The sequence below is a fragment of the Pseudomonas sp. K2I15 genome (assembly GCF_002204795.1).
GTDB lineage: Bacteria > Pseudomonadota > Gammaproteobacteria > Pseudomonadales > Pseudomonadaceae > Aquipseudomonas.
Genome location: NZ_NIXO01000002.1, coordinates 169,794 through 224,520 on the forward strand (window position 1 = coordinate 169,794; position 54,727 = coordinate 224,520).

The window sequence follows — 54,727 nt, forward strand, 5'->3', positions numbered from 1 at the left end:
AATCCGCCCGTTGGCGCTGATGCGCTGGAAGCTTTCCTGCTTCTGCGCGCCTTCTCGGATGTTCACGGGAATCAGGCGATACTCTGCCTCCAGCTCTTCCAGCAGGATGCCGACTTTCAAGCCGTTGCCCGTAGGCCAGTAATACAGATCGATCATGCGTAGGCCTTGATCGACGGGGCCATCTGCGAGGCGTTGTAGTTGAGGATCCGCCCGTCTGCTTCAACGCCATAACGGCCATTGAGGGACTCCAGCGGCAAGCCGTACAGGTGGAAGTGCAAGGTCGCCTGCTCACCTTCAACGCGAATCCCGTGCAGGTCTTCACCGAGGAATGAGATGGAGGTGCCCGGCTGCACGATGACTTCTTTCTCCAGGGTCAGGGTGGTGAAGCCTTCCTCACGCCCTTCATCGTTGCGGCCATACACGTAGTTGATCTCCTGGCCTTCCACGGCACTGATGATCGCCCAGGTTTCATGGTTGTGGGGGATGGTGCTTTTGCCCGGCAGCAGCGAATTCAGGTACAGGGTCGGGGTGTCGCCATCATCGTTCAGGCGATAACGGAAGGCAGTGCTGCCCTGCCCCGGCACCGGCGCGGGGAATTCGGTGAAGTTGAACAAGTCCCGGCGCTCGGCCAGGGTTTCCAGCAGCCCGACGATTTCCACCAGGGCCGCGCGGTCTACGCCACGCTGGTTGATGACGCGGATCTGCTGCAGAAAGTCTTCGATAACGGCGGCACGGTTTACGGTACTCATGACGAGGGTCCTCTTGTTAGACAGACAGGCTGTAACGGCTCAAATTGGTCAACAGGTACGGATCGTGGGCAATCGGCGGCCGGCGGCCGGGATCGCCCAATGCATGGCGCAAAAACTCCTGGGTACGTTCACTGGTGGGACGCTGGAAGATCTGCTCGGCGCTGCCGTGCTCGACGATCACGCCGTTCTCGGTGAAATAGACGATGTCGCTGATCTCTTCGGCGAAGCGCATTTCATGGGTCACCAGCACGCAGGTCATGCCCTCTTCGGTCAGCTCGCGAATTACCGTCAGCACTTCGCCGACGGTTTCCGGGTCCAGCGCCGAGGTCACTTCATCGAACAGAATCAGTTCCGGGCGCATGGCCAATGCCCGGGCAATCGCCACCCGCTGCTGCTGGCCGCCGGAGAGTTGGCCGGGATAAGCATCGGCCTTGTGCTCCATGCGCACCTTGGCCAACAGCGCCCGCGCGTCTTTCTCGGCGTCGGCACGGTTGCGGCCGAGTACCTTGCGCGGGGCAATCACCAGGTTTTCCAGCACGGATAAATGCGGGAACAGGTTGTATTGCTGGAACACAAACCCGACGCGCTTGCGCAGCTCGATGCGCTGGGCTTCCTGGGTCAGGGTATCGACCCGGGTTTCGCCGACGCGGATGGTGCCGCGCTGGGGCTGCAACAGGCCGGTGATGCAGCGCAGGATGGTCGACTTGCCCGAGCCCGACGGGCCGATGATCGACACCGCCTGGCCGCGATGCACGTCGAGGTCGATGCCCTTGAGCACCCGGTTATCACCGAACGACAGCTGCAAGTCCCGCAGGCTGACCAGGGGTTCAATAGAAGGCATAACGGCGCTCCAGGCGTTGGGTCAAACGGGAAATCGGGTAGCAATAGGCGAAGAACAGCACCAGCAGGCTCAGGTAGATCACCACGGTAAAACCGGTCATGTTCACGGTGTTGCTGGCGATCTGCGCGGTATCGATCACGTCGTGCACGCCCACCAGCGAGGCCAGGGCGGTGCCCATGGTGACCACCGCGTAGAGGTTCATCCACGGCGGCAACATGCGCTTGAAACACTGGGGCAAGATGATCGAGCGGAAGATCTGGCCACGGGTGAACGCCAGTGAACGCGCAGCTTCCCACTGGGTGCTGGGGATCGAGCCGATGGCGCCGCGAAAGATCTCCGCCACGTTGGCACTGGCCGGCAATGCCAGGCCGATGGTCACCTTGACCCAGTCCGGGAACGACACATAAGAGCTGCCGATATGGATCTCGAACGGGAACACATAGGTGGTGAAATAGATCAGCACCAGCCACGGCGCATTGCGAAAGATCTGCACCCAGATCCGCGCCGGCAACCGCAGCAGGCGCAAGGGCGACATGGCCAACGCGCCTACCATCAGGCCCAACACGGAGCCGAGGGCAATCGCCACCAGGCTGATCATGATGTTCTGGCCGAAACCGCTGACCAGCGCCGGCGACCATTGCAGCAACGCCGACAGCACCGGGAATGAATCAATGGCCATAGCCGGGCATCCTCAGGCGCGCTTCCAGCCAGCGCCCCACACAATTGACGGTAAAACTCAGCAAGCCGAAAAAGCTCAGGATCAAAATCATCAGCTCCAACACGTTATCGCTCTGGGTCCAGATCATGATCGAGGCGTAGGTGATATCGCCCACCGCAATGGCCGAGGCCACGGCGGTCATTTTCACCAGGTCGATCAGGTTGTTGATCAGCGACGGCAGCGCAAAGCGCAGCGCCAATGGCAACTGCACATTCCACAGCAATTGCCGGCTGCTGAAGGCCAGGGAGCTCGCGGCTTCCAGGGTCACGGCGGGCACCGCTTCGATGCCGGCGCGCAGGGCTTCAGCGTGGAATGCGCCCTTGTGCAGCGAGATCACGATCACCACCCAGGCAAACGGCGTCAGCGGGTTGGCTGCGCCCACGGCCTGGGTCAGCAGCATGTTCAGTACCAGGAACGCGCAGTACAGCTGCACCAGGGTCGGGGTGTTGCGGGTGACTTCGATAAACACCCGCGCAGGCCGGGCCAGCCACGGGTTGCCCGAGGTCAGCAGCGCCGCCAGGCTGATCCCCGCCAGCAAACTGCCGACGATGGTGAACAGGCACAACAGCACGGTGGTCAGCGCGCCCTGCTCCAGGGTGCCGCGCTGATACGCATCCAGAAGGAAGCTGTAGTTCAGGCCGATACCGGCGGCCCAGTGCACAAAAATCTCCAGCCAATGACTCATTCGGCGCCCCGCAGTTTGCCGCAGGCGACGGCGATACGGCGCCCGGCCTCGGCCACACTGTCGGTCGCCGTGGCGATGGACAGGCGAAACCACGGCGACAGGCCGTAGGCACTGCCGGCTACACCGGCTACGCCCTCCTCCAACAAATAAGCCACCACATCACCATCATCCTTCAGGCGTTGACCATCCGGACGATAACGGCCGAGCAAACCGGCGCAGCGCACAAATACGAAGAAGCCGCCCTGGGGTTCGAGCACTTCCAGCCCGTCGACGGTACCCAGCGCCATCATCAGCAGGTCCCGGCGCAGTTGATAGGCCGCCACCTGTTCGGCCAAAAAGCCCAGCCCGCCGGTGAATGCGGCCAATGCGGCGGCCTGCCCGACGGAAGACGCACCGGAGGTGGATTGCGATTGCACCACCGCCATTGCGTTGGTCAGGGTTTGCGGCCCGGCACCGAAACCGATGCGCCAGCCGGTCATGGCGTAGGTCTTGGACACGCCGCCCACCAGCAGGCAACGGTCCTGCAAATCCGGCGTGACGTTCAGCAGGTTCTGGGCCGGGCGACCGTCGAAGCGAATGTGTTCGTAGAGTTCATCCAGCAGCACAAGTACCTGCGGGTGGCGACGCAGCACCTCGGCCAGCGCCTGTAATTCAGCCTCGCTATAGACGGCGCCGCTCGGGTTACCCGGACCGTTAAGGATCAGCCAGCGGGTGCGTTCATTGATGTGTTGCTCCAGTTGGGCCGGCAGCAGCTTGCAGCCCTGCGCCAACCCGCACTCGATAAACACCGGTTCGCCACCGTTGAAACGTACGCTGTCGGGAAATGACGGCCAGTACGGCGTCGGCACCAGCACTTGATCGCCGTCGTCGAGGGTGGCGGCGAAGGCGTTGAAGATGATCTGTTTCGCACCGTTGGCAATCACGATGTTGGGCAGCGAATAGTCCAGGTGGTTTTCTTCGGCCAGCTTGCGCTGCACCGCCACGCGCAAGGCTTTTACCCCGGGTGTCGGCGTGTATTTGGTGGCGCCCGCGGCGATGGCTGCGTAGGCGGCTTGCTTGATGTGGTCCGGGGTGTCGAAGTCCGGCTCGCCGGTGGTCAGGTCAAGAATGTCGCGGCCAGCGTCACGCAGCTCCGTGGCGCGGGATTTGGCGGCGGCGTTGGCCGACAGCGACACGCGCTGCACGCGCTTGGACAGGCGAACGGTCATGGCTGCACCTCCAGGACTTTGCCCGGGTTGAGCAGGTTTTTAGGGTCGAGGGCACGCTTGATGCGGCGCATCAGGTCCAGCTCCACCGGGCTTTTGTAGCGGCCCAGCAGGCCAACCTTGCGCTGGCCAATCCCGTGTTCGGCGCTGATGGAGCCGCCGTGGACGTGGGCGCTGTCGTGCACCAGCAAACTCAGTTCGGCGTAGTTACGCATGTGCTCATCCACCGAGGAGCCCAGCGGATGAGCGACGTTGTAATGCAGGTTGCCGTCCCCCAAGTGCCCGAACGTGAAGTTGCGCACCCCGGGAAAATTCACCTGCAACAGCGCATCGGTATGGGCCACGAAGGCGACGACCTGCGAGATCGGCACCGAGATATCGTGCTTCATATTGCGCCCGGCGCGCTTCTGCGCCTCGCTCATGTTTTCGCGCAGCAGCCACAGGGCTTCGCTTTGCGCCAGGCTTTCGGCGATCAGGGCGTCGGCCAGCAATGACTGTTCGAAGGCTTCACCGAGGACGGTTTCGAAGGCTTCGCGGGCGTGGGTTTCGCCGTGGTTATCCGACAGCTCCAGCAAGGCAAACCAGGGCTGGCTGGCCTTCAGGAACGGTTGCGGGCCTTCGGGAAATTGCTCGCGCAATAACGCCAGGCAATCGGCGCTGAGCAATTCGAATGCGGTGAGGTTGGCGCCAAAACCGGCGCGGGCGTGGGACAGGAACGCCACCGCCTGGGCCAGCTCATCAAACGCCAGCAACGCGGTGGCCTGGGCCTTGGGCAGCGGGAACAGCTTCAGGGTCGCGGCGGTGATAATGCCGAGGGTGCCTTCACTGCCGACGTACAAATCCCGCAGGTCGTAGCCGGTGTTGTCCTTGCGCAAACCGCGCAGGCCGTTCCAGATTTCGCCTTCGGCGGTGACCACTTCCAGGCCCAGGGTCAGCTCGCGGGTATTGCCATAACGCAGTACGGCAGTACCGCCGGCATTGGTGCCGAGGTTACCGCCAATGGTGCAACTGCCTTCGGCGCCGAGGCTCAGCGGAAACAGGCGACCGGCTTCGCGGGCCACGTCCTGGATGTTTTGCAGGATGCAGCCGGCTTCGACGGTCAGGGTGTCGTTGTCGGTATCGATCACGCGTACCCGGTTCATTCGGTCGAGCAACAGCAATACCGCACGGCCACTGGCATCCGGCGTCGCACCTGCCATCAAGCCGGTGTTGCCGCCCTGGACGACAATGGGTGCCTCGAGGGCCACACACGCACGCACCACGGCGGCGACTTCTTCGGTAGTGGCCGGGTGCACCACGGCGATCACCTGGCCGGTGTAGCGGCCTTGTTTGTCGGTGAGGTACTGGGCCGCCTCGTCACTGCGCTGCACATGGGCGGCGCCGAGCAGTTGTTGCAGGGTGGCGAATAGCGGTTCACTCATGGCTGTACTGCTCGTGCAGATCACGCAGGGCTTGGGACGGCGGCATGCCGGTGCGTTCGCCCAAGGCGATCAACCAGCCGCTGCGATGCCAGTCGCGCACGATGGCGTCGAGTTTGGCCTGGGTGTCGTGCTCGCCCTTGCGGACCCAGATCACGGATTTGGACGGGATCAAATCCCCCGGCAACGGGATCTCGTAACCGGACCATTCGGCATCGTCCAGCAGCGCGTGCATGGTCGGGCTGACGTGCACTGCCGCCACGCAGCCATTGCCGCGCAACGACAGCAAAGATTCGGATTGGCTGCGGAACGCCTTGATCTGCGCGCCGTAGGTTTCCTGCAGCGGCTTGATGAAGTTGCTGCCCTGGGACACGTACACCGGCTTGTCTTTAAGGTCGGCCCACTGGGTGATGCCGGCGCCCTTACGGATCAGCGCCGCGCCGCCGACTTCTTCATAGGGCGTGGGTACATAGTCGAGAATCTCGGCGCGCTCGTCGGTGTACTGCATATTGGCGATCAGCACGTCGACCTTGCCCTGTTGCAGGAACTGCACGCGGTTCGGCGCCAGTACCGAGACGGTCTTGGTCTCCACACCCAGCGCCTGGCCGAGGCCCTTGGCCAGTTCGACGTTATAGCCCAGGTGTTCGCCGGTCTTGGGGTCGAGGGTGCCAAACGGCGGGCCGCTGAGAATCACGCCGACGCTGATGGCGTGGCGTTGCTGGATCTTGTCGAGGGTAGCGTCGGCGTGGGCCAGGCTTGCGCACAAGGCCAGGCCGAGAACGCTCAGGGTGTTCAATCTCATGCTCAGGCGCCCTTGAACTGTTTCTGCAATTCCACCAGCGCCGGGGAAGCCGGGGTGATGTGGTTGCGGGTCTGGGCTTCGATCAGCCAGCCGCTGCGGTGCAGCTCCTTGACGATCGGGTCGAGTTTGGCCTGGGTGTCACCCTCGCCGCGACGGGTCCAGATCACCGACGGTGCCGGGTTCAGTTCGGGGCTGATGGTGCGGTAGTCTTTCCATTCAGCGCTGTCGTTGATCAGCGGGTTGACCAGGGTTGAGTCATGCACGGCGGCGACGCAGTTGTTGCCGCGCAGGGCCAGCAGGGATTCGGAGGAGCTTTTGAACGCTTTGATCTGCGCGCCCAGTTCGGTCAGCGGCTTCACGTAGCTGCTGCCTTGGGAGGTGCACACCGGCTGGTCCTTGAGGTCTGCCCAACGGGTGATCTTGCTGTCCTTGAGTACCGCTGCGGTGCCGCCGACCCTGTAGAACGGTGTTGGCACGAAGCCGAGGATCTCGCCGCGCTCGACGGTCCATTCCATATTGGCGATCAGCAGGTCGACCTTGCCCTGTTGCAGGAACTGCACGCGGTTGGCCGGCAGTACCGGCACCAATTGCACTTCGGCACCCAACTGACGGCCCAGCTCGTTGGCCAGGTCGACGTTCAAGCCCTTGGGCTTCTGGGTGGTGGGGTCGATGCCGCCAAACGGCCCGCCGGAGAGCAGCACGCCGACCACCAGCACATGGCGCTGCTGGATCTTGTCCAGGGTCGCATCGGCCTGAGCCACCGCGCTGCCGCCCAGGGCGATCAACGCGCCCAGGACCACAGGCAACCTTCGTTTTACCGCCGCGCGCACAAAACCCATGGAACTCCCCCTCATTAGTGATCGGCGTACCCCGACCTGATGTGGGGGCATGCTAGGGAGAGTGCCGGGCTAACGGAAATTCAAATATCTCATATCGTTATAACTTCCCGTATATGGACGACCTCGTTTTTGGCCATATACTCGCAATCATTAGCTCCCGCAAAAATCCGGCGCGACAACACATAAATATATGTAATGTTTATCTTCGCACCCTTGATATAAAAATTGCCCTGGAATGGCCATGTCGACCCTCGATCTTGAACTGCTCCGCACCTTTATCGCCGTGGTCGACCACCACAGCTTCGCCGAAGCCGGCACCCACCTGGCCCGCACACAATCCTCTGTCACCCAGCATATGCAGCGCCTGGAGCAACAAGTGGGCGTCAGCCTGTTTGAAAAACGCGGCCGGCAAAAACAGCTGACGGAGCCGGGCTTGCAGCTGTTGCGGCATGCGCGGCAGATGCTGTCACTGAATGACGATGCGCTTAACTCCCTGCGCGAAAGCAGCCTCAGCGGCGTGCTGCGCATCGGCTCGCCCCACGACATCGCCGACACCATCCTGCCGCCGATCCTCAGCCACATCGCCCGCTCGGCGCCGCGCCTACGCCTGGAAATCGACGTGGGCCGCAGCCCGTTCCTGATGGATGATTTGCACCGAGGCAAGGTCGACATGGTGATTTCCACCCGCGCAGACGCCAACCTTGAAGGCTTTGCGTTGCGCACCTCGCCGGTGTGGTGGATTTGTTCGGCGCAATACATTCACTCGCCGAGCGAGCCGCTGCCATTGATTCTGGTGGATGAGCCGAGCATCTATCGGCGTTATGCGCTGGAGGCGCTGGAACGCGCGAACATCCCATGGAGGCAGGCGTATCTGGCGTCGAACCTGATCGGGATCAAGGCGGCAACCCGCGCAGGGCTGGGCGTGACCCCACGGAGCATGGAAATGCTCGGGCCGGACATGCGGGTATTGGGGGAGAACGATGGGCTGCCGAGGATGCCGGAGGTGACGTATTACCTGTGGATCCGCCCGAACACGGCGAACCCGATTGCGCGCAAGGCTTATGATTTGATCAGGGCCAGCCAGGGGCTGGCACTGGGGTAACGGTTATTGCTGGGTCAATTGGGTCCACAGCGCCGGGGCACCGGCAGATTTTGCGATCGCCTCAAGGCGCTCCGCATGTTCGATCATGTCCTGCTCGCTGGCACGAATGATCGCCGTCGGCTGCCGATCCGCTGGCAGGCGGCGGATTTCCGAAGGACGATTGCCCGAGCCTTCTGCCGAACCGTTGCCGTCCGAGGCGTTGCCGGCCAGGGAGAGGCTGGTCTGGCCGCCGGTCATGGTCAGGTAAACGTCGGCGAGAATCTCGGAGTCGAGCAAGGCGCCGTGGAGTTCACGGCCGGAGTTGTCGACGCCATAGCGTTTGCACAAGGCATCGAGGCTGTTGCGCTGGCCCGGGTGACGCTCACGGGCCATCATCAAGGTATCGAGGATCGAGCAGTGCCGGGTGATGTCAGCCCGGTCAGTTGCGCCCATCAGTGCGAATTCGTTGTTGATGAAGCCAACGTCGAACGCCGCGTTATGGATGATCAGTTGTGCGCCGTTGATGAACTCGAAGAACTCATCGGCCACTTCGGCAAAACGCGGCTTGCCCACCAGGAATTCGTTGGTGATGCCGTGGACGCCGATGGCGCCTTCGTCACTTTCCCGATCCGGTTGCAGGTAGACGTGGAAGTGCCGGCCGGTGAGGCGGCGCCCCATCAGTTCGACACAGCCGATTTCAATGATCCGGTGGCCGTCGGTCACCGGCATGCCGGTGGTTTCGGTATCGAGTACAACAGATCGGATGGCCATCAGGGTTCAGCTCTCAACGGTTTGGTACATTTCAAGGGGCGGGATCTTAACACGTCAACCGGCATCAGCTCTGCTTGTAGCCGCGCACTTCATCCACACCGCGGTTGGCCAGTTGGTCGGCCCGCTCGTTGCCGTGATGGCCGATATGCCCGCGCACCCATTTCCAGGTGATGTTGTGGCGGTTGCATTGCTCATCGAGCAACTGCCACAGGTCGGCGTTTTTCACCGGCTCCTTGGCGGCGGTTTTCCAGCCGCGCTTCTTCCAATTGACCATCCACTCGTTGATGCCCTTCATCACGTATTGGGAGTCGGTTACCAGCAACACGTCGCAACGACGCTTGAGCTCTTCAAGGCCACGGATCGCGCCCATCAGCTCCATGCGGTTGTTGGTGGTGTTGGCTTCGCCGCCCCACAGCTCCTTCTCCACGCCCTTGCACACCAGCAAAGCGCCCCATCCGCCGGGGCCCGGGTTGCCCTTGCAGGCGCCATCGGTGAAGAGTTCTACGCTATCGGTCATTTCACTATCCATTAAAGCGGGATCCATCAAAGCGGGTTGCCGATAATCGACCGACAAAGGCCCGAGGTCGAGAGGCTCGACCTGAAATCAAAAAGGTATTTTTTACTGTTCGCTCTGCTTGCGATTGACCTTGGCCATCGGCATCGGCACCAGCTTGCCCATCGGCTCGCGGCGTACCTGACGCACCGGGCGCAGGCCAACGACGATCTTGCGCGCCACCAACAAGTAGAAACCACCGCCAGACAATTGCCAGGCACCGGCCCTGCGTTCCCAGCCGGCCAGGCGGCCCTGCCACTTGGCGGACGCAAGCGGCGGACGATAGCACCCGAAGCGGCGTTTCTCCAGCGCAAAGCCCAGCAGGTTCAACCAGTCGCCCACGCGCGACGGCGAGATACAGCGCGCCTGGCGCAGCGCGTCATGGGCGAACACATGGCGCAAACCCCAACTGCTCCAGGGGTTGATGCCGATGATCAGCAAATGGCCACCTGGGCGCACACTGCTCGCGGCTTCGCGCAGCAACCCATGGGGCGACAGGCAGAAATCCAGGCCATGCTGCAACACCACCACGTCGGCGGCATGCTCGCTCAACGGCCAGGCCTGCTCCTCGCAAACAATCTCCACCCCCGGCAACGGCGCCCCCAGGCGCACATTGCGTTGCACCTGAGGTGCCGACGGCGGGGTTTGTGCCGACGGGCCGTAATGCACCAGGTAACCACCAAAGAACCGGCCCAGCTCGTCTTCGAGCATGCGCCGTTCTTCATCCAGCAAAAATTGCCCGATAGGCCCGGACAGCCATTCACGGGCGGCACTGATCAGTGCCAGCCACTCGGGATCGGCCTGGGCGAACGCTTTATCAGTCATTGCATTCTCCAACTCGCCAAGAAGTTCTAAGATGCACCAATGTGTTCAGCTTGGCGAATCAAAGAATGATACAGATCAGTGCCCTGCCCGCCTTCACCGATAACTACATCTGGTTGTTACAGGATCAGCCGAACAAGCGCTGCGCAGTGGTCGATCCCGGCGATGCCGCGCCCGTGCTGGCCTGGCTCCAGCAGCACCCCGACTGGAGCCTCAGCGACATCCTGGTGACTCACCATCACCATGATCATGTCGGCGGCGTCGAGCAACTTAAAAGTGTTTCAGGCGCCAGGGTCTACGGCCCGGCGAATGAAAAGATCCCGGCGCGCGATGTTGCCCTCCAGGATAACGACCGCATCAATGTGCTGGGCTGGGACTTCGAGGTGTTTGCCGTACCCGGTCACACCCTCGGCCATATCGCCTTTTATCACCAGGGCGTGCTGTTTTGTGGCGACACCCTGTTCGCCGCCGGTTGTGGCCGGCTGTTCGAAGGCACTCCACAACAAATGCACACCTCGCTGGAACGCCTGGCGGCACTGCCGGCGAACACGCTGGTGTACTGCACCCATGAATACACACAAAGCAACCTGAAATTCGCCCAGGCCGTGGAACCGCATAACGCGGATATCGCCGAACGGGTAGAGAACGTGCGGCAACTGCGGGCCAACGGCGAGATTACGTTGCCTTCGACCCTGGCCCTGGAAAAACTCACAAATCCTTTTCTGCGGACCTCTGAAACATCCGTTAAAGAAAAAGCGGACGAACGGAATGGTCGGGATAACAGGGCCGGGAGCGAGGTATTTGCTAGCTTGAGGTCGTGGAAAGATACGTTCTAAGCGCGCGAAATTTAGTACGTAATTTCTGAATGGTTGACCGCAACCAAAGCGCTTTCTAGAATCGCCCGACATTTTTGCCCGGAACTTACTTCCAGCCAATGTCGTCATCTATTCGTAAAACCAACCATTCAGACGCATTGACCCGCCTGGCTCAAGCCGTGGCGGTGGCTGTGTCCGCTACTCTGGCGGGCTGCCAATCGACTAATTTTGCCGCACAATCCACCGTGCAACCCAAACCAAACCTTACCGCCAAGATCAAGCAAAAACCCATTTGGCTATCAGAGAAGCCGAGCCCGGAAGTGCCCCAGGATGTCTGGGAACGCATGCGCCGGGGCTTTCAATTGCAGGACGGGCTGGGCGTCAACCCGCGCATTGAACAGCAACGATTGTGGTTTGCCAGTAACCCCTCCTTCCTCGAGAACGCCGGCGAACGCGGCAGCCTCTACATTCATTACATCGTCGAACGCCTTGAAGAACGCAACATGCCCCTGGAGCTGGCGCTGCTGCCAGTGATTGAAAGTGCCTACAACCCAATGGCCTATTCGCGCAGCGACGCGGTCGGCCTCTGGCAGTTCGTTCCCGCCACCGGGCGCTACTTCAACCTGCGCCAGACCCGCGCCTACGACGGCCGCCGCGACATCACCGCCTCCACCACCGCCGCCCTGGACTATCTGACACGTCTGCATGACATGTTCAACGGCGACTGGCTGCTGGCCCTGGCGGCTTACAACGCAGGTGAAGGCACGGTCAGCCGGGCCATCGAGCGTAACGAGAAGCTCGGCTTGCCGACGGACTACTGGAACCTGCCACTGCCCCAGGAAACCAAAGACTACGTGCCCAAGTTCCTGGCGCTGTCCCAGGTGGTGCTGGCCCCCGAGGCGTACGGCGTCAACCTGAACCCGATTGCCAACACGCCGTACTTTGAAGTGGTAGAAATCAAAACGAGCATGGACCTGTCACGGGTCGCCGCGCTGGCCGAGATCGACGAAGACGAACTGTTCCAGCTCAACCCGGCCTTGAAGCAGCGCACCACCCTGGACGGCCCGCAGCATTTGCTGGTGCCCACCTCCAAGGCGCAGTTGCTGGCCAGCAGCCTTTCGGCAATGAAGCCGGAAGAATTGCTAAGCATGCGCCCGAAAAAGCCGGTGTTCGACGACGTTGAGCACAAGACCATTGCCGGTCGCACACGCAACTACAAGGTCCGCAGCGGCGACAACCTGACGCTGATTGCCAAGGCCAACAAGGTCGACGTGCATGATTTGCAGCGCTGGAACAAGCTCAATGGCCAGGCGCTGAAGGTTGGCCAGACCCTGGTGATGCAGGACACCCGCAAGCTGGTGGCCAAGGCTGACAGCAAGAAGCCGGTGCAATACAAGGTCAAGAAAGGCGACTCGCTGTACATCGTCGCCAAGCGCTTCAACGTTGAGATGCAACATCTCAAGCGCTGGAACCCGCGCACGGGCCAGGCGCTGAAGCCTGGCCAGATGCTGGTGGTTTCAGGCCCGAGATAACACCGCAAACCCTGTAGGAGCGAGCGTGCTCGCGAAAAACGCAAGCACGCCGCGTTAATTCAGAATGCCAGCGTTATCGTTGGCGTCCTTCGCGAGCAAGCTCGCTCCTACAGGTATCCCACCCCACTTCAACAGCCTTTTTCCAATCGGAACAAGCTGTTACTGTACCGATCATAAAGCCCAAGCCGCCTGGATCGGATCTCTGACTTGAAGCGTCCCCTCCTTCTACTAATAAGTCTGGCCTTGAGCTTTTCCGCGAACGCGACCATTACCGAGAGCCACGGTTATGCGCAGTTCGGCACGCTCAAGTACCCGGCCAAATTCACCCACTTCGACTGGGTAAACCCCGCAGCGCCCAAGGGCGGCACCTTGCGGGTCATGGCGTTTGGCACGTTCGACACCCTCAACCCCTATACCTTCAAGGGTTCCAGCCCGGTTTCCACCGCCAACTTCCTGCAATACGGGGTCAACGAGCTCAATGAGCCGCTGATGGTCGGCACCGGCCAGTACGCGCCTTCCGGCGACGAACCAACCTCCAGCTACGGCCTGATTGCCCAATCGGTGGAATACAGCGAGGACCGCAGTTGGGTGGTATTCAACCTTCGCCCTGAAGCACGCTTCCACGATGGCAAGCCGATTACCGCCTACGACGTGGCGTTTTCCTATCGTACTCTGCTGACCGAAGGCCATCCGCAATACCGCACCAACCTGCAGGAAGTGGCCCGGGTCGACATTCTTAACCGGCATCGCATTCGTTTTGTGTTCAAGCGCGCCGGTAATCCGCTGCTGATCCTGCGCCTGGGCGAGCTGCCAGTATTGCCCCAGCATTACTGGAAAAACCGTGATTTCAAGGCCACCACCTTCGAGCCGCCGCTGGGCAGCGGGCCTTACCGCATCACCAAGGTCAGCCCGGGGCGGCAACTGGTGTTCGAGCGGGTCAAGGATTACTGGGGCAAGGACCTGGCGGTCAACCGTGGTTTCTATAACTACGACAAAGTCGAGGTGGAGTTCTACCGCGACAGCGACGTGGCCTTCGAAGCGTTCAAGGCCGGCGAATTCGATATCTATATCGAGCACCAGGCGAAGAACTGGGCCAACGGCTACAACTTCCCGGCGGTCAACCGTGGCGATGTGATCAAGGCGCAGATCGCCCACCAGATCCCGACCCAAAGCCAGGGCCTATTCATGAACAGCCGGCGCCCGGCCTTCAGCCAGGCAAAGGTCCGCGAGGCCTTGGGCTTGATGTTCGATTTCGAGTGGACCAACCGCACCCTGTTCAGCGGAGCCTATAAGCGCACCCTCAGTTACTACCCCAACAGCGAATTTTCCGCCACCGGCGTGCCGACCGGCCATGAATGGCTGATGCTGTCACCGTATCGCGATCAACTGCCGGCCAACCTGTTGACCCAGCCTTTCAGCCTGCCCCAGACCGACGGTCGCGGCATCCCCCGGGAAACCCTGCGCCGCGCCCTCGCCTTGCTGGCCGAAGCCGGCTGGAAGCTGTCCGGGCAACGCCTGCTCAACAGTGACGGGCAGCCGCTGCGCCTGGAGATTCTGCTGGTGAATCCGAACCTGGAGCGCATCCTGCAGCCTTATGTCGAGAATCTGACAAGCATTGGCGTCGACGCCCGCTTGCGCACGGTAGACCGCGCACAGTACAAACAACGCCTCGATCAATTCGACTTCGACATGATTCTGATGACCCTCAACCAGACCCTCAGCCCCGGCCTTGAGCAGTGGCAGTACTTTCACTCCAGCCAGGCGGGGATCAAGGGCAGCAAAAACTACGCAGGCATCGCCAACCCGGTGGTCGACCATCTGCTGGAACAGCTGCTGGCGGCGCAAACCCGTGAAGAACAATTGGCCGCCGGCCGGGCGCTCGACCGCGTGCTGCTGTGGCAGCACTACAGTATTCCCAACTGGTACCTCAACTATCATCGCCTGGCGTACCGCAACCGGTTCGCCTTCGTCACCACGCCGCCCTACAGCCTGGGCCTGAGCGCATGGTGGCTGAAAGCTTCGGAGAAAGCCCAATGATACCTTTGCGTACTGCATTCCTTGGCGGCCTGCTGTTTTGCGCTGCGGCCAGTGCGGCCCCGCAACACGCCCTGACCCTCTACAACGAACCACCCAAGTACCCCGCCGATTTCAAACATGTCGACTACGTAAACCCGCAGGCGCCCAAGGGTGGCACCTTCCGCGAGTCCAGCATGGGCGGCTTCGACAGCCTCAACCCGTTCATCAGCAAGGGCGTGCCGGCAGACAATATCGGCCTGATCTACGACACCCTCGCCCAGCAAAGCCTGGACGAACCCATCACCGAATACGGCCTGGTGGCCGGCAAGATCGAAAAGGCCCCGGACAATAGTTGGGTGCGCTTCTACATTCGCCCCGAAGCACGCTTCCACGACGGCCACCCGATCCGCGCCGAAGACGTGGTGTTCAGCTTCCAGACGCTGATGAAAGACGGTTCGCCGATCTACAAAACCTACTACGCCGACGTCGATGAAGTGGTCGCCGAAGACCCGCTGCGCGTGCTGTTCAAGTTCAAGCGCACCAACAACCGCGAGTTGCCGCTGATCCTCGGACAACTGACGGTATTGCCCAAGCATTACTGGGAGACCCGCGACTTCTCCAAGGGCAACCTGGAGATTCCATTGGGCAGCGGCCCGTACAAGGTGGCCGAGGTCAAGGCCGGACGGTCGATCCGCTACGAGCGGGTCAAGGACTACTGGGCCAAGGACCTGCCGATCAACAAGGGCTTTTACAACTTCGATTACCGCGTCACCGATTACTACCGCGACAACACGGTAGCGCTTGAAGCGCTCAAGGCCGGGCAGTTCGATTACTGGCTGGAAATCAGCGCGAAAAACTGGGCCAACGCCTACAACACCCCCGCCGTTGCCCAGGGCCGCCTGATCAAGGAAGAAATCCCCAACGGTAATCCCACCGGGATGCAGGGCTTCGTGTTCAACATCCGCAAGCCGATGTTCCAGGACGTACGCGTGCGCAAGGCCATCAGCCTGCTGCTGGACTTCGAATGGAGCAACAAGCAACTGTTCAATGGCGCCTACACCCGCAGCCGCAGCTATTTCGAAAACTCCGAGATGGCCGCCACCGGCCTGCCCGGGCCGGCCGAGCTGGCGATTCTGGAACCGCTGCGGGACAAGATCCCGCCCCAGGTGTTTACCGAAGCCTTCGAGCCAGCCAAGACCGACGCCAGCGGCATGATCCGCACCCAGCAGCGCGAGGCCTACCAGTTACTGCAAGAGGCCGGCTGGAAAATCGTCGACGACAAGATGGTCGACACCACCGGCAAACCGGTAACCATCGAGTTTCTGCTGGCCCAGACCGAGTTCGAACGTATCCTGTTGCCGTTCAAGCGCAACCTGGCGGACTTGGGGATAGACCTGGTGATTCGCCGGGTCGACGTCTCGCAGTACATCAACCGCATTCGCTCGCGGGATTTCGACATGGTGGTGGGCAGCTTCCCGCAGTCCTCTTCACCCGGTAATGAACAGCGCGAGTTCTGGAAGTCGTCCAGTGCCGACAAGCCCGGCAGCCGCAACTACATCGGCCTGAAAGACCCGGCCATCGACCAACTGGTGGAAGAACTCATCGACTCCGACTCGCGCAAGAGCCTGGTGGCCCACGCCAAGGCCCTGGACCGCGTGCTGCAGTTCGGCTACTACGTGATCCCGAACTGGCACATCAAGACCTTCCGCGTGGCGTATTGGGACCACCTCGGCCATCCGAACGTCTCACCGCGCTATGACGTCGGCACCGCCACCTGGTGGAGCAAACCCGACGCCAAGCCTGCGGTAACCCTGGACACCAACCAAAGCGCCGATCCGGCGAGCGGGGGCGACTGAGATGCTGGCCTATATTTTTCGCCGACTGCTGCTGATCATCCCGACCCTGTTCGGCATTTTGCTGATCAACTTTGTGATCATCCAGGCCGCGCCCGGTGGCCCGGTGGAGCAAATGATCGCCAAGCTAGAAGGCTTTGAAGGCGCCACCAGCCGCATCGCCGGTGGCGGCGCCGAAGTCTCGGTGGCCGGCTCCAGCTACCGCGGCGCCCAAGGCCTGGACCCGGCGCTGGTGAAGGAAATCGAGAAGATGTACGGCTTCGACAAGTCAGCACCGGAACGCTTGTGGATCATGGTCAAGAACTACGCCAGGCTGGACTTTGGCGACAGCTTCTTCCGCGATGCCAAGGTCATCGACCTGATCAAGGAGAAGATGCCGGTGTCCATTTCCCTGGGGTTATGGAGCACGCTGATCATGTACCTGGTGTCGATCCCACTGGGGATCGCCAAAGCCACACGACACGGTAGCCATTTTGACGTGTGGACCAGTTCGGCCATCATCGTCGGCTATGCGATCCCGGCGTTCCTGTTTGCGATCCTGCTGATCGTGGTGTTCGCCGGTGGCAGTTACTTCGACTGGTTTCCGTTACGCGGGCTCACGTCCAACAACTTCGACGAGTTGAGCTGGGGCGGCAAGATCCTCGATTACTTCTGGCACCTTGCCCTGCCCGTCACCGCCCTGGTGATCGGCAACTTCGCGACCATGACGCTGCTCACCAAAAACAGCTTCCTCGACGAGATCAACAAGCAATACGTGGTCACCGCCAAAGCGAAGGGCCTGACCAACCACCGCGTGCTCTACGGCCATGTGTTTCGCAACGCAATGCTGCTGGTGATTGCCGGCTTCCCGTCGGCCTTTATCGGCATCTTCTTTACCGGATCGTTGCTGGTGGAAGTGATCTTCTCCCTCGACGGCCTGGGCTTGATGAGCTTTGAAGCGGCGATCAACCGCGACTACCCGGTGGTGTTTGGCACGCTGTTTATCTTCACCCTGCTGGGGCTGGTGGTGAAACTGATCGGTGACCTCACCTACACCCTGGTCGATCCGCGCATCGACTTCTCCAGCCGGGAGCATTGAGATGAATCTATCCCCCCTCAATCGTCGCCGGTTCGAGCGCTTCAAGGCCAACAAGCGTGGCTGGTGGTCGCTGTGGCTGTTCCTGATCCTGTTCGGCCTGAGCCTGGGCGCCGAGTTGATCGCCAACGACAAGCCGCTGGCGGTGCATTACGACGGCGACTGGTATTTCCCGGCACTCAAGCGTTACCCCGAGACCACCTTCGGCGGCGAATTCCCGCTGGAGGCCAACTACAAAAGCCCCTATATCCAGGAGCTGCTCAAGGCCAAGGATGCCTGGACGTTGTGGGCGCCGATCCCGTTCAGCTACCAGAGCATCAACTATGACCTGAAGGTGCCGGCCCCGGCCCCGCCGTCGCGGGACAACCTGCTGGGCACCGATGACCAGGGCCGCGATGTGCTGGCGCGGGTGATCTACGGCTTCAGGATTTCCGTGCTGTTTGCGCTGACGCTCACCGTGCTCAGTTCGATCATCGGCGTGATCGCCGGTGCCTTGCAGGGCTTCTACGGCGGCTGGGTCGACCTGGCCGGCCAGCGCTTCCTGGAGATCTGGTCCGGCTTGCCGGTGCTGTACCTGCTGATCATCCTTGCCAGTTTTGTGCAGCCCAATTTCTGGTGGCTGCTGGGCATCATGCTGCTGTTTTCCTGGATGAGCCTGGTGGACGTGGTGCGCGCCGAGTTCCTGCGCGGGCGCAACCTGGAATACGTGCGCGCGGCACGGGCGCTGGGGATGCAGAACGGCGCGATCATGTTCCGCCATATCCTGCCCAACGCCATGGTCTCCACCATGACCTTCATGCCGTTCATCCTCACCGGCGCGATCGGCACCCTTACGGCCCTGGACTTCCTGGGCTTTGGCCTGCCCGCTGGTTCGCCGTCCCTGGGTGAACTGGTGGCGCAGGGCAAATCCAACCTGCAAGCGCCGTGGCTGGGCATGAGTGCCTTCGCCGTGCTGGCGATCATGTTGAGTTTGCTGGTGTTTATCGGCGAGTCCGCTCGCGATGCCTTCGACCCGAGGAAATGAGATGAATCAGGACAATCTGATCGAAGTCCGCGACCTCTCCGTCGAGTTCGTCGTAGGCAACACCCACCAGCGTGTGGTGAACAACGTCAGTTTCGACATCAAGCGCGGGGAAACCCTGGCGCTGGTGGGCGAAAGCGGCTCCGGCAAGTCGGTCACAGCGCACTCGATTCTGCGCCTGCTGCCCTACCCGCTGGCGCGTCACCCATCGGGGACAATCCAGTACGCCAACCACGACCTGCTGACGCTGAAAGAAAAGACCATCCGGCATATTCGCGGCAACCGGATTGCGATGATTTTCCAGGAGCCGATGACCTCGTTGAACCCGCTGCATTCCATCGAAAAGCAGATCAACGAAGTGCTCGGCCTGCACAAGGGGCTGACCGGCAAGGTCGCCACCAAACGCACCCTCGAATTGCTCGAACTGGTGGGCATCCCCGAACCCCACAAACGCCTCAAGGCCCTGCCCCACGAGCTCTCGGGCGGCCAGCGCCAGCGGGTGATGATCGCCATGGCCCTGGCCAATGAGCCAGAGCTGTTGATTGCGGACGAGCCGACCACGGCGCTCGACGTCACCGTGCAGCTGAAGATTCTGGAGTTGCTCAAGGAGTTGCAGGCGCGACTGGGCATGGCCCTGCTGTTGATCAGTCACGACTTGAACCTGGTAAGGCGGATTGCCCACCGAGTATGTGTGATGCAAAAAGGCTGCATCGTCGAGCAGGCCGAATGCGAAACCCTGTTCCAGTCGCCACAACACCCTTACACCCAGGAACTGTTGGCAGCCGAACCCAGCGGTGGGCCTGCTACCAATGAAATCGGCCCGCCGTTGCTGGAAGTCGAGGACCTGAAAGTCTGGTTCCCGATCAAGAAAGGTTTCCTGCGCAACACCGTCGATTACGTCAAGGCGGTGGATGGCATCAACTTCAGCCTGCCCCAGGGCCAGACACTGGGCATCGTCGGTGAAAGCGGCTCGGGCAAATCCACCCTGGGCCTGGCGATTCTGCGGCTGATTGCGAGTAAAGGCGGCATCCGCTTCGAAGGCCATCAGATGGACAAACTCAGCCAGCAGCAGGTGCGACCGCTGCGCCGGGAAATGCAGGTGGTGTTCCAGGACCCGTTCGGCAGCCTGAGCCCACGCATGTGCGTGAGCGAGATCGTCGGCGAAGGCCTGCGCATCCACAAGATGGGCACTGCGGCCGAGCAGGAAGTGGCGGTTATCGCAGCGCTGAAGGAAGTGGGCCTGGACCCCGAAACCCGCCATCGCTACCCCCACGAATTCTCCGGCGGCCAACGCCAGCGCATTGCTATCGCCCGCGCACTGGTGCTCAAGCCCCGGTTGATCCTGCTGGATGAACCGACCTCGGCTCTTGACCGCACCGTGCAGCGCCAGGTGGTGGAATTGCTGCGTAACCTGCAGGCCAAATATAACCTGACCTACCTGTTCATCAGCCACGATCTGGCGGTGGTCAAGGCCTTGAGTCACCAGTTGATGGTGATCAAGCATGGGCAGGTGGTGGAACAAGGCGATGCCTCCGCGATCTTCGCCAACCCCCAACATGCCTATACCCGGCAATTGCTCGAGGCGGCGTTTCTGGTGCCCGGCCCCGAGCCCCTCTAATCGAACTTCCTGTGTGGCCGCGATAGCCGTTCAGCGCATGGCTGTGTAATGATCCCTGCTCGACCTTGCTCGAGATGGAGCTGCAGACATGTCGCTGAACGCCACGGACCAACTGTCACCGGCGCCGTATTTCTGGCGAGACGAGGCGCTGCCGTTTATCGAGGCACGGACCATCGCCGACGGGCGCAAGGTCTGCTACACACGGCACTCCCACGAACATTTCTCGATCGGTGCGATCACAGCCGGCAAAAGCCTGTATATCCACGGCGCGTCCACCTTCCAGATCAGCGCCGGCACCGTGGTGCTGATGAACCCTGGCGATGTTCACGCCTGCAATCCCCTTTACGACCAGCCCTGGTCGTATCACATGCTCTACATCGACACCGCCTGGTTGACTGACTTGCAGCATCAACTGGGCTTCAGCACCGAGCTGGGTTTTCGCCCGTTCACTGCCACTCATACCCGTGATGTCGTGCTGTATAGCGGCTTGATCGAGCTGTACGAGGTGTTGGTGGACGAACAGGCCGAGCACCTGCACAAGCAGAGCGCCGCAGTGAGCTTTTTCACCGAGGTGCAGCAACGGCTCAACCCGTCGACGACGCCGGTACGTGAGGTGAATCACAAGCTGGAACGGGCCGCCGAATACATTCGTGAACACTGCACCGAGGCCCTGAAGCTGGAAGCTATCTGCCAGGCCGCCGAGCTGTCGCCGTCGTACCTGATCCGTGCGTTCAAGCAGTATTACGGCATGACGCCCCATGCGTTCCTGGTCAATCGCCGCATCCAGTTTGCGCGCACACAATTGCGCAATGGCGAACTGATTGCCGACGTGGCGCTGGCTGCCGGTTTTGCCGATCAGGCGCACTTCCAGCGCACGTTCAAACAACATCTGGCGGCCACGCCCGGCCAATACCGCGGCTGACTCACGCCAGCAATAAATAACCCACGCTTGCCACCAGCAACGCGGCCATCGAACGATTGAACAGGCGCATTCCCTGAGGGTTGCTCAGGTAGCGCCGCAGGAAGGTCCCGGCGTAGGCCCAGCACGCCACAGACAGGTAGCAAATCACCAGGTAGATCGTCGCAAACAGCCAGACTTGCTGCGCGTCGCCATCGGCCACAAACAGCCCCATGCCCGCCACACACGCCAGCCAGGCCTTGGGGTTGAGCCACTGCATGATCGCGCCGTAGAGCATCGATGGCGCCGTGACCGTGCCGTCGGCCTCCAGACGGCCGTCGTCCACCGCGAGCTTCCAGGCCATGTACAGCAGGAACGCTACCCCGCCCCATTGAATCAACTGGGTCAGCAGCGGCCAGCGCACCAATACCTCATGCAACCCCAGGCCAATCAGCACCAGCAGCAGGGTAAATCCCAGCGCCGCCCCGGCCACGTGCTTTTGGCTGGCAGCAAACCCAAAGCGCGCCCCTGAACTGATGGCCACCACATTCACCGGGCCCGGCGTGATGGACGTGGCCAGGGCGAAGGCGGCCATGGAAATGATCAAGCTCATTGCGGTTCCCTTTTCTTGTGATGAATAGGGGCACCTTAAAGGGAAGGCCAATTCGGGTATTGAAGAAAATGCCCCTGCACAGCTGAACGGAAAACCCCTGGGCTACTCGCCGGTCATTCGTTCCAGGCTGTTGCTCAGATGCAGCAGCATGGCGGCACGCGCGGCGTCTGGGTCCTGGCGGCGGATGGCCTTCAAGATCGCCTCATGCTCAAGGTTCGCCAGCCGCCCCAGCTCCATCAAATCGGCGTCACCGCGCTCCTCGGCATTGATTCGGGTGCGCGGGATCACCGAGTTGCCCAAGTGATAAATCACGTCGGTGAAATAGGTGTTGCCGGTGGCCTGGGCGATCAGGCGATGGAAGCGCACATCGGGCTCAACGGCACTGTCGTTGTTGGCCAGTGAATCCTGGTAATCATCCAGCGCATGGCGCATCTGCTGCAGTTGTTCATCGGTACGGCGCAAGGCCGCCAGCGCGGCCGCCTGGGTTTCCAGGCCCATGCGCAACTCGAGAATGCCGCGCACGCTGGCGGCGGTGTCGTGGGTCAGGTGCAGGCCCTGGCGCTCATCGCGCGCCAGCACAAAGGTGCCGACACCGTGGCGGGTTTCCACCAGCCCGGCGGCCTGCAATTTGGAGAGTGCTTCGCGTACCACGGTGCGACTGACGCCGTACTCGCCGACGATGGCGGACTCGGACGGCAGCTTCTCACCTGGCGCCATTTGCCCCAGGAGAATCTGCTGGGTCAACGCGGTGACGATGTCGTGCGCAAGGCCCGGGGAGCGTTTGCGTTGAGGTGCCGAACTGGGGTTTTGCATCAGGAGTTCCATTCAGGGGCGCCTGCCAATACTACCATTCTTATAACCCCCTACTTGTATGACAACAAACAAATACCTGTAGGAGCAAGCTTGCTCGCGAAAAACCTGAAAGCATCGCGACCTTTCAATATACCCGCGTAATCGTTGACGTTTTTCGCGAGCAAGCTCGCTCCTACAAAGGGTTGCTATCTCTGAAATTGCAGTTGTATGATGTCTATCAAGTTGTCAGACAACTCCGGCAACCCGAGCCTATCCCCCGCACAACAATAATCAGTGGGAGTTTTACCTCGTGACCCCTTCAAGCCCTGCGACAGCTGCGCCTGCCACCGACCCGGTCCTGGCCCGCGCGATCAAGAAAGTGAAGAGCCATGTGCTGCCGCTCTTCGTGATCATGTTCATCGTCAACTACATCGACCGCGTCAACATCGGCTTTGTGCGTACCCATATGGAGCACGACCTGGGCATTGGTGCAGCGGCCTACGGCTTCGGCGCCGGGTTGTTTTTCATCGGCTACGCGCTGTTCGAAGTGCCGTCCAACATGCTTCTGCAAAAAGTCGGCGCGCGTATCTGGCTGACCCGCATCATGTTCACCTGGGGCATCACCGCCACGCTGATGGCCTTTATCCAGAACGAAACCCACTTCTACATCCTGCGCTTCCTGCTGGGCGTGGCCGAAGCCGGGTTCTTCCCCGGGGTGATCTACTACTTCACCCGCTGGTTGCCGGGTGTCGAACGTGGCAAGGCGATTGCGATTTTCCTCAGCGGCTCGGCCCTTGCCTCGCTGATCTCCGGTCCCTTGTCTGGCGTGCTGCTGCAAATCAACGGCTTTGGCCTGCATGGCTGGCAGTGGATGTACATCATCGAAGGCATGGCCTCGGTGCTGCTGTGCTTTTTCGTGTGGTTCTGGCTCGACTCCAAACCCCACGACGCCAAGTGGCTCAGCCTTGAAGAAAAGGATGCGCTGGTGGGCGAGATCGACCGCGAACAGCGCGAGCGTGACGCCGCTACCACGGTCAAGCCGACCCTGGGCAAGTTGCTCAAGGACCGCCAGATCATGCTGTTCTGCGCCTTATATTTCTGCATCCAGCTGACGATCTACGCCGCCACCTTCTGGCTGCCGAGCATCATCAAAAAGATGGGCGACCTGAGCGACATCCAGGTGGGTTTCTACAACTCGATCCCCTGGCTGATTTCGATCATCGCGATGTACGCCTTCGCCGCGCTGGCGGGCAAGTTCAAGTTCCAGCAAGCGTGGGTCGCCGTCGCCCTGTTGATCGCCGCGGTCGGCATGTTCCTGTCCACCACCGGCGGGCCGATCTTTGCCTTTATCGCCATCTGCTTTGCGGCAATTGGCTTCAAATCGGCTTCCTCGCTGTTCTGGCCGATTCCCCAGGGCTACCTGGATGCCCGCATCGCCGCGGCAGTGATCGCGCTGATCAACTCCATCGGCAACCTCGGCGGGTTTGTCGCGCCCACAACCTTTGGTTTCCTGGAACAGACCACCGGTTCGATCCAAGGCGGTTTGTATGGCCTGGCGGGCACTTCGATCCTGGCGGCGATCCTGGTGTTTTTCGCCAGGACATTGCCCGCGCCGACCACCAGCAGCGTGCTGCAACCCGCACCCGTCTTGAGCAAATAAGGAATACCCAATGAACACAGAACACCAGCACCACGCCAACGGCGCCCCGGTCGTCACCGGCCTGCAGGTCATCCCGGTCGCCGGCCACGACAGCATGCTGCTCAACCTCAGCGGCGCCCACGGGCCGTTTTTCACGCGCAATATCGTGATCCTCACCGACAGCGCCGGCCGCACCGGCGTCGGTGAAGTGCCCGGTGGCGAACGCATCCGCGAGACCCTGGAAGACGCCCGCAGCCTGGTGATCGGCAAGCCTATCGGCCAGTACCAAAGCATCCTCAATGCGATGCGCCAAACCTTCGCCGCGCGGGATTCGGCGGGCAGGGGTTTGCAGACGTTCGACCTGCGCATCACCATCCACGCCGTTACGGCGATGGAAGCAGCACTCCTGGATCTGCTCGGCCAATTCCTCGAGGTCCCGGTGGCCGCTCTGTTGGGTGAAGGCCAGCAACGGGACGCGGTGAAGATGCTCGGCTATCTGTTTTACATCGGTGATCGCCAGCAAACCGACCTGGCGTATCGCAGTGAAGAGCATGCCGAGGACTGGTTCCGCCTGCGTCATGAACAAGCCATGACGCCCGAAGCTATCGTGCGCCTGGCAGAGGCAGCCAAGGCGCAATATGGCTTCAATGACTTCAAACTCAAGGGCGGCGTGCTGCGCGGTGCCGAAGAAATCGAGGCGGTCACTGCGCTCGCCGAACGCTTCCCGGATGCTCGTATCACCCTGGACCCCAACGGCGCCTGGTCGCTGAAAGAAGCCATCGCCCTGTGCCGCGACCAGCATCACGTATTGGCCTACGCCGAAGACCCTTGCGGTGCGGAAAACGGCTACTCCGGTCGCGAAGTCATGGCCGAATTCCGCCGTGCCACCGGGCTGCCCACCGCCACCAACATGATCGCCACCGACTGGCGCGAAATGGGGCACGCGATCCAGTTGCAGTCCGTGGATATCCCCCTCGCCGACCCGCATTTCTGGACCATGCAGGGCTCGGTGCGCGTGGCACAGATGTGCCACGAATGGGGCCTGACCTGGGGCTCGCATTCCAACAATCACTTCGACATTTCCCTGGCGATGTTCACCCAGGTGGCTGCCGCCGCGCCGGGGGAAATCACCGCCATCGACACGCACTGGATCTGGCAGGACGGCCAGCGGCTGACCAAGGCGCCGCTGAAGATTGTCGACGGTCATATCAAGGTCCCGGCCAAACCGGGCCTGGGTGTAGACATCGACATGGACGCCGTGGCCCACGCCCATGAGCTGTACAAAGGCATGGGCCTGGGTGCACGCAATGACAGCGTGGCGATGCAGTTCATGATTCCGGGCTGGACGTTCGATAACAAACGGCCGTGCCTGGTGCGCTGACCTCAGCTGAAGATCAATGAAAAGTGCGCGCCCACCCCGGCGCGCACGCCCTCGCCTACCGCCAATGCCACCGAGCCGCCGGCCAGGTTTGCATCACCGCAAGCAAACACGCCCGGTACCGTGGTTTGGCGCGTATCGTTTGTCAGCAGATAGGGCCCGGTCGGCCCTTCGACAAACTCGCACCCCAATTGCTCAGCCAACGGGCTGGCCATGCGCGTGCGGGACAGGGTGAATATGCCGTCCAGCGCGATGACCCGGCCGTCTGCCAATTCCACATCCGCCCGCTCACCGACAATCCTTCGCACCGCCTGGCTTTCGACGCGGACTCCACGCCGACCCAGTTGCGCCTGTTGCTCGGCGTCCGGCACAAATACGCCGTTGGTAAACAGTGTGGTGGTGCCCCAGTCCGGCAGCATCATGGCGTGATGCATCGCCAGCGGTGAGGTCGCCAGCACGCCGATGCGGCCTTGATCCAGTTCATAGCCGTGGCAATAGGGGCAGTGGAACACATGCTTGCCCCAGCGCTCTTGCAGGCCTTCGACCTCGGGCAATTCGTCGACCACGCCAGTGGCGAGAATCAGCCGCTGAGTGGAAAACCCACCGTTGTGCCGGGTTTGCACGAAGAAACCCGCCGGAGTTTGCGTCGCTTCAACGGCGGTGTCTTGCACCCAGGTCACCGTCGGGTATTCCATCAACTGCCCGCGCCCTTCGGCGGCGATCAATTCCGGCGGCTGGCCGTCCTGGCTGAGGAAACCATGGGAGCTGGCCGCAAAACGGTTGCGCCGCTGCCCGGCATCAATCACCAGCACCTTGCGCCGGGCCCGTGCCAGTTGCAGGCCGGCCGACATTCCGGCGTAGCTGCCGCCCACGATAATCACGTCGTAAACCATGAAGATGACCTCTCTGGTGGCCCCTGCATCGGTTGCCGGGCACTTACGACACACCATAAGTTACATAAAAATACTTCGTCAAGAGTCTCGCAACTTCAATCGTTACGAACGATACTTTCGGGCAGGAATTCCTGAGGCTTGCAGATGAGAAACGACACCCGGCTTTCGCGCATGCTCCACGTGCTGATCCACATGGGCCGCCACGAGGAACGCGCCACCTCCGAGACTATTGCGCAGATGCTCGGCACCAATGCGGTGGTGGTGCGCCGCACCTTGGGGCTGCTCAAGGAAAAGGGCTATGTGCGCTCGGAAAAAGGCCATCAGGGCGGCTGGATGCTGGGCAAGCCGCTGGGCGAAATTACCTTGCTGGACATCCACAACGCCCTCGGCACGTCGTCGATCTTTGCCGTCGGGCTGTCTACCGATCACCCGCAATGCCTGGTTGAACAGGCCGTCAACGCGGCGCTGAACCAGGCCTTTGATGACGCCCAGGCGTTGCTGCTGCAGCGTTTGGGCGAGGTGACGCTGGCGCAGTTGGCGGATGATTTTGACGAGCGCTATCGGGTGGCGACGACGTCGGCACCTTGTGCGTGATGGTTGTTGGTGGGGGCTGTGGGTGGGGGCATATCCGTTGTTTTTGTGATGGCTGATATGGGTTCCGCTCTTACAGCGGCTCACTTTTGAACAGCGCAAAAGTAAGCAAAACGCTCTTGCCCCACCACTCGGCACCTCGCTTAGGCTCGGTGTGCCCTCAGCTCCGGTAGTACTACGCGGGCCGCCGCGACGGGGCGTCCCTGCCCCGTCGCGGGTAAACCGGCGTCCTGCCGGTTTACCCGCTCCGTACTACCTGCGTTCGGCCAGCGTGGTTTAACGGGGCGCCTAAGATCAAAAGCAACAGCACAGCGGCCTACCGGCCGGCTTGAGTGTGGTGAAGCAACAGCAAAATCAAAAGCTAAAGCGGGCACGGTCAAATGTGGGAGCTGGCTTGCCTGCGATGGCATCAACTGGGTGTACCTGACGTACCGAGGTGTCTGCATCGCAGGCAAGCCAGCTCCCACAGAAAAGCAGCTCTGCTTTCGCTCTGGACCTTGCCCTTGCTTCTAACACTCAGGTCGGCTTTCAGGCCGCCGTGCTCTTGATCTGCTGTTGATCTTGATCTGCGGGCCCCGTCAACCACGATGGCCGCAAGTAGGCACACCGAGCCTAAGCGAGGTGCCGAGTGGTGGGGCAAAGACCTTTTGGTTACTTTTGGCTGGGCCGGCATTCCGGGCATTTGCCAAAAGTGACCCGCTGTAAGAGCGGAACCTTATTCAGCCGTTACCGCAGCAACGGATATGCACCCAAAACTCAGCCCCCACAATTCCCAACAATCACCTCCCCCGCAAACGCCTTGCGCACAAACGGCGCCGAATCCACCAGCGAACCATTCACCGTGGCCGAATGATCAAGCTGCGGATAAAAATGCCATTCAATCCGGTCACCCGCCTTGCACGCATCCCTGACCAACGCTTTCTGCCCCGGCACAAACACATCCCGATCCTGCCCACCCGTCCCGACAAAAACCGGAATATCGGTCTTCAGCGTCGGATACGCCGACTCACGATAAACCCTGTCGAGGGCCACTTTCGGCGAGCGTTTGAAGCTGTCGTTGAACGTAAGCCCATCCGCCACCACCCGCTGCTCAATAGCCTGCAAGCAATCACGCTGGCTGCTCTCAAACGCAGGCATCGCGCGCTCGTTCAAGTACTCACCAGGAACAACCGATGGATCAAACAACGTGGCAGTACCCAACCGCAACAGGTTGTAGGCAAAGGTCGGCACCACCGAACTGCGGGCCTTTTCCAGCTCGGCACTGTCTCCCGTTTTATGCGTTGCGGTGTACGGCGTACCCGTCGCTACCACACCGACAATGTTCAATTCGGGCGCGTAATCTTTCGCATACACCGCCGTGGCAAACGCCGCACGCCCGCCCTGGGACTGGCCGAACACCACGACGCGTTTGGAGAGGTCAAAACCACCCGCCATCACCGCACGGATGCTGTCGAGCACACCATAAGCCAGCGGACTGCTCAGCCCATACGGATGCAGGCCAGGTGTCCCGAGCCCCTGATAATCGGTGGCGACGATTGCATACCCTTGGGCCAGCCAATAATTGAGATAACGCGTGTCCCGCGGGCTGCGACCGGCGAACGACGGCGCGCAGATATCGGCGCTGCCCACCGTGCCATGGGCCCACGCCATCAGCGGCCAGCCACCCGGCGGCGGCGTGCCTTTGGGCAGGAACAACGCACCGGAAACAATCACCCGCTGGCCAGTGTCAAGGCCGTCAGTGGAGGTGTACAGGATCCGAATGTTCTGCCCGGCATCAGCAAGGCTTTGCCGGGCCGTCAACGGCTCGCTACGCAGCATCGTCCCGGGTGATGCGGGTACCTTGTCAGCCCAGGTATAGAACGCGGGAACACCACCGTCGCCGACGGGCGTTTGCGCAGCACTCACACCACTGCAGCCCGCCAGCAATACCGCCAGCGCAAGCGACAACCGAGGCGACATCACCAGCCCTCTTTCAACATCCGCAATTCAAGATACTGCAACAGCATGATGGTCTTGCCGTCGACGATCTCGCCACTTTGCACCATGGACAGCGCGGCCTCAAACCCCAGCTCCAGCACTTCGATGTCCTCACCTTCTTCTTCCAGCCCGCCGCCATCACTCACCCGATCACCCGGTGAATATTCGCCGATAAAAAAGTGAATGCGCTCGGTCACCGAGCCCGGGCTCATGAAGGCCGAGTAGATTTTTTCTACATGGCCCACACGGTAGCCCGTCTCTTCTTCCGCCTCCAGGCGAATGCGCTCCTCGGGGCTGGCGTTGTCCAGCAGGCCGGCGGCGGATTCGATCAGGTAGCCGTGGTAACCGTTGACGAAGGTGGGCATGCGGAACTGGCGAATCAGCAACACCGTACGCCGCTCGCGGTTGTATAGCAGGATCGTCGCGCCATTGCCCCGGTCATAGATTTCGCGGGTCTGGGACTGCCAACTGCCGTCGCGGCGGCGCAGGTCGAAGGTGTACTTTTTCAGTACGTACCAGTTGTCCGAGAGCAGTTCTTCGGTGTGGATGCGAATGGGGCTGTTTTCCATGGCAGGGCCTTTTTGTCTTGTGTTATTCAGCATGTCGTGCAAAATCGTGCACAGTCAAGAAAAAACGTGCAGGAAGCCACTGATGCTGACCCAACAACGCAAACAACACCTGCTGGAAACGCTGCACCGCGACGGCCGGCTGATTGCCAAGGAATTGAGCCAGGCGCTGGACGTTTCCGAGGACACGATCCGCCGCGACCTGCGGGAGATGGCCAAGGAAGGTTTGTTGCTGCGGGTGCACGGCGGCGCGTTGCCGGCTTCGCCCGCGATGGCTGATTTTTCGGTGCGGGAACACCTGGTGCCCGAGGAGAAAATCGCCATTGGCCGCGCAGCTGCACAACGTGTACAGCCCGGCCAGGTGGTGTTTATCGATGGGGGTACCACCTGCCTGCAACTGGCCCGCCACTTGCCGACGGACCTCAACGCTACCGTGGTCACCCACAGCCCGTCGATTGCCATGGCGCTGGTGGATCATCCGCAGATTGAAGTGATCATGCTCGGCGGGCGCTTGTTTCGCCATTCACTGGTGGGCGTTGGCGCGGCCACGCTGGAGGCCATCGGCCGGGTAAACGCCGACCTGTATTTCATGGGGGTGTGCAGCGTGCACCCGAGTGCCGGCCTGTCCACCGGCGATTATGAAGAAGCGGTGGTCAAGCGCGCGTTGTGCCACGCTGCCGCAGAAACCATCGTGTTGGCCACCTCTGAAAAGCTCAACACCGCATCGCCCTTCCAAGTGGTGGAACTGGCTCACGTCAGCGCGATTGTTGCATTGGCCAGTACGCCTCGTGCATTGCTGGCCCCTTATGAAGCTCAGGGCCTGACGCTTTATCTCGCGTGACCCGCTAACAGTCCTTGATGGCCTCCCACAACGCGGCGACTTGCGTAGCGTCCGAGGCTTTGACCCGCGCCAGGTCCACCGGATACTCAACGCCCGGGTTTTCAGCAAAACGCGTGGCAGTAAACTGGCCGTTACTGGCCCGCAGGATGTAGCCGCTGCCTTGGCACAGCGCCGAGGCCAGGAAGATCACCCCAGGGGTGACCCATTCCGGCTTGAGGTTGTGCGGCTCGCCGGTCACGCCCCACATGCGAGTCTTGGCTACGGGCGAGATAGCATTGACCAGGATGCCAGCCTCGGCCCCTTCCCCGCTCAACGCATTCATGATCCCCAATTGCGCCATCTTGCCGGCGCTGTAGGCCACCAGGCCCGGCTGGGCGTATTGCGTGTACATCGCACGGTCCGAGGTGGTCAGCACGATGCGTGGTGCGGCGGATTGCTTCAGGTAGCGCCAGGCATGTTTGCACAGCCAGATCGGCGCGTAGACATTGATGCCCATTGCCCGCCGGATAAACGCTTCGCCGGCTGCCTCAATCGGCTGATAACCCACCCAACCGGCATTGTGGATCAGGATATCGAGCTGCCCGAAATGCGTGATAGCGCACTCGATCAGTGCTCGGCACCCCGCTTCATGGGACAGGTCGCCCGCATGGCCGACCACCTGTAAACCTTCGCCCTGAAGCGCCAGCGCAGTCGCCTGAACCACCTGCGAATCAGCCCCATCGCCTAGCGTGTCTGCACCGATATCACTGATCACCACCTGCGCGCCGAGGCGCGCCAACTCGCGCGCATAACTCAACCCCAAGCCGCGAGCGGCACCGGTGACGATTGCGGTTTTACCTGTAAAGTCCATTGTTGCGTTCTCCTGTCAGGCACTCCACCCTAACAACCCGTGACCGCCCTGTTTAATACTGAAAAACAGCGATGTTGATACCCGCGCCGTATCAAGCCCCACAGGCTCCATCTACCTGAAGGAACAGCCCAGATGATCGAAACCCGCCTGCTGCGCCAGTTCATTGCCGTCGCCGAAGAACTGCACTTTCACAAGGCCGCGCTGCGCCTGCATATGGCGCAGCCCGCATTGAGCCAGGCGATCAATCGGTTGGAGGAGAAGTTGGGGGTTGCCCTGCTGGAACGTGACCGGCGCGGCGTGCGGTTGCTGCCGGCCGGGGCGGCGTTTTTGGAGACGGCGTACACGGTCCTCGGGCAATTGCAGCAAGGCATCGAACACGCCCTGCAGGTGTCCCAGGGCATCAAAGGCACACTCACCATCACCTCGGTGTCGATTGCCGGTTATCCATGGCTGCTTGATACCCTCAGGCAGTTTCGCCTGGCGTTTCCCAAGGTTCAGTTGGTGATCAAGGAAATGCCCTCCGCGACCCAGGCCAAAGCCCTGATAGGCGGCGATGCCGATATCGCGTTTTTGCGCTACCTGCCAGGCCAGGCAGATAACATCGAATCCCGTCTGCTGCTGGATGAACCGATCCTGATGGCGCTGTCCGTGGACCATGCCAATGCCCACGAGGCCGCTATCGAACTGAAGGATTTCGCCGATGCCGACTTTGTGTTCACCCCACAGGTATTGGGCAGTGGCTATCACCACCAGTTGATCGCCTTGTGCGAGGCCGCAGGCTTCTATCCGCGCGTGGTCCAGGAAGCCGATCAATTGCACACCCTGATCGGCCTGGTGGCTTGCGGGTTTGGCGTGGCGCTGGTGCCGGCGTCCATGGCCCGTTCAATGAGCAGCGACAAGGTGGTGTTTCGCCCTCTCACCGGCGTGTCTTCCAGCATCGGGCTCTACCTCAATTGGAACACCGACAATCCCTCGCCGTTGCCAGGCAACTTCTTCGCATTGCTCGAACGCGCGCTGTAACACTTTGCAAGCAAAGCCCGGTGACGACTGTCTAAATTTTTCCTGCGCGGCCAAGGCATCTGTTAAAACCCGTGCTTCGCCCTTGTCCTGGAACCTTCATGCCTTCACGTTTTTTGTCTCGCCTCGGCCTGCGCTGGTTTCCGCTGCTGTGCATGGCCGCCGTGATCATCGGCCTGCCAGTGGGTTGCGCGGTGCTGCAACACAAGGAGCGCGAGCTGCTGTTTCGCGTCGAACCGGGCACTGCCAGTTGGTACAGCGGGTTGCCGCGGGATGTGCAGGAATTCGACCTGAAACCTTCGAGCTTCAAGTCAGGGCAAAATATTCATGGTTGGTGGTGGCCGGCTGCGCAGAAGGACGCCCCGGCGATTCTTTATCTGCACGGCGTGCGCTGGAACCTCACCGGCCAACTGTTTCGCATTGAACAACTGCGGGCCCTGGGCTTCTCGGTGCTGGCGATCGACTATCGCGGCTTCGGCCAGAGCCAGGGCGATTTGCCTTCCGAAACCAGCGTGTACGAAGACGCGCGCATCGCCTGGGAACGCTTCCAGGTGCTGCAACCCGACCCCGCCAAACGCCTGATCTACGGGCACTCCCTGGGTGGCGCGGTGGCCATCGATCTTGCGGCGGAGTTGGGCAAGCAGGCGGCGGATAACCATGTGCCACCACCGGTGCGCGGGCTGGTGATCGAGTCCACGTTTACTTCGCTGGCGGATGTGGCCACGGCGGTGGCCAACACCTCGCTGCCGGTGCGCTGGCTGCTGTCGCAGAAGTTCGATTCCATCGACAAGATCGCCGACATCCACATGCCGCTGCTGGTGGTCCACGGGCTCGCCGACGCCTTTGTGCCACCGCGTTTCAGCCAGCAATTGTTTGATGCCGCACAAGAGCCCAAACACCTGTTGCTGGTGCCCGGTGCCAGCCATAACGACAGCATGCGACTGGGGGGCAGTAGCTATCGCCAGGCGCTGGACAGCCTGATGCAAACGAAGCGGCCCGCACAGATCGCCGGCCCCTCGACCGTGCGCCCCAACAACTCGTAAATTTGCATTTCGGCACCGGTTTCGCCGGTGCCTGTCAAGGCGAAAAGCCTGCCCATACTGGCCATAAGCAGCGACTGATCAAATATTAACCGCAGGTTAAATCGCCATACCCGCCGGGCTCAAGGGAAGTTATCCACAGAGATACCCACGGTTTTCGTGGACAACTCTTTTTACTTTTTTACGATTTTTTTGCTCCGTAACTTGCTGCTGGAAAGATCCCGGGCAGCAAAAACTCCTGCGTTATCTCGCTTCACCAAACACCTCCAGGCCGCACAAATGCGACCACCCATTGCGTTTAGTCCTCCGGCTGATTAATCTCGCACAAACACGCAATAAAGAGCATAAACATGCACAACACCCATGCCTCCATCGATCTGCCCTCCCTGCGCAAACAAAAAATCCTGTTGCTGCTGGAGCGCGATGGCAAAGTCACCGCCTCGGATCTGGTGGAGCATTTCGCCGTGTCCCAGGACACCATCCGCCGCGACCTTGGCGAGCTCGCCTCCGCCGGCCTGCTGCAACGCGTGCATGGCGGCGCGTTGCCAAGGCCCAAGGACACCGGCAAGGACTTCTTCACCCGTTTTGGCGAAACCACGGCGACCAAGCGCCACTTGGCGCAGCTCGCGGCCGACCGCGTAGAAGACGGCCAGATCGTGCTGTTCGACTCCGGGACCACCACCCTGCAAATCGCCCAGTCCTTGCCGCACTCCATCAGGCTGACTGCCGTCACCCACTCACCGATGATTGCCATCGCGCTGTCCGAACACCCGAACGTGACGGTGATTCTCGCCGGTGGCCAACTCAACCCCGTGACCATGGCCGCCAGCGGGCACGAGGCGCTGCGACTGATCCAGGGCATCAAGGCGGACCTGCTGTTCACAGGCGTATGCGCACTGCATCCACAAGTCGGCATCAGCTCGCTGCACTTTGAGGAGGTGGCGGTGAAACAGGCTATGCTCGACAGCGCCTCCCACGTTGTAGCAGTCACACTGGCCGACAAGCTGGGCGCCGTGGAGCCGTTTGTAGTAGCACCGTGCAGCCGCATTCACACGCTGATTACCGAATGGCATGTGCCGCCGGGCAGTGTCGAGGCTTATGAATGCCTGGGGCTGGAGGTGATGCAAGTGGATGCCTGACAAACCGCCCCATAACAGGCTTGGCCCAGTAGCCCTTTGCAGAGGAATACATCCATGGCGTTTCCCGTCCTGATCCTGGATGCCCCCAACCCGCCCTTACTTCATGACGAAATCGAACGGTCCCTGGCATATGGGTTGGACATCACCCTCAACCTGCACTACTTCGCCGACCAGGCCAGCATCAAAACGCACTACGCCGGGCGCATTCGGTTCGTGGACGTTAATTGCCACGACACACCTTCGCTGATTGATGCCGTGGTAAAGGCCGGTGGCTACAGCGTACTCAAGACCCGTTTGAACATTCCGCTGGGGGCGGCGCTGATCAACGCCGCCGCGTCGCCTGATCTAGGCAGCCCTTTACAAGCGATCGCCCAGGCAGGTGTCGGGGTCAACCATATCGACTTGCAGGCAGCCGCCGAGCGTGGCGTGGCCGTACTCAATACCCCTGGCTCCAACGCGACGGCAGTGGCTGAATATGTGCTGGCACAAACGCTGTTTCTGTCTCGTGACCTTGATCTCTACAGCGCCAAAACCCATCAGGGCCAGTGGTCAAAAGGCCTGCTCGCTCCCGCGTTGCAAATCGCCGAGTTGACGCTGGGGCTGGTGGGCTCGGGCAGGATCGCCCAGGCGCTCGCCCATAAGGCCCAGGCCCTGGGCATGAAAGTGATCGCCACTGGCTCCGAGCGGTTCACCCAACAGGCCGCGGCGAACCTGGGCCTGCAGTGGCGCGCCACACTCGGCGAGTTGCTGGATGAGGCTGACGTCGTGTCCATTCACACACCACTCACCGCGCAGACCAAGGGCTTGTTCGACAGCACCGTATTCACGCGGATGAAACAGGGGTCGATCCTGATCAACACAGCCCGTGGCGGCATCATCAACGAGGGCGAGTTGGCAACGTTCATGAGGCGCTTTCCCAGCCATATCAAGGGGGTCGCTATCGATACCTTTGCCCGGGAAAAAGATCAGTTCGACTCGCCTTTGATTGGCATTGCCAACGCGATACTGACGCCACACATCGCCGGCAACACACGCACCGCAATCCTTGAGGCGTCCACGCAGATCATTGACCACATTCATGCCTTTCACCAAGCAACGCTTGAAGGCTGAGGGCATAGGTATCAGAACAACACCGACGCTGCATCCCTCATGAAAATCTCCACCGTCTTCGGCCCGACGCCCTCGAACTCATTCAGGCGCTGTTCAAATTCCCCACGGTCGGCGCTGGCATGGTGTATCCGGCTGATCTTGCCCGCGTACTCCGCATTCAGTTTGCTGCTGAGATCCAGCAGGCGTTGCGCGGTAGTTTCGTCGTAACGCACGTAATGCGCCTCACCAAGCATCGCTACCAACTCGCGGGAGGTGCAATGCTGCAATTTGCGCGGCGTGTCCCGCCCATGCTTCACCACAATCACCTGATAAGCCTGCGCCGCGATCTGTGCCTGAATGCGCTTGCCCATCAGGAAGCTGGCGATAAACCACTTGAACAAAGCGCTGTCATCGCCGGGCCTGAGTTCAATACCCAACTCCCCGGCGCTGATGGATCGCCCCATAACCGCCTCCGCCCTTCACTGGCCCAGCTTGCGTTCGACCTTGGCGGCCTGCTCATTGATCCGGTCGGTTTGCCGTTGTGTGTCCTTGATGGACGTCGGCGTAATCAGCTTGTCGACGGTTTCTGTCTTGGGGTTGGGCCGCTGCAAGGCACTGTCCTCATCATCAACGCGGCGACCTTTCTGCGCCTGTTCGGAGCTGATCGCATCGGGGGTTTTATCGGCGGTTTTTTGAATGCCCATAGGGGTTCTCCTGCAGTAGAAAGGTTGCGCTCCAGCACGGAACCGTTATTCAGCAGAGCCCATGGCTTTTCAATAGTTCAAGGAAACTGTCCCGGGTGCGGTCGCGAGAAATAAGCGCAAATTAATTTAAACCTTTTGCTCAGGCGCCCCCTCAACAGTCAGGTAACGGCATCGCGCCACTCCTCAGGAGAAGCATCATGAACCACCTGCTGATGAAACAAATGGGACTGACCTTCGCGCTGGTCGCGGGCTCGATTGGCGCGGCCATGGCGGCCACTTCCAATGACTTCGTCGACGCTGCCGCCCAAGGCGGCATCACCGAAGTAGAGGCCGGCAAACTGGCGCTGGAAAAGAGCGGTGCCGCGGACGTCAAAGCCTTTGCCCAACACATGATTACCGACCATTCCAAGGCCAATCAGGAACTGACGGCCCTGGCGACAAAGCTCGACATCAAGGTTCCGGACGACGCCAGCCTGACCGACAAGGCCAAGAAAATGATCCTGGAGATTCGTGAAGAGTCTTTCGACAAGGCTTACGCCAACAACCAGGTGAAGGCCCACGAAGACACCGTGGCGCTGTTCAAAAAAGAAGCCGCCTCCTCGGACAACGCAGAACTGAAGGCTTTCGCCGAGAAGACCCTGCCTACGCTCGAAGCCCATTTGAAGATGGCCAAGGAGCTGCAGTCCCAGCACGCCAATTAATCATCTACCCACTCAGGAGACACTCGACCATGAGTTCGCAACTGCACGGCAAGAAGATTCTGATCATCACCTCCAACACCGGCATCGAGCGCGACGAGTTGCTCAAGCCGCTGGAAACCCTGCGCGGTTTCGGCGCCACGGTGACCCACGGTTCCAGTAAAGGTGGCAGCACCCAGACCTTTCTCAAGGACACCGAGAAAGACAAGACAGTGGAATCCGATGCCAAGCTTTCAGACCTGAGCGACGGTGATTTCGATGCGTTGGTCATACCTGGTGGCACCGTCAATGCCGACACCCTGCGCCAAGACGCCGACGCCCTTCGGCTGATCAAAGATTTCGTCAAGGCCGGAAAAACCGTAGCCGCCATCTGCCACGGCCCCTGGGCCCTGATCGATGCCGGCGTGATCGTCGGCAAGACCCTCACGTCTTACAAAAGCGTTCGCACCGACCTGGTCAATGCCGGGGCGGAAAACTGGGTGGATACTGAGGTGAAGGAGTGCCCGGCCAATGGCTGGACACTGATCACTTCACGCACCCCCGATGACTTGCCAGCGTTCAACCAGGCTGTTGCCAAGGTGTTGGCGGCTTAACGCGAGCCAATAAAAACAGGCGCCCCCCAGGAGCCTGTTTTGTTTCGATTCTGTATCAGCCTTTGCCGTGCCCGGTGGCATGCGTCGCGCGGTTTACACCCTTGGGTCCAAAAAACGCCCAGAGTATCAGCCCCAGCAGCGGCATAAAGATCAGTACCACCAGCCACAAGCCTTTGGTTTCCCAGCCACTGCCACTGCGCAGCACGCTGTTGATCGCCCACAGTTCCAGCAGTACCAGAATCACCGCCAAGCCAATCCAGACATATTCGATTTGCATGATTCATCCTCCTGAGGTCGTATGCGTTAGGTCAAGCGACACGCCCGAGGGTTCATTAAAATTGCAAAGGCGTCAGGCATTGGAAAGTCAGCGGCGGCAGGGCATGGCCATTCGTCGCATGCGTGAAAACTTTTTCAAACTTCGCTTTGGCTGGCGGATTCACAATTAGGCAACACCATTGATTCGCTCATTATTAAGGCGTCACCGAAGGCTGAGATGCTCCAGGCTTCGGCCCCACCGCCAAGAGGGATTGAGTCATGAAGACCAGCATTTCCCAAAGGATCGTACTTGTTGCCTGCTTCACGCTCGTACTGAGCGCCCCTGCATACGCGGCTTTCGGCGACGACACCGCCCCCGAGGCGCGCGCCTTGAGCGGTAACAGCCTCCCAGGCTCCGCACTCCCGCCCGGCACCTATCCCAGCAGCCCATCCGGGGCCGATAGCAGTGGCAGCAAAGACGCTGAGACCAAAGCGCCCGCACCGTCAAAAAGCGTAAAAGGCACTGGCCACAAGAGCCCTTCAACCCCACGTCCCGCCAGAAAATCCGATAAGAAAGCCGTTCCTCAATCGGGCAGTTGAGGCGCCGATTTCAACGCCAGCTCATGCTCAATCTGTTCAATACTGGGCAGACTGGTTTGCAGCTCTGCCGGCAGTGATTCCACCCGTTGATACTCGGCAACACCAATGGGGCGCGAGCTGTCACGCAGGGCGTATTCGGCCACGACTTCGTTCTTGCTCTTGCACAACAGCAGGCCGATGGTGGGGCTGTCTTGGGGGTGCTTGAGCTGGGCGTCTACCGCCGCGAGGTAGAAACCCAACTGCCCCAGATGGTCGGGCTTGAATTTGCCGGCCTTGAGTTCGATCACCACGTAGCAGCGCAGCTTGAATGCTTTCGATACAAACCAGCTGGAAACGTGCGTTCATGCGGATCAAGACGTGCCCCAACTCGCGTGCTGTGGTCAAATGAGCCGGTCACTTCCATGGTTATTCCCGATCTATGAACGCCACACCCACCGACGACCGCCAGGCATCCACCGGGGACCGCATCCTGCTCCTGCTCAAGACCCGTGGCCCACTGAAAACCACGGACCTGGCTGCCCTGTTGGAAATCACCTCCGAAGCCGCCCGCCAGCAGATCCAGAAGTTGCAGGTCGCGGAGCTGATCGTCGGAGTATCGGCCCCCATTTCAGGTGCCGGCCGGCCTTCGTTGAAGTGGACATTAACGGAAACCGCCCAGAGCAAATTTCCGGACTCCCACAGCGTGTTGACATTGCACCTGATCGAGTCCATCGAAGGGATTTTTGGCAGCGAAGGCGTGGAAAAAGTCATTTCCAGCATGGAGGCGACCGCCAAGCACGAATACATCCAGGCCTGCTCCGCCGCGCCGACGTTGCAGGAGAAAGTCGAGATCCTGGTGCAGATTCGCGAACGTGCCGGGTACATGGCGCAAATGGAGCCGCTGGACGATGGCTGGCTATTGGTGGAGAACCACTGCCCGATCTGCGTGGCCGCCCGCAAGTGCCAGGGGTTCTGCCGTTCGGAGTTGCAGATTTTCCAGGCAGCGCTCGGCGATGAGAATGTGGTGGAACGACGCGAGCATTTGATTTCCGGGGATCGGCGCTGCGCCTACAGCATCCAGCCCCGCAAGTAAGACAGAGGCTGCGATGGGCTGCGCAGCAACCGCAACTCCCTCACCGCAGTGTCCCGGATACACCAACGGTTCAGGACTCACACCTGCTGCGCAGTCCATCGCAGCCTTGGCCTCAAGCCTCAGTCAGGCCCATTGCAGATTGAACAGTGCAAACGCCAACAGCGCCCAGACCGACAGCACCAAGTGCGTCAGCTGCAAGCCCTCCTGGCGAATCCAGTAGCCAAACCACAAGCCACCCAGCAGCATCGCGAAAACGAAGGCAGAGAAGCCGCTGAGCGCGAGGTTGAGCCATGGCCGGGCGGCCGACAGACCCTCGCCGAGGATCAACTGGTAGCTGCCGGCCCACGCCACCACTGCTGCGACGACTTGCAGGGCCAGCACCACCAGCAGTGCCAACCGATGCAGGCGCGGGGAGCGCACGGCACGCCTCAACAACGGCGTGTCGATGGTCGGGTTCTGGTGCAACGGCGCCATGGCCATCGTCGCGCCCACCGCACCAACCGAGCTGCGAAAAGCCTGCCCGTTATTGACCACGGCGAGGGTCAGCCAAACGCTCAAGCCAAGGGCCTGAGTGCCCAGGAACAGCCCGACTGAACCACCCTGCAGCAATGCCTCCACGCTCATCCAAACCTCCTTATTTGCTGAAAAGGAAAATCAGGTCTTGGATATTTCCAAGAACATATTTGGATAATACGTTGGGCACTTTTAATTAAACAAGCAAATACTTTCTTAAATGGCAGTACCAAGTACTTGGGCCGCGCTTGGTTGCGGCCAACCACGGCCGCCTTGCAGGCAGATCAGCTTCATCAGCGTTGCCGAGTGGATCAGGCAGAACCTCAAGGCACCGGCAACCACCCGCTGAACCGCCCCTGATCATCCAGCGCGCACCAGGCAAACTCCCACGGCAGTGGCGGCAACGTTTGCAGGGGTGCGCCACTGCCCTGCTTCCAGTCCACCACTTGCAGCGGTGAGCCTTGCCAAGCCAGGACCACGCCCCTGGCATTGCTGGTGTCATCGCTGACCCAACGGGCCGCCGCCGCCGTCATGAACGCTTCGATGGGCTCCTCATCGATCTGCGCGCGATACACCGAACCGAGCAACCAACGGCACACGCTCACGTGGTAGGTCCAGTTCAGGGAGGGACGGTTGCGGTAAGCCCACGTCATGAAACTGCGGAACAGGTTCAAGCCCTCCGGCGGGTCGAGCTTGAGCAAACCGGGGCAGATGTCGAACAAGGTGTGCCAGTACGGCAGCAACCGCGCATCCAGGTGGACGAAACAACGGGCGTTACTCGGGTATTCGACAGATGGCAACACCCCTTCGCCGCGCGACGGACGGCGGGACGCCTTGCTGACAAGACGGCCTGCGCCGGAAGGCAAAACATGGCTCATGGAACACACTCACACTCGTGACGATAGAACGCCTCCTGGTATCAGGAAGCCCAGGGCACACGTCAGAATGCAGGGGAAGCGCGAGGGTTGGCCGAGGGCCAGGAGTAACGCGGAGGGGCCTTGTTGCGCCGCTCATGGGCCGGGCGCGGCTTTTGCCCAAGGCCCAACAGCCAGGCCAGGCAAAACAGGAAGACGATGCCCAGGGTCACGGCGGAGCATACCGGGCAGGCGAAGAAGTTCGACCAACTGCTGGCCGTGGGGTTGCCAAGGCCTGTGTCCGAGGCCGGTGCCTTGGTACCCAGGCTTGAGCAGAACTGCCCGCCCAGGCCGCTGAGCTCCAGGCCCATCATCTGCCCATGGCCCAAACCGCAGACGAACACATTGAACAGGACGCAAAAATACAGGGTCCAGGCAATAAGTGAACGGTCCGGGCGGGAGAGTTTCATGGCGGCGACTTTACCACCGAATATCCGGGCGCATGAAGCCTGCCCATGCCTGTGACAGAACGTCGCAGATTACGTGCGCAGGTCGGGGTTGTTAGAATGCCACGCTCTCCTCGCCTGATTTAACGCTTCGTGGTACCCAGGCGCTTCACAGGATGCACAGTTGATGAGTACGTTATTCACCCGCCGCAAGGTCCTCACCGGCATGGGAATGCTGGGCCTGGGCCTGCTGGCCGGCTGTGACAACAGCCCGAAACTGAACTTCAAGTACGGCAAGGATCTGAGCGACAAGATCATGGGCCGTACCTTCAAGCTCAAGAACACTGACGGCGAAACCGTCACCTTGAGTTCCTTCCGTGGCCTGATGCCGGTGGTGTTCTTCGGCTTCACCCAATGCCCGGCCGTGTGCCCGACCACCCTGGCGCGCATGGCCCAGGCGAAAAAGCTGATGGGCCGCGACGGCAAGATCATGCAGGTGGTTTTTATCACCCTCGACCCGGAACGCGACACACCCAAGATTCTCGACGCCTACGTCAAGGCCTTCGACCCCAGCTTCGAAGCGCTGTACGGCACCCCGGAAGAAATCGCCGTGGCCGCCAAGGAGTTCGGGATCTTTTATGAAAAGATCCCCGCCGGCGACAGCTACACCCTCTCCCACACCGCCACCAGCTTTGTGTTCGACACCCGGGGCACCCTGCGCCTGGGCCTGTCGGCCTCGCTTAACGCCAAAGAGTGCGCAGAAGACCTGCTCACCGTCATGGAGGTCTGCTAATGACTGCCGTTCAACACCTCAAGCGCATCGCCCTCGGTCTCTCCCTGCTGGGCCTCGCGGCACACGCCAGTGCACAGGCGCTGGTCACCGACGCCTGGGTACGCGCCTCGGTACCGGGCCAGCCGTCCAGCGGCGCGTTCATGACCGTTACCGCCGACAGCGACAGCAAACTGCTCAGCGTGGCCTCGCCGATCGCCAAGACCGTGCAGATCCATGAAATGACCATGAAGGACGACGTGATGCGCATGGGCCCGGTGGAGTCGGTTCCGTTGCCTGCGGGCAAGGCCGTCAAGCTCGACCCGGACGGTTATCACGTGATGCTGATCGACCTCACGGCGCAGATCAAGGAAGGCGACCAGGTGCCGCTGACGGTCACTGTGGAAAATGCCAAGGGTGAAAAGCAGTCGATTGAAGTCAAGGCCGAGGCCCGTGCGTTGAATGCGATGGAGCCGATGGATCACAGCAAGATGCATTGATCGCCGTTACCTGTGGCGAGGGGGCTTGTCCCCCGTTGGGCTGCGTAGCGGCCCCAAAAAAAGCGGGAGCGCTGCGCACTCCAACGGGGGACAAGCCCCCTCGCCACAGGACAAGCGCCCTCACCACAGACAAACCCCCTCGCCACAACGAAATACCCTCATATCTAAAACCTCTCGTTTCAACACTTTCTATATATTTTCAATCTGCAAACCAACTCGTTAGCCTGCGAATGCCGGACGCGTCTCCCTGTCGCCGTCCGGCCAGATAATTCTAAAAATAAGCAGCAGACAACGGGAATAACAATGAACAAATCCCCTATTACCCTGGGCCTGACTTCGGCCACCCTCGGTTTGACCCTCGCCTTCCCAACCTTTGCCGAAGCTGACTTCTTCGAAGACAGCAAGGCCGACCTCGAATTTCGCAATTTCTACTTCAACAGCGACTACCGCCAGGACAACGCCAGCCAATCCAAACGGGATGAGTGGGCCCAAGGGCTGATACTCAATTACCAGTCGGGTTACACCGAAGGCTTGGTGGGTTTTGGCCTCGATGCCATCGGCCTGCAGGGCCTGAAACTGGACTCCAGCCCCGACCGGCAAAACACCGGCCTGCTCCCTGTAGGCGATGACGGCGCCCCGGACAGCTATAGCCGGATGGGTGCCACCGCCAAGGCGCGGATTTCCAAAAGCGTGCTGAAATTCGGCACGCTGATCCCCAAGCTGCCGACCGTACTGCCCAACGACGGCAGGCTGCTGCCCCAGACCTTTCGCGGCACCCAACTGACCAGCCAGGACATCGCCGGCCTGACCTTCGACGCCGGGCGCCTGACCAGCAACACCCTGCGTAACGACAGCGGCCATGCAGACATTGAAGTCGACGGCAAAGGCATCAAGGGCGCCGTGCCCAGCGATAAATTCGACTTCGCCAGTGCCAGCTACAGCTGGACCAAAACCCTCGTCACGGGCTACCACTACGCCAACCTCGAGAACAACTACAAGCAACACATCTTCAACCTGGTCCACACCCTGCCATTGGGTGATGCCCAGTCGTTCAAGTCTGACCTGCGTTACGCCGACTCCAGCAAGGAAGGCAACAGCAACATCGACAACCAAGCCTTCGGCGCCAAATTCACCTACAGCCTCCAGGGCCACTCGTTCGGTGCCGCCTACCAGCGCATGAAAGGCACCACCGGTTTCCCCCACCTGGACGGCACAGACTCCTACCTCGTCAACTACGTGATGATCTCGCCAGACTTCGCCAACCCCGAGGAAAAGTCCTGGCAGGCCCGCTACGACTATGACTTCGCAGCCCTCGGCATCCCCGGCCTGACCTTCATGACCCGCTACCTCAAAGGCGACAACTTCGTGCGCACCCGTAACGTGGAAGGCACCGAGTGGGAGCGCAACACCGATATCGGCTACGTGTTCCAGAGCGGCGCCCTGAAGGACCTTGAAGTGAAATGGCGCAATGGCACGTATCGCAGCAATGGCAGCGGCAGCGATATCGACCAGAACCGCTTTATCGTCAGCTACACCCTGCCCTTGCTGTGATTTTTTCCGGAGCGTTGCACATGAATACCAACAAAAGCCTGATCCACCTGGCAGTGGCTTTCGCCCTGTTCAGCAGTTACGGCGCCTATGCCGCCGACACCGGTGCGCTGCCCTGCAACACCACCGAAGAATGCGCGGCCCAGGCGGCCAAAGTCGGCGCCACACCGGGCTCCTCGCAAACGGCCCACAAGGCCAAGGGTGACCCGACCCAAACCCAGTTCGCCTGGCTGAACCGCATCAACAAAGCCTCGATTGTGATGCTCACCGAAGAAGGCATCGTCAAGCCGGACATGGGCCACAAGATCGCCGGCGGTGTACGTTTTGCCATCGACCAGGCCGACCAGCCCGACGGCAAACGCCCGGAAGACGTGCTGCAACTGGAAAAAATCATGACCGACAAGATCGGTCCCGAAGCGTCCCTGATCCACTCCGGCCGCAGCCGCCAAGACATGCTTGCTACCTACCGCCTGGCCAGGTTGCGCTCACAGGTACTGGCCTACAGCGACGCGCTGAACGCCACCCGCCAACGTATTCTGAACATCGCCGACAAGAACATCGACACGCTGGTGCCCGCCTACACCAACGGCGTGCAGGCCATGCCCATCAGCTATGCACACTACCTGCTGGCGTTCGAAGCCGCGTTTGATCGCGACGGCCAGCGCATTCGCGAACTCTACACCCGCCTCAACCTGAGCCCGATGGGGACCGCGGTACTGGCGAACTCTGCCTACCCGCTGAACCGTGAACGCCTCGCCGAATTGCTGGGCTTTGACGGCGTGCGGGAAAACTCACTGGATTCAAGCCAGGTGTCGACCTACGACATTCCGATCGAAGCGGCCAACCTGGCGGCGTCTTCGGCGATCCGCATCGGCGCGATGATTGGCGATATCCATACCCAGTACCATCAGATCCGCCCCTGGTTGCTGCTGGACGAAGAGTCCACCTACACCAGCAGCGCGATGCCGCAAAAGCGTAACCCGGGGTTGTTGATGCGTACCCGCGAAGCGGCCTCGGATGTGGTTGGCCTGGCGCAGACCGTGACGTTGCGCGCACATAACGTCACCACCGGCATGACCGACTACAAGTTCGCGTTTGATTCATTGGGGCTGTTCCAGTCCACCGACGAGATGTTCAAAAGCATGGACGCGGTGCTGGATGCGCTGCAGATCAACCCGCAGCGTGCACTGGACGAGCTGGAGTCGGAGTGGACCACGTCCATGGAACTGGCCGACACGCTGGAGCGCCAGTTCAAGGTGCCGTTCCGCATTGGGCACAGCTTTGCCTCACTGATTGTCACCGAGGCGCGCAACAACGGCACCACGCCGAAGACGTTCCCGTATGCGGACGCGCAGAAGCTCTACACCCTGGCGGCGGACAAATACAAATGGACGCCGAATACCTTGCCGCTGGATGAGGCTGGCTTCCGTGCGGCGCTGTCGCCGACGACGATGGTCAAGACCCGTAAAGGCACCGGTGGGCCGCAGCCGGAAGAGGTCAAGCGCATGTTGGTGGAAGCGCGAAAGACCCTCGACGCGGACCAGAGCTGGTTGAAGGAACGCCGTGAGAAGTTGAAAGGTGCGGAAGGCAACCTGGACAAGGCATTCGACAAGTTGCTGAACGCCAAGGGCTAACGGCTTCCTGTAGGAGCGAGCTTGCTCGCGAAAAACCAGAGAACGGCGCGGGGTGTCAGATACCCCGCGTCAGCATTAACGTCCTTCGCGAGCAAGCTCGCGCCTACAGGTTTGATGATCCAGGGATCTTTGCCACCCGCAAATCGCCAGGCACGCCACGCAGTTGCCCAACACATTGGTCAACGACCGACACTTCATCAGCCGCTCCACGCCCAGCAACAAACCCACCCCTTCCAGCGGCACCAATTGCAGGATGTTCAAGGTGGCAATCAAGGTAAACAGCGCCGAACCCGCGACACTCGTGGACCCGAGCGAGGTGAACAGGCAGATCACCAGCACCGCCAGCAACTCGGGCACGGCAATCTCGACCCCGGCCAAATGCGCCAGGAACATGATCGCAGTGGTCAGGTAAATGTTGGTGCCCGCCAAGTTGAAGGTGTAGCCGGTGGTCAGTACCAGCCGCACTAATTGGCGATCACAGCCCAGCGCCTCAAGTTTGCTGATACAGCCAGGAAGTGCGGCCACTGACGAGCCGGTAAACGTCACCAACAACAATTCTTCTTTCAAGTAAACAATTAGCCGAGTTAAGTTAACGCCGACCAGGCGTGCAATCGTAGCGAACACTAAAATGACGAAAACCGCGCACGCCAGATAAATAACAAGAATAAACTTAAACAGTGGCAATACAGAACTTACACCGTACTTTCCCACCACAAATGCCATCGCGCCAAACGCCGCCAGCGGTGCGAATTTCAAGATAAAGCGCAGCAGCCAGAACAAGCCGGCGACGGCTGCTTCCAGCCAACCAAGGCAGCGGTTGCCGACCTTGCCGCCACGCCCCAGCAACAGCCCGCACAGCACCGCCACCAACATCACCTGCAGCACCAGGCTTTGGGTGAAGACCCTGTAGAGACTGGATGAAATAGCGGTCGCGGACAGTTCGCGCAAGAGTTTTTCTGGCGCGACGGGCGCTGTCAGGTGATCAAAATCCAGGCTGGTCAACACCACATGATCGAGGTTGAACAACAACCCCATCGCCATCCCAAGCAACAGTGCGGCGAGGGACATCAGCTGAAAATAGATGACAATCCGTCCCACTACATGCCGATGATGGGGTTCGCGCTTGATACCGGCGACACCGGTCGACACCAGCACAAACAACAGAAACGGCATCAGTAACCCGACCACTTTTATAAAGGCGTCACTGAGCAGTTTCATCTCAACCGCGACGCCCGGATAAAGCAGCCCCAACACCATACCAAGTGCAATAGCAATCAAAATGGGCAGAGTGGCATTATTGAAGAGTCGTGCAGGCATCAATACTCCATGGTCTTTTTATTTATTGTTATTGTCGTATCAGGCCACTTTCGGCATATTGGTCGCCAAGGCGCATTCGGGCCACAAATAATAAAGTCTTGTCACGGGATATACCACCATGGAACTTCGCCATTTACGTTATTTCATCATGGTGGCCGAAGAGCGACATTTCACCCGCGCCGCTGCTCGCCTGAACATGCAGCAACCGCCCCTCAGCCAACAGATTCGCGCCCTGGAACAAGAGCTGGGGTTCGACCTGTTCAAGCGCCACCCCAAGGGCGTCGACCTGACCGCCGGGGGCCGGGTGTTTCTCGATGAAGCGCGGATCATCCTCGCCCGCGTCGAACAAGGTTCCCTCAAGGCCGCCCGCGCCGCGCAGGGCATCGAAGGCACGCTGGTCATCGCTTTCACCAGCTCCGCCGCCGCCCACCCGCTGATCCCGCGAATCATCCGCGCCTACCGCGAGCAATACCCGGGCGTGGAACTCTCGATCAACGAAGGCAGCGCCCGGGAAGTCACCGAAGACACCATCGAAAAGCGCATCGACATCGGCATCGTCCGCGCCCCGGTCAGCGGCCATCAGAGCCTGACCTTCCACCGCCTGCTCAACGAAGAAATGCTGCTGACCCTGCCCGTCGGGCACCCGCTGCTCAAGGGCCACACGCCTAAGATCACCATGGCCGACCTTAAAAACGAACGCTTCATCCTGGTCCGCCGCCCCGGCGCGCCCGGGATGTACGCCAACTTGATCAAGGCCTGCCAGAACGCAGGTTTTGAACCCAAGATTGCCTTTGAAGTGGAACGCATGCTGACCAACGTCAGCCTGGTGGCGGCCGGTGAAGGCATCTCGGTGGTGCCGGCGTCGATGCGCGATGTGCATCGCGAGAGCGTGGTGTATTGCCGGATCAGCGATGCGCGGCCAAGGCTGCTGGCGCCGATCACGCTGGTGCGGCGCACGTTCAATCCGTCGGCGCCGTTGCAGAATTTTATTGAGTTGGCGCGGGAGTTGGCGGGGGTTTATCGCAAGGGGTGAGTCATCGCGTGAAAACTCCCGGTGAGCAGTTCCACTGCCGCACGGATGCTGTCGCTTTGGCGTGGTACGGCGAACAACCCGTAGTTGACGCTCAAGACCGGCCCGCCGCTTTCGGCCAATGAGATAACACGCATGGTTTCAGGCCGAATATTCTCCGCCGGCAGCAAGGCCACACCTAATCCACCTTCAACCGCTGCGGTAATCACACCCACGTTCGGGCTGGTCACCGTGACCCGAAAATCCCGCCCGGCATTCAGCAAGGCATCAAACATCAAGCGCCGCCAGGCGCACGGTTCGGCGTACACGATCACGTCCAGCGGCAGGGCCGGATCGATTTCGTCATCAATCGCGCACACCCAGTACAGCTCGACGTTCCAGGCGTGCACAGGGTCGGCGTTGAACGATGCGCTGACGCCAATGGCCACGTCCAACTCGCCTTCATGCCACCGTTCGGCTAACGCGTCGCCGTGATCCACGACGACCTCCAGGTGCACATGCGGGCAGGCGCGCCGCAGCCGGCCGAGCGCCGCCGGCAACGCCGATACCGCCACGTCTTCCGAGAGCCCAACGCGCACGTTGCCCATCACCGTGCGCTCTTTCAGGCGTGCCGCTACCGTCTCGCCCAGGGCGAGAATGCGCGTCGCGTAGGTCAGCAGCAGTTCGCCTTCGGTGGTGGGCACCACGCCCCGGCCCGTCCTGCGTAACAGGCGCTGGCCGAGCAACTTCTCCAGCCGACGGATTTGCGCGCTGAGGGCCGATTGCGCCCTGCCCGCCTGTTGGGCCGCGCCACTCAGGCTGCCGTGCTGGCACACACAGATGAAGGTTCGTAGCAAATAGGGCTCAAACGCATCGGATATCATGTTTGGATTAACTCTGAATCAACAGCTATCACCCTACCTCGATAGCCGGGGCATGACTACTCTGCTGACACGTTATCAATCAGGAAGAACGTCATGACCCAATTGCAGAACCAACGCATCGTGCTCGCCGCCCGCCCCGACGGGCGCCCGCAATCAAGCGATTTTCGCCTGGAGTACAGCGAGATTCCCGAGCCTGGCGAAGGGGAAGTGCTGCTTGAAAACCTCTACCTTTCCCTCGACCCCTACATGCGCTGGCGCATGAGCGCGGCCAAGTCCTATGCCGAACCGGTGGGCATCGGCGAGGTGATGGTGGGTGGCACAGTGGCGCGAATCAAACATTCACGGAATCCGTTGTGGCAAGAGGGAGACATCGTGCTTGCCTATGCAGGCTGGCAGCGTTTTGCGCTCTCGGATGGCCTTGATCTGCGGCTTCTGGACCCGGGCGTCACTCACCCCAGCACCGCATTGGGGGTTCTAGGGATGCCGGGCTTCACCGCTTATGCGGGGCTGCTCAATATCGGCCAGCCAAAGCCGGGAGACACGGTGGTAGTCGCGGCGGCCAGCGGCGCTGTGGGCTCGGTGGTTGGCCAGATCGCACGCATCAAGGGCGCACGCGCCGTGGGTATCGCGGGTGGGCCGGAGAAATGCGCGTTTGTGAAAAACGAACTGGGTTTTGATGCGGTCATCGACCATCGCGCACCGGACTTTGCCCGGCAGTTGGCCGAAGCGTGCCCGAACGGCATTGACGTGTATTTCGAGAATGTCTCGGGGGCCGTTTGGGATGCCGTCAGGCCGCTGCTCAATGACTTCGCGAGGGTGCCGGTGTGTGGGCTGATCGCACATTACAACGACAGCTCGGTGGTTGGGGAAGGCGTTGACCGGTTGCCGGCGACGATGCATGACATCCTCGCCAAAAGCCTGACGGTGCGCGGGTTTATCCAGACCGAGTTTGTTGAGCAGCAGCAGGACGACTTCTTGCAGGAAGCCGCACAATGGATTGCCCAGGGCAAGCTGAAGTGGCGCGAAGACATTGTCGAGGGCCTGGAACAGGCGCCAGAGGCGTTTATCGGGCTGCTGGAGGGGCGTAATTTCGGCAAGTTGATCGTGCGACTGGCTTAATAAAATCCTGTGGCGAGGGAGCTTGCTCCCGTTGGGCTGCGAAGCGGCCCTGAAATCTTTGGGAGAGCTTCGCTCTCCAGCGGGAGCAAGCTCCCTCGCCACAGGTGTTGCTTCTTCAATCCACCACAAACAACTTAGCCCCGATGGCGGTGGACGACCGATGCCCTTCCATGTCATTGCCCACCTGATAACTCATCCCGGGGGTCAGCGTGAACTGGCGCCCGTCCTCCAGCTCCGTGTGCAACTCACCTTCCAGGCACAGCAGGATATGCCCTCGCCAGCACCAGTGATCGGCCAGGTAACCCGCGCTGTATTCGACCATGCGCACGCGGGTTGAACCGAACTGGCAGGTGCGCCAATACGCACTTCCAGTTTCGCCGGGATGCAGAACTGGCTCGACGGTCGACCAGTCGGTGGTGCCAAAGGGAACAGCAGTCAGGTCCATGATTGTCTCGGCGGTAAATTCGTGTGGATAGACCGTACCGGTCAGGTGCCCGAAGCGATAGAGACAGATCCGCTGCATTTGCGGGATACAGGCCAGCGACTCTTGATATCCTGCCAACCCTCCCCGCATGGAAGCCCGCCGATGAAGATTGATCCATCCTTTGTTGTGCACGAGACCGAGCATTGGCTGCTCAATCATCACCTGTCATCCGCGCTCCCGGGCTACCTGATGCTGGGTGCCAAGGCGCCTATACACTCGCTGGCTGACATGCCCGAAGCGGCGCTGGCAGAGTTGGGCGGGTTGCTGGCCAAAACCCAGCGGGTCATGGAGGCGCAACTGAAGCCGAAGTGGCTTTACATCAGCCGGTTCGGGCATATGCCGGGCTTGCCGCTGCACTTTCATTTCATTCCGGTTTACGGGTGGGTGGAGACGCTGTTTTGGCAGGATGAACGCTATCGGGTTCTGGAGAATTTCGGCGCGCAGCAGAATGCTACCGACGGTGCCGAGCTGACGCTTTTTATCTGGCGGGAGTTTGGTGAGAGCCCCACTCCACCGGAGGTGCAAGGGCCCTCGGTAAGCGAGGTGATCCAATGTTTACGTACGGCACTCAATACCTGAGGCAGCACATAACCTGTGGCAAGGGGGCTTGCTGTGGCGAGGGAGCTTGCTGTGGCGAGGGAGCTTGCTCCCGCTGGGCTGCGCAGCAGCCCCAAGAAGGTCAGCGAGTTCTTTCAGTCAGATTGCGATAGCTTTATTGGGGTCGCTTCGCGACCCAGCGGGAGCAAGCTCCCTCGCCACAGCAAGCTCCCTCGCCACAGCAAGCGCCCTCGCCACAGGTTTTTTGGTGTGTCAGCGCAAACTGTTTAGGTGTTTGCGCATAGGAATACAGGCCAGCTGCAATCCCGACGGCGAATGGTAGATCGCCTGCTCGCTCCCGACATACCCACACCGCCGATAAAAATCCGCCGCATTCAACGTCGCATCCAAAATCACGTCCTCAATCCCCAACTCCCGCGCCAACGCCTCCAGATACGCCAGTACCTGCTTGCCGATCCCGCGTCCGGTAAACCCGGGCAGCACAAACAGCGCGCCGATTTCGTTGTTCGCCAGATCCAGCATGCCCGTGGCAACAGGTTCACCATCAACGCATCCCAGGTAAAAATGCTTGTCTATCAGCGCGTCGTAGCCGTCCTCTGCAGCGCCTCGGGTCCACAGCATCATCTGCTCCGTCGTGTACGCACCGATACATCGGCTGCGTATGGCCAACAAGCGAATATCAAAAGCGGTTTGTGCATCTGCCAGCGTGGCGCGTCTTATCTCAAACATTCAGTCCTCCCTGGACTTCAGGCGTTGTCGTCACCCTGTCGGGTAAACGAATAGCGGTCAATATCGGTCCTCAACTGCCAGCCCTGGCCCTGCCAATAGCGGGCGGCACTCTCGTTGGTCTTGAACACATCCAGGTGGCATTTACGGATGCCCAGTTGCGCAAGGCTGGTGAGGCAGCGCTCCACCAGCGCGTTCGCAACGCCCTGGCGCCGATACGCGGGCAGCACCAACAAATGCTGCAAATAGCCCCGGCGACCATCGTGCCCGCACATCATACACGCCACCAGCACCCCACCCACCTCAGCCACGAAACTCATGCCGGGATTGCGCTCCAGGTAACGCGCGGTGGCTTCGCGAGAGTCGGCATCGCGCAGGGAAATGCCGGGGGTGTTGCGCATAAGGTCGGTGACGGCGTCGTAGTCGTCGAGGGTCATGATGCGAATGTTGGGCATGGGCTTGAACCTGGATGTGTGTGTGGGCCGGAGTGTTGCTGCGGTCACCGCTACTTTGATTTGATTGCCTTGATAGCATCCATGTAGGCGCTGTTACCTATACCGACTTGAGCCCAGACAGGCCTGGTTTCTTCACCTTGCCGGTCGTACTGTTCATCAGCGTCCCACAAGGTGATTATTTGGTTGGGGAACAGGTATTGGTAGGTGTTGTAGACGTGAGGGCCAGACGCATCATGGTCGGCAATAAACGAAAACAGCTCTGGCGCTGCAAGCGAATAAACATCCAGCCCTTTGTAGCTAACAGTGATTTCCGGGCTGGATGAAATGCCAATAAATTCGACATTCCCGTCGGCGCCACATTCGGTTTGGATACAAGAATGATGGAAATAATCGAGAGACTCTCGGGCGTTTTCAAGAGGGAAGCCGATGGCGTGCATTGCTTCCCTGGCCTCTGCGCGGGCTGCCCCAAGTTTCAAAGGGCCGATGGAATCCAGAGGGATGATTTCAAAGGTAAGCACTACGATATGTCCTTATAAATGGCCGGGCATTTTTTCGCTGTCGATGAAAGTCAGACAGTAGCAAAAATTGGTTGCCGGCGGTGGCACCGTGTTACTACCGCCTCACGATCTGAAAAGAGAGAAGGAATTTACCTAAGCGGCCCAGAGAGTAAGCGTACCGCTCATAACCACATAACCGAGCAATCTCGCTGGGAGACCGTGTGGCAGAAGCGCTGCGATCTCCACGCGTGTGTCAGTGAACGCCTAAACGCCGCCATCAAAGACCTCCACCTGATGGCCTGTTCCAACGTTTCTGATTTCGGCGAGCAAGACATCAATACTGCCGCCGAAACCGCACGAATCCTGGTTCAGGATGTGGCGGATGTGTTTGGGGTGATTGAGCGGCGTGGGATGCATACGCCTGTAGCCAGCTGATTTATTTCCAGCGTTGAGAAAACCCGTATTTGCGGGTTTTCTAGTTACAGCGCTTGGCGAATCTTGGTGGTGTCAGGGAGGCCGCCATCGCGGCCTCGCTAAAGCTCGACGGCTCCCACAGGGGATTGGGGTGTTTTTTTGGGTTTTGCGTTCGGCGGTGCTGTTGGGGCGTTCTTTCTCTATCATGTGGGCTTTCGTTTAACTGACTTGCTCCAGGAAACCCAATGCCCACCCTCACCTTGCGCAACGCCAACCCCGCAGACGCCGCCCGTTGCTACGAGATCGAAATCACCGCCTATGAAGGCGACGAAGCCGCCACCCAGGCAAAGATCGCCACGCGCATTGCGCTGTACCCGGAAGGTTTTCTGATTCTGGAGGCGGATGGCGTTGTTGTGGGTTTCATCAACTGCGGTTGCGCCGATGAAGTGGTGATGTCGGATGAGGCCTTCAAGGAGTTGGTCGGGCATTCAGCCGACGCACCGAATGTGGTGATCATGTCGGTGGTGGTGGATCCGGCTCACCAGGGCAAGGGTTACTCGACGCGGTTGATGGCGGAATTTATCCAGCGCATGCAGGCGATGGGCAAGAAGACCATTCACCTGATGTGCAAGGACCGCCATGTGGAACTGTATAAGCGCATGGGCTATCGCTATGTGCAGCCGTCGGCGTCGGACCACGGCGGGATGGCGTGGCATGAGATGGTGATGGATATCTAATACTGGGGGCCTCAAGAAAAGGATTTTGCGTATGTTCATCGGACGACTCGCCAAGCTGACAGGCTGCACACCAAAAGCTATCCGGCTGTATGAGCAATTGGGGTTGATCAATGAACCCCAGCGTGAAGGTCGGTACCGGATTTATAACGCGCACCATCTGGAAATCGTCCACCTTATCCGCAAGGCGCAGGTGGCCGGTTTCAAGCTGGCGGAGATGGGGCCGCTGATCACCGCCAAGAATCGGCTGAAGGCGTTTCCATTAGTGCTGGCACATGAAACAGTGGATTTGAAGCGCCAGCAAGTCCAGGAAAAGATCGCGCAGTTGCAGGCGCTGGATCTGCATCTGGTCGCGCTCAAAGGTGAGATGAACGCACTGTTCGGTGCGGCTCCGAGGACCGCACCGCCCAAGCCAAGCGAACGCTGAACCTGTGGCGAGGGAGCTTGCTCCCGTTGGGTTGCGCAGCAGCCCCAATCACAGCACCGCGGTTCTCCAGATGTAAACCGCAGGCAGGTTTTGGGGCCGCTTCGCAGCCCAGCGGGAGCAAGCTCCCTCGCCACACGTTATTTGCTAGTGGGTAGCTCGCGTTTGGTCCGCTCGACTTTG

The 54,727-nt window shown here is 60.5% G+C and carries 62 protein-coding genes and 1 pseudogene (2 of these 63 only partly in view); 31 read left to right on the forward strand and 32 right to left on the reverse strand.

Translation table 11 applies throughout. The features are described from left to right. The 9 genes in view from CEC48_RS02925 to CEC48_RS02965 are tightly spaced (at most 16 nt apart) and all read right to left on the reverse strand, a layout consistent with a single transcriptional unit that may run on beyond the window. Positions 1-156: the 5' portion of a glutathione S-transferase family protein gene (locus CEC48_RS02925; RefSeq protein WP_088422369.1), read on the reverse strand. It extends 492 nt beyond the left edge of the window; the window shows 156 of its 648 coding nt (coding positions 1-156); its start codon is at positions 154-156; its stop codon lies off the left edge, out of view. Next, positions 153-749 (reverse strand): cysteine dioxygenase, encoded by a 597-nt coding sequence (locus CEC48_RS02930; protein WP_088422370.1) that lies wholly within the window; start codon positions 747-749, stop codon positions 153-155. Before CEC48_RS02930 ends, CEC48_RS02925 begins: the two co-directional genes overlap by 4 nt. Before the next feature lie 16 nt (positions 750-765). Next, a complete protein-coding gene (locus tag CEC48_RS02935; protein ID WP_088422371.1) occupies positions 766-1,590 on the reverse strand; it encodes an amino acid ABC transporter ATP-binding protein in 825 nt (274 codons plus the stop codon). Then, complete coding sequence (locus CEC48_RS02940) at positions 1,577-2,269, reverse strand: amino acid ABC transporter permease (RefSeq protein ID WP_088422372.1); 693 nt, start codon at positions 2,267-2,269, stop codon at positions 1,577-1,579. Before CEC48_RS02940 ends, CEC48_RS02935 begins: the two co-directional genes overlap by 14 nt. Then, the gene (locus CEC48_RS02945) at positions 2,259-2,993 is read right to left on the reverse strand and encodes an amino acid ABC transporter permease (RefSeq protein ID WP_088422373.1); all 735 of its coding nucleotides are present in this window, start codon (positions 2,991-2,993) and stop codon (positions 2,259-2,261) included. The genes CEC48_RS02940 and CEC48_RS02945 overlap by 11 nt, the downstream gene beginning before the upstream one ends. Continuing rightward, on the reverse strand, positions 2,990-4,201 hold the full coding sequence (locus CEC48_RS02950) for an aminotransferase class I/II-fold pyridoxal phosphate-dependent enzyme (RefSeq protein WP_088422374.1): 1,212 nt from the start codon (positions 4,199-4,201) through the stop codon (positions 2,990-2,992). The genes CEC48_RS02945 and CEC48_RS02950 overlap by 4 nt, the downstream gene beginning before the upstream one ends. Continuing rightward, positions 4,198-5,619, reverse strand: coding sequence for an FAD-binding oxidoreductase (locus CEC48_RS02955; RefSeq protein WP_088422375.1), 1,422 nt, complete (start codon positions 5,617-5,619; stop codon positions 4,198-4,200). The genes CEC48_RS02950 and CEC48_RS02955 overlap by 4 nt, the downstream gene beginning before the upstream one ends. After that, the gene (locus tag CEC48_RS02960) at positions 5,612-6,418 is read right to left on the reverse strand and encodes a transporter substrate-binding domain-containing protein (protein ID WP_088422376.1); all 807 of its coding nucleotides are present in this window, start codon (positions 6,416-6,418) and stop codon (positions 5,612-5,614) included. Before CEC48_RS02960 ends, CEC48_RS02955 begins: the two co-directional genes overlap by 8 nt. Positions 6,419-6,420: 2 nt before the next feature. Next, positions 6,421-7,257, reverse strand: coding sequence for a transporter substrate-binding domain-containing protein (locus CEC48_RS02965; protein WP_088422377.1), 837 nt, complete (start codon positions 7,255-7,257; stop codon positions 6,421-6,423). A 241-nt stretch (positions 7,258-7,498) separates the two neighbouring features. On the opposite strand from CEC48_RS02965, the gene CEC48_RS02970 reads away from it, so the two are divergent. Then, positions 7,499-8,359 carry a LysR substrate-binding domain-containing protein gene (locus tag CEC48_RS02970; protein ID WP_371132002.1) on the forward strand — a complete coding sequence of 287 codons (861 nt, stop codon included), beginning with the start codon at positions 7,499-7,501 and terminating at the stop codon, positions 8,357-8,359. 3 nt (positions 8,360-8,362) lie between these two features. Here the strand turns inward: CEC48_RS02970 and dnaQ are convergent, their stop codons facing one another. The 3 genes from dnaQ to CEC48_RS02985 all read right to left on the reverse strand — a co-directional run bounded on the left by dnaQ (position 8,363) and on the right by CEC48_RS02985 (position 10,487). Beyond that, a complete protein-coding gene (gene dnaQ, locus CEC48_RS02975) occupies positions 8,363-9,103 on the reverse strand; it encodes a DNA polymerase III subunit epsilon (RefSeq protein WP_176438656.1) in 741 nt (246 codons plus the stop codon). 70 nt (positions 9,104-9,173) lie between these two features. Beyond that, positions 9,174-9,626: a ribonuclease HI gene (rnhA, locus tag CEC48_RS02980; protein WP_069075857.1), complete on the reverse strand. Its 453-nt coding sequence runs from the start codon at positions 9,624-9,626 to the stop codon at positions 9,174-9,176. Between the two features lie 102 nt (positions 9,627-9,728). Then, on the reverse strand, positions 9,729-10,487 hold the full coding sequence (locus tag CEC48_RS02985; RefSeq protein ID WP_088422380.1) for a methyltransferase domain-containing protein: 759 nt from the start codon (positions 10,485-10,487) through the stop codon (positions 9,729-9,731). 65 nt (positions 10,488-10,552) lie between these two features. Between CEC48_RS02985 and gloB the strand changes: the two genes are divergently transcribed. The 8 genes from gloB to CEC48_RS03025 all read left to right on the forward strand — a co-directional run bounded on the left by gloB (position 10,553) and on the right by CEC48_RS03025 (position 21,336). After that, positions 10,553-11,320: a hydroxyacylglutathione hydrolase gene (gloB, locus tag CEC48_RS02990; protein WP_088422381.1), complete on the forward strand. Its 768-nt coding sequence runs from the start codon at positions 10,553-10,555 to the stop codon at positions 11,318-11,320. A gap of 98 nt (positions 11,321-11,418) precedes the next feature. Beyond that, positions 11,419-12,831, forward strand: a complete 1,413-nt coding sequence (locus tag CEC48_RS02995) for a lytic transglycosylase domain-containing protein (RefSeq protein ID WP_088422382.1) — start codon at positions 11,419-11,421, stop codon at positions 12,829-12,831. 207 nt (positions 12,832-13,038) lie between these two features. After that, positions 13,039-14,868, forward strand: coding sequence for an extracellular solute-binding protein (locus CEC48_RS03000; RefSeq protein ID WP_088422383.1), 1,830 nt, complete (start codon positions 13,039-13,041; stop codon positions 14,866-14,868). Further along, the gene (locus CEC48_RS03005; protein WP_088422384.1) at positions 14,865-16,703 is read left to right on the forward strand and encodes an extracellular solute-binding protein; all 1,839 of its coding nucleotides are present in this window, start codon (positions 14,865-14,867) and stop codon (positions 16,701-16,703) included. The genes CEC48_RS03000 and CEC48_RS03005 overlap by 4 nt, the downstream gene beginning before the upstream one ends. Before the next feature lies 1 nt (position 16,704). Further along, the gene (locus CEC48_RS03010; protein ID WP_088422385.1) at positions 16,705-17,778 is read left to right on the forward strand and encodes a microcin C ABC transporter permease YejB; all 1,074 of its coding nucleotides are present in this window, start codon (positions 16,705-16,707) and stop codon (positions 17,776-17,778) included. 1 nt (position 17,779) lies between these two features. Then, positions 17,780-18,799, forward strand: a complete 1,020-nt coding sequence (locus CEC48_RS03015) for an ABC transporter permease (RefSeq protein ID WP_010171680.1) — start codon at positions 17,780-17,782, stop codon at positions 18,797-18,799. Position 18,800: 1 nt separating this feature from the next. Then, a complete protein-coding gene (locus tag CEC48_RS03020) occupies positions 18,801-20,414 on the forward strand; it encodes an ABC transporter ATP-binding protein (RefSeq protein WP_088422386.1) in 1,614 nt (537 codons plus the stop codon). A gap of 88 nt (positions 20,415-20,502) precedes the next feature. Continuing rightward, positions 20,503-21,336 carry an AraC family transcriptional regulator gene (locus tag CEC48_RS03025; protein ID WP_088422387.1) on the forward strand — a complete coding sequence of 278 codons (834 nt, stop codon included), beginning with the start codon at positions 20,503-20,505 and terminating at the stop codon, positions 21,334-21,336. A gap of 1 nt (position 21,337) precedes the next feature. Here the strand turns inward: CEC48_RS03025 and CEC48_RS03030 are convergent, their stop codons facing one another. Both CEC48_RS03030 and CEC48_RS03035 read right to left on the reverse strand, forming a co-directional pair. After that, positions 21,338-21,925: a LysE family translocator gene (locus CEC48_RS03030; protein WP_088422388.1), complete on the reverse strand. Its 588-nt coding sequence runs from the start codon at positions 21,923-21,925 to the stop codon at positions 21,338-21,340. A gap of 102 nt (positions 21,926-22,027) precedes the next feature. After that, a complete protein-coding gene (locus tag CEC48_RS03035; protein ID WP_088422470.1) occupies positions 22,028-22,738 on the reverse strand; it encodes a FadR/GntR family transcriptional regulator in 711 nt (236 codons plus the stop codon). A 289-nt stretch (positions 22,739-23,027) separates the two neighbouring features. On the opposite strand from CEC48_RS03035, the gene CEC48_RS03040 reads away from it, so the two are divergent. Beyond that, entirely contained in the window at positions 23,028-24,377 is a 1,350-nt protein-coding gene (locus CEC48_RS03040) for an MFS transporter (RefSeq protein WP_088422389.1), read from the forward strand. A 10-nt stretch (positions 24,378-24,387) separates the two neighbouring features. Continuing rightward, entirely contained in the window at positions 24,388-25,737 is a 1,350-nt protein-coding gene (gudD, locus tag CEC48_RS03045) for a glucarate dehydratase (protein ID WP_088422390.1), read from the forward strand. A 2-nt stretch (positions 25,738-25,739) separates the two neighbouring features. On the opposite strand, the gene CEC48_RS03050 is transcribed toward gudD, so the two are convergent. Further along, on the reverse strand, positions 25,740-26,627 hold the full coding sequence (locus tag CEC48_RS03050; RefSeq protein WP_088422391.1) for an NAD(P)/FAD-dependent oxidoreductase: 888 nt from the start codon (positions 26,625-26,627) through the stop codon (positions 25,740-25,742). 144 nt (positions 26,628-26,771) lie between these two features. On the opposite strand from CEC48_RS03050, the gene CEC48_RS03055 reads away from it, so the two are divergent. Next, entirely contained in the window at positions 26,772-27,221 is a 450-nt protein-coding gene (locus CEC48_RS03055; RefSeq protein WP_088422392.1) for an Rrf2 family transcriptional regulator, read from the forward strand. A gap of 753 nt (positions 27,222-27,974) precedes the next feature. On the opposite strand, the gene CEC48_RS03065 is transcribed toward CEC48_RS03055, so the two are convergent. Continuing rightward, complete coding sequence (locus CEC48_RS03065; protein WP_176438652.1) at positions 27,975-29,177, reverse strand: alpha/beta fold hydrolase; 1,203 nt, start codon at positions 29,175-29,177, stop codon at positions 27,975-27,977. After that, positions 29,177-29,764, reverse strand: a complete 588-nt coding sequence (nudK, locus tag CEC48_RS03070; RefSeq protein WP_088422393.1) for a GDP-mannose pyrophosphatase NudK — start codon at positions 29,762-29,764, stop codon at positions 29,177-29,179. Before nudK ends, CEC48_RS03065 begins: the two co-directional genes overlap by 1 nt. Before the next feature lie 82 nt (positions 29,765-29,846). On the opposite strand from nudK, the gene CEC48_RS03075 reads away from it, so the two are divergent. Then, entirely contained in the window at positions 29,847-30,602 is a 756-nt protein-coding gene (locus CEC48_RS03075) for a DeoR/GlpR family DNA-binding transcription regulator (RefSeq protein WP_088422394.1), read from the forward strand. A gap of 4 nt (positions 30,603-30,606) precedes the next feature. Here the strand turns inward: CEC48_RS03075 and CEC48_RS03080 are convergent, their stop codons facing one another. Then, entirely contained in the window at positions 30,607-31,452 is an 846-nt protein-coding gene (locus tag CEC48_RS03080) for an SDR family NAD(P)-dependent oxidoreductase (protein WP_088422395.1), read from the reverse strand. A 132-nt stretch (positions 31,453-31,584) separates the two neighbouring features. On the opposite strand from CEC48_RS03080, the gene CEC48_RS03085 reads away from it, so the two are divergent. From CEC48_RS03085 to CEC48_RS03100, 4 genes are all read left to right on the forward strand, one after another. Next, positions 31,585-32,472 (forward strand): LysR family transcriptional regulator, encoded by an 888-nt coding sequence (locus CEC48_RS03085; protein ID WP_088422396.1) that lies wholly within the window; start codon positions 31,585-31,587, stop codon positions 32,470-32,472. Positions 32,473-32,570: 98 nt separating this feature from the next. After that, positions 32,571-33,512 carry an alpha/beta hydrolase gene (locus CEC48_RS03090; protein ID WP_088422397.1) on the forward strand — a complete coding sequence of 314 codons (942 nt, stop codon included), beginning with the start codon at positions 32,571-32,573 and terminating at the stop codon, positions 33,510-33,512. Between the two features lie 347 nt (positions 33,513-33,859). After that, a complete protein-coding gene (locus CEC48_RS03095; protein WP_088422398.1) occupies positions 33,860-34,648 on the forward strand; it encodes a DeoR/GlpR family DNA-binding transcription regulator in 789 nt (262 codons plus the stop codon). Positions 34,649-34,702: 54 nt separating this feature from the next. Next, positions 34,703-35,758 (forward strand): D-isomer specific 2-hydroxyacid dehydrogenase family protein, encoded by a 1,056-nt coding sequence (locus CEC48_RS03100; RefSeq protein WP_088422399.1) that lies wholly within the window; start codon positions 34,703-34,705, stop codon positions 35,756-35,758. Positions 35,759-35,769: 11 nt separating this feature from the next. Here CEC48_RS03100 and CEC48_RS03105 read toward each other — a convergent pair whose 3' ends face one another. Next, entirely contained in the window at positions 35,770-36,201 is a 432-nt protein-coding gene (locus CEC48_RS03105) for a DNA methylase (protein WP_088422400.1), read from the reverse strand. A 15-nt stretch (positions 36,202-36,216) separates the two neighbouring features. Further along, positions 36,217-36,441, reverse strand: coding sequence for a hypothetical protein (locus CEC48_RS03110; protein WP_088422401.1), 225 nt, complete (start codon positions 36,439-36,441; stop codon positions 36,217-36,219). Positions 36,442-36,638: 197 nt separating this feature from the next. Here CEC48_RS03110 and CEC48_RS03115 point away from each other — a divergent pair, with 197 nt between their 5' ends. Together CEC48_RS03115 and CEC48_RS03120 are read left to right on the forward strand one after the other, a co-directional pair. Then, positions 36,639-37,142 (forward strand): DUF4142 domain-containing protein, encoded by a 504-nt coding sequence (locus CEC48_RS03115; RefSeq protein ID WP_088422402.1) that lies wholly within the window; start codon positions 36,639-36,641, stop codon positions 37,140-37,142. A 29-nt stretch (positions 37,143-37,171) separates the two neighbouring features. After that, positions 37,172-37,732, forward strand: a complete 561-nt coding sequence (locus tag CEC48_RS03120; protein ID WP_088422403.1) for a type 1 glutamine amidotransferase domain-containing protein — start codon at positions 37,172-37,174, stop codon at positions 37,730-37,732. Between the two features lie 55 nt (positions 37,733-37,787). Here the strand turns inward: CEC48_RS03120 and CEC48_RS03125 are convergent, their stop codons facing one another. Next, positions 37,788-38,009 (reverse strand): PLD nuclease N-terminal domain-containing protein, encoded by a 222-nt coding sequence (locus tag CEC48_RS03125; protein ID WP_088422404.1) that lies wholly within the window; start codon positions 38,007-38,009, stop codon positions 37,788-37,790. A 257-nt stretch (positions 38,010-38,266) separates the two neighbouring features. On the opposite strand from CEC48_RS03125, the gene CEC48_RS31745 reads away from it, so the two are divergent. Then, a complete protein-coding gene (locus CEC48_RS31745) occupies positions 38,267-38,587 on the forward strand; it encodes a hypothetical protein (protein WP_088422405.1) in 321 nt (106 codons plus the stop codon). On the opposite strand, the pseudogene CEC48_RS03135 reads toward CEC48_RS31745, so the two are convergent. Next, positions 38,572-38,892 (reverse strand): annotated as a pseudogene (locus CEC48_RS03135) (PDDEXK nuclease domain-containing protein); the annotation flags it as partial. The gene CEC48_RS31745 and the pseudogene CEC48_RS03135 sit on opposite strands and share 16 nt — an antisense overlap. A 113-nt stretch (positions 38,893-39,005) precedes the next feature. Here CEC48_RS03135 and CEC48_RS03140 point away from each other — a divergent pair. Further along, a complete protein-coding gene (locus tag CEC48_RS03140; protein ID WP_088422406.1) occupies positions 39,006-39,659 on the forward strand; it encodes a metalloregulator ArsR/SmtB family transcription factor in 654 nt (217 codons plus the stop codon). A 123-nt stretch (positions 39,660-39,782) separates the two neighbouring features. On the opposite strand, the gene CEC48_RS03145 is transcribed toward CEC48_RS03140, so the two are convergent. The 3 genes from CEC48_RS03145 to CEC48_RS03155 form a co-directional block, all read right to left on the reverse strand. Further along, positions 39,783-40,283: a DUF2165 family protein gene (locus CEC48_RS03145; protein WP_088422407.1), complete on the reverse strand. Its 501-nt coding sequence runs from the start codon at positions 40,281-40,283 to the stop codon at positions 39,783-39,785. A gap of 212 nt (positions 40,284-40,495) precedes the next feature. Continuing rightward, on the reverse strand, positions 40,496-41,050 hold the full coding sequence (locus tag CEC48_RS03150) for a putative natural product biosynthesis protein (protein WP_088422408.1): 555 nt from the start codon (positions 41,048-41,050) through the stop codon (positions 40,496-40,498). Positions 41,051-41,112: 62 nt separating this feature from the next. Further along, entirely contained in the window at positions 41,113-41,496 is a 384-nt protein-coding gene (locus CEC48_RS03155) for a DUF2946 domain-containing protein (RefSeq protein WP_088422409.1), read from the reverse strand. Between the two features lie 163 nt (positions 41,497-41,659). Here CEC48_RS03155 and CEC48_RS03160 point away from each other — a divergent pair, with 163 nt between their 5' ends. The 4 genes from CEC48_RS03160 to CEC48_RS03175 all read left to right on the forward strand — a co-directional run bounded on the left by CEC48_RS03160 (position 41,660) and on the right by CEC48_RS03175 (position 45,923). Further along, positions 41,660-42,265, forward strand: a complete 606-nt coding sequence (locus tag CEC48_RS03160) for an SCO family protein (protein ID WP_088422410.1) — start codon at positions 41,660-41,662, stop codon at positions 42,263-42,265. Then, the gene (locus CEC48_RS03165) at positions 42,265-42,741 is read left to right on the forward strand and encodes a copper chaperone PCu(A)C (protein ID WP_088422411.1); all 477 of its coding nucleotides are present in this window, start codon (positions 42,265-42,267) and stop codon (positions 42,739-42,741) included. Before CEC48_RS03160 ends, CEC48_RS03165 begins: the two co-directional genes overlap by 1 nt. A gap of 303 nt (positions 42,742-43,044) precedes the next feature. After that, positions 43,045-44,292: an OprD family porin gene (locus CEC48_RS03170; RefSeq protein WP_088422412.1), complete on the forward strand. Its 1,248-nt coding sequence runs from the start codon at positions 43,045-43,047 to the stop codon at positions 44,290-44,292. A 20-nt stretch (positions 44,293-44,312) separates the two neighbouring features. After that, positions 44,313-45,923: an argininosuccinate lyase gene (locus tag CEC48_RS03175; RefSeq protein ID WP_088422413.1), complete on the forward strand. Its 1,611-nt coding sequence runs from the start codon at positions 44,313-44,315 to the stop codon at positions 45,921-45,923. Positions 45,924-45,998: 75 nt separating this feature from the next. Here CEC48_RS03175 and CEC48_RS03180 read toward each other — a convergent pair whose 3' ends face one another. After that, entirely contained in the window at positions 45,999-47,240 is a 1,242-nt protein-coding gene (locus CEC48_RS03180) for a cation:dicarboxylate symporter family transporter (protein ID WP_088422414.1), read from the reverse strand. Between the two features lie 118 nt (positions 47,241-47,358). On the opposite strand from CEC48_RS03180, the gene CEC48_RS03185 reads away from it, so the two are divergent. Then, positions 47,359-48,273 carry a LysR family transcriptional regulator gene (locus tag CEC48_RS03185; protein WP_088422415.1) on the forward strand — a complete coding sequence of 305 codons (915 nt, stop codon included), beginning with the start codon at positions 47,359-47,361 and terminating at the stop codon, positions 48,271-48,273. Here CEC48_RS03185 and CEC48_RS03190 read toward each other — a convergent pair. Next, positions 48,258-49,106, reverse strand: a complete 849-nt coding sequence (locus tag CEC48_RS03190; protein ID WP_256579655.1) for a LysR family transcriptional regulator — start codon at positions 49,104-49,106, stop codon at positions 48,258-48,260. The two genes, CEC48_RS03185 and CEC48_RS03190, sit on opposite strands and share 16 nt — an antisense overlap. Before the next feature lie 120 nt (positions 49,107-49,226). On the opposite strand from CEC48_RS03190, the gene CEC48_RS03195 reads away from it, so the two are divergent. After that, positions 49,227-50,252, forward strand: a complete 1,026-nt coding sequence (locus CEC48_RS03195; protein WP_088422417.1) for an NADP-dependent oxidoreductase — start codon at positions 49,227-49,229, stop codon at positions 50,250-50,252. 115 nt (positions 50,253-50,367) lie between these two features. Here CEC48_RS03195 and CEC48_RS03200 read toward each other — a convergent pair whose 3' ends face one another. Beyond that, positions 50,368-50,697 carry a DHCW motif cupin fold protein gene (locus tag CEC48_RS03200; RefSeq protein WP_088422472.1) on the reverse strand — a complete coding sequence of 110 codons (330 nt, stop codon included), beginning with the start codon at positions 50,695-50,697 and terminating at the stop codon, positions 50,368-50,370. A gap of 141 nt (positions 50,698-50,838) precedes the next feature. On the opposite strand from CEC48_RS03200, the gene CEC48_RS03205 reads away from it, so the two are divergent. Further along, positions 50,839-51,315 carry an HIT family protein gene (locus CEC48_RS03205; RefSeq protein ID WP_088422418.1) on the forward strand — a complete coding sequence of 159 codons (477 nt, stop codon included), beginning with the start codon at positions 50,839-50,841 and terminating at the stop codon, positions 51,313-51,315. A 231-nt stretch (positions 51,316-51,546) separates the two neighbouring features. Here CEC48_RS03205 and CEC48_RS03210 read toward each other — a convergent pair whose 3' ends face one another. The 3 genes from CEC48_RS03210 to CEC48_RS03220 are packed head-to-tail and all read right to left on the reverse strand — an operon-like array spanning position 51,547 to position 52,993. Then, complete coding sequence (locus tag CEC48_RS03210) at positions 51,547-52,023, reverse strand: GNAT family N-acetyltransferase (protein WP_088422419.1); 477 nt, start codon at positions 52,021-52,023, stop codon at positions 51,547-51,549. Between the two features lie 17 nt (positions 52,024-52,040). After that, positions 52,041-52,475, reverse strand: coding sequence for a GNAT family N-acetyltransferase (locus CEC48_RS03215; RefSeq protein ID WP_088422420.1), 435 nt, complete (start codon positions 52,473-52,475; stop codon positions 52,041-52,043). Between the two features lie 50 nt (positions 52,476-52,525). Next, complete coding sequence (locus CEC48_RS03220) at positions 52,526-52,993, reverse strand: hypothetical protein (RefSeq protein ID WP_088422421.1); 468 nt, start codon at positions 52,991-52,993, stop codon at positions 52,526-52,528. A gap of 171 nt (positions 52,994-53,164) precedes the next feature. Between CEC48_RS03220 and CEC48_RS03225 the strand changes: the two genes are divergently transcribed. The 3 genes from CEC48_RS03225 to CEC48_RS03235 all read left to right on the forward strand — a co-directional run bounded on the left by CEC48_RS03225 (position 53,165) and on the right by CEC48_RS03235 (position 54,547). After that, positions 53,165-53,407: a fructose-bisphosphate aldolase gene (locus CEC48_RS03225; RefSeq protein ID WP_088422473.1), complete on the forward strand. Its 243-nt coding sequence runs from the start codon at positions 53,165-53,167 to the stop codon at positions 53,405-53,407. Positions 53,408-53,631: 224 nt separating this feature from the next. Further along, positions 53,632-54,123: a GNAT family N-acetyltransferase gene (locus CEC48_RS03230; RefSeq protein WP_088422422.1), complete on the forward strand. Its 492-nt coding sequence runs from the start codon at positions 53,632-53,634 to the stop codon at positions 54,121-54,123. Positions 54,124-54,154: 31 nt separating this feature from the next. Next, positions 54,155-54,547 carry a MerR family transcriptional regulator gene (locus CEC48_RS03235; protein ID WP_088422423.1) on the forward strand — a complete coding sequence of 131 codons (393 nt, stop codon included), beginning with the start codon at positions 54,155-54,157 and terminating at the stop codon, positions 54,545-54,547. Between the two features lie 144 nt (positions 54,548-54,691). On the opposite strand, the gene CEC48_RS03245 is transcribed toward CEC48_RS03235, so the two are convergent. Beyond that, a protein-coding gene (locus CEC48_RS03245) for an NAD-dependent epimerase/dehydratase family protein (protein WP_088422425.1) crosses the window boundary here: on the reverse strand, positions 54,692-54,727 show its final stretch. Its footprint extends 954 nt past the window's final position; the window shows 36 of its 990 coding nt (coding positions 955-990); its start codon lies beyond the right edge, outside the window — the gene reads right to left on this strand; it ends in the stop codon at positions 54,692-54,694.

Coding starts and splice junctions, on each gene's coding strand:
- CEC48_RS03100 (WP_088422399.1), top strand. CDS start 34,703: ATGGCGTTTCCCGTCCTGATCCTGGATGCCCCCAACCCGCCCTTACTT.
- CEC48_RS03035 (WP_088422470.1), bottom strand. CDS start 22,738: ATGCAAAACCCCAGTTCGGCACCTCAACGCAAACGCTCCCCGGGCCTT.
- CEC48_RS03020 (WP_088422386.1), top strand. CDS start 18,801: ATGAATCAGGACAATCTGATCGAAGTCCGCGACCTCTCCGTCGAGTTC.
- CEC48_RS03145 (WP_088422407.1), bottom strand. CDS start 40,283: ATGAGCGTGGAGGCATTGCTGCAGGGTGGTTCAGTCGGGCTGTTCCTG.
- CEC48_RS03095 (WP_088422398.1), top strand. CDS start 33,860: ATGCACAACACCCATGCCTCCATCGATCTGCCCTCCCTGCGCAAACAA.
- CEC48_RS03080 (WP_088422395.1), bottom strand. CDS start 31,452: ATGGACTTTACAGGTAAAACCGCAATCGTCACCGGTGCCGCTCGCGGC.
- gudD (WP_088422390.1), top strand. CDS start 24,388: ATGAACACAGAACACCAGCACCACGCCAACGGCGCCCCGGTCGTCACC.
- CEC48_RS03085 (WP_088422396.1), top strand. CDS start 31,585: ATGATCGAAACCCGCCTGCTGCGCCAGTTCATTGCCGTCGCCGAAGAA.
- CEC48_RS03150 (WP_088422408.1), bottom strand. CDS start 41,050: ATGAGCCATGTTTTGCCTTCCGGCGCAGGCCGTCTTGTCAGCAAGGCG.
- CEC48_RS03015 (WP_010171680.1), top strand. CDS start 17,780: ATGAATCTATCCCCCCTCAATCGTCGCCGGTTCGAGCGCTTCAAGGCC.
- CEC48_RS31745 (WP_088422405.1), top strand. CDS start 38,267: ATGAAGACCAGCATTTCCCAAAGGATCGTACTTGTTGCCTGCTTCACG.
- CEC48_RS02985 (WP_088422380.1), bottom strand. CDS start 10,487: ATGACTGATAAAGCGTTCGCCCAGGCCGATCCCGAGTGGCTGGCACTG.
- CEC48_RS02945 (WP_088422373.1), bottom strand. CDS start 2,993: ATGAGTCATTGGCTGGAGATTTTTGTGCACTGGGCCGCCGGTATCGGC.
- CEC48_RS03195 (WP_088422417.1), top strand. CDS start 49,227: ATGACCCAATTGCAGAACCAACGCATCGTGCTCGCCGCCCGCCCCGAC.
- CEC48_RS03065 (WP_176438652.1), bottom strand. CDS start 29,177: ATGTCGCCTCGGTTGTCGCTTGCGCTGGCGGTATTGCTGGCGGGCTGC.
- gloB (WP_088422381.1), top strand. CDS start 10,553: ATGATACAGATCAGTGCCCTGCCCGCCTTCACCGATAACTACATCTGG.
- CEC48_RS03165 (WP_088422411.1), top strand. CDS start 42,265: ATGACTGCCGTTCAACACCTCAAGCGCATCGCCCTCGGTCTCTCCCTG.
- CEC48_RS03215 (WP_088422420.1), bottom strand. CDS start 52,475: ATGCCCAACATTCGCATCATGACCCTCGACGACTACGACGCCGTCACC.
- CEC48_RS03155 (WP_088422409.1), bottom strand. CDS start 41,496: ATGAAACTCTCCCGCCCGGACCGTTCACTTATTGCCTGGACCCTGTAT.
- CEC48_RS03175 (WP_088422413.1), top strand. CDS start 44,313: ATGAATACCAACAAAAGCCTGATCCACCTGGCAGTGGCTTTCGCCCTG.
- CEC48_RS03235 (WP_088422423.1), top strand. CDS start 54,155: ATGTTCATCGGACGACTCGCCAAGCTGACAGGCTGCACACCAAAAGCT.
- CEC48_RS03205 (WP_088422418.1), top strand. CDS start 50,839: ATGAAGATTGATCCATCCTTTGTTGTGCACGAGACCGAGCATTGGCTG.
- CEC48_RS02960 (WP_088422376.1), bottom strand. CDS start 6,418: ATGAGATTGAACACCCTGAGCGTTCTCGGCCTGGCCTTGTGCGCAAGC.
- CEC48_RS03055 (WP_088422392.1), top strand. CDS start 26,772: ATGAGAAACGACACCCGGCTTTCGCGCATGCTCCACGTGCTGATCCAC.
- CEC48_RS03230 (WP_088422422.1), top strand. CDS start 53,632: ATGCCCACCCTCACCTTGCGCAACGCCAACCCCGCAGACGCCGCCCGT.
- CEC48_RS02965 (WP_088422377.1), bottom strand. CDS start 7,257: ATGGGTTTTGTGCGCGCGGCGGTAAAACGAAGGTTGCCTGTGGTCCTG.
- CEC48_RS02930 (WP_088422370.1), bottom strand. CDS start 749: ATGAGTACCGTAAACCGTGCCGCCGTTATCGAAGACTTTCTGCAGCAG.
- CEC48_RS03160 (WP_088422410.1), top strand. CDS start 41,660: ATGAGTACGTTATTCACCCGCCGCAAGGTCCTCACCGGCATGGGAATG.
- CEC48_RS02940 (WP_088422372.1), bottom strand. CDS start 2,269: ATGGCCATTGATTCATTCCCGGTGCTGTCGGCGTTGCTGCAATGGTCG.
- CEC48_RS03050 (WP_088422391.1), bottom strand. CDS start 26,627: ATGGTTTACGACGTGATTATCGTGGGCGGCAGCTACGCCGGAATGTCG.
- CEC48_RS03030 (WP_088422388.1), bottom strand. CDS start 21,925: ATGAGCTTGATCATTTCCATGGCCGCCTTCGCCCTGGCCACGTCCATC.
- CEC48_RS03140 (WP_088422406.1), top strand. CDS start 39,006: ATGAACGCCACACCCACCGACGACCGCCAGGCATCCACCGGGGACCGC.
- CEC48_RS03115 (WP_088422402.1), top strand. CDS start 36,639: ATGAACCACCTGCTGATGAAACAAATGGGACTGACCTTCGCGCTGGTC.
- CEC48_RS03025 (WP_088422387.1), top strand. CDS start 20,503: ATGTCGCTGAACGCCACGGACCAACTGTCACCGGCGCCGTATTTCTGG.
- nudK (WP_088422393.1), bottom strand. CDS start 29,764: ATGGAAAACAGCCCCATTCGCATCCACACCGAAGAACTGCTCTCGGAC.
- CEC48_RS02950 (WP_088422374.1), bottom strand. CDS start 4,201: ATGACCGTTCGCCTGTCCAAGCGCGTGCAGCGCGTGTCGCTGTCGGCC.
- CEC48_RS03170 (WP_088422412.1), top strand. CDS start 43,045: ATGAACAAATCCCCTATTACCCTGGGCCTGACTTCGGCCACCCTCGGT.
- CEC48_RS03105 (WP_088422400.1), bottom strand. CDS start 36,201: ATGGGGCGATCCATCAGCGCCGGGGAGTTGGGTATTGAACTCAGGCCC.
- CEC48_RS03200 (WP_088422472.1), bottom strand. CDS start 50,697: ATGGACCTGACTGCTGTTCCCTTTGGCACCACCGACTGGTCGACCGTC.
- CEC48_RS02995 (WP_088422382.1), top strand. CDS start 11,419: ATGTCGTCATCTATTCGTAAAACCAACCATTCAGACGCATTGACCCGC.
- CEC48_RS03120 (WP_088422403.1), top strand. CDS start 37,172: ATGAGTTCGCAACTGCACGGCAAGAAGATTCTGATCATCACCTCCAAC.
- CEC48_RS03185 (WP_088422415.1), top strand. CDS start 47,359: ATGGAACTTCGCCATTTACGTTATTTCATCATGGTGGCCGAAGAGCGA.
- CEC48_RS03180 (WP_088422414.1), bottom strand. CDS start 47,240: ATGCCTGCACGACTCTTCAATAATGCCACTCTGCCCATTTTGATTGCT.
- CEC48_RS03075 (WP_088422394.1), top strand. CDS start 29,847: ATGCTGACCCAACAACGCAAACAACACCTGCTGGAAACGCTGCACCGC.
- CEC48_RS03110 (WP_088422401.1), bottom strand. CDS start 36,441: ATGGGCATTCAAAAAACCGCCGATAAAACCCCCGATGCGATCAGCTCC.
- CEC48_RS03090 (WP_088422397.1), top strand. CDS start 32,571: ATGCCTTCACGTTTTTTGTCTCGCCTCGGCCTGCGCTGGTTTCCGCTG.
- CEC48_RS02955 (WP_088422375.1), bottom strand. CDS start 5,619: ATGAGTGAACCGCTATTCGCCACCCTGCAACAACTGCTCGGCGCCGCC.
- CEC48_RS02935 (WP_088422371.1), bottom strand. CDS start 1,590: ATGCCTTCTATTGAACCCCTGGTCAGCCTGCGGGACTTGCAGCTGTCG.
- CEC48_RS03010 (WP_088422385.1), top strand. CDS start 16,705: ATGCTGGCCTATATTTTTCGCCGACTGCTGCTGATCATCCCGACCCTG.
- rnhA (WP_069075857.1), bottom strand. CDS start 9,626: ATGACCGATAGCGTAGAACTCTTCACCGATGGCGCCTGCAAGGGCAAC.
- CEC48_RS02970 (WP_371132002.1), top strand. CDS start 7,499: ATGTCGACCCTCGATCTTGAACTGCTCCGCACCTTTATCGCCGTGGTC.
- CEC48_RS03005 (WP_088422384.1), top strand. CDS start 14,865: ATGATACCTTTGCGTACTGCATTCCTTGGCGGCCTGCTGTTTTGCGCT.
- CEC48_RS03210 (WP_088422419.1), bottom strand. CDS start 52,023: ATGTTTGAGATAAGACGCGCCACGCTGGCAGATGCACAAACCGCTTTT.
- CEC48_RS03125 (WP_088422404.1), bottom strand. CDS start 38,009: ATGCAAATCGAATATGTCTGGATTGGCTTGGCGGTGATTCTGGTACTG.